This window comes from Peribacillus sp. R9-11, from assembly GCF_031345095.1.
Lineage (GTDB): Bacteria > Bacillota > Bacilli > Bacillales > DSM-1321 > Peribacillus > Peribacillus butanolivorans.
In genome coordinates this window covers 3,492,278-3,549,948 of record NZ_CP133763.1, presented here as the reverse complement: position 1 = coordinate 3,549,948, position 57,671 = coordinate 3,492,278, and the positions used below count along the sequence as shown (strand labels likewise).

Sequence of the window (57,671 nt, the reverse complement as noted above, 5' to 3'; positions counted from 1 at the left end):
GAAAACCTGATCAAGAACTGCTTGAAATTGAAGTTTCGTTTGTACATATATACCCGTTACATTTTCGTGTTGTCTTGTAAGATTACGAAGGTTTAAGAGTTGAATTCCTCGTTTTTTATTTGGTTCCAAATCTTCTTTATAATACAGCTCGCAGAGATGGTAAGCATCAATCACATCTGTCTTTACTTTTCGTAGAGATGAGCTCTTTGCTCGATAGGAGACAAGTGGGTTAATGATAATTAGTAAATAACCTCTTTCCTCGAAATACTGAACAACTGGAGTATGATAATGCCCAGTAGACTCTAAAACGACCGGAGGTCGAATTCCTGCTAAGTTTTCTATCTCTCTAAGATATTGGTGTAAGCTCTCTAGCCCTTCAATGGTATGTGCTACTTTAAAACTTCTTTTATAAGGCTTCTTCTTATCCAAGAATGCTTGAACCTGACTTTCACCTTTAGCTACATCCAGACCAACTACTGGATTCATTTTTTATCTCCTCCAAAAACATAATATTTGCCGGTAACCCCTAATCCTTCTTGCAGTATCATAGCTTCGCTTGTTATACGAGATCTTGGTCCCAACCAGCCAAATCATGTTTAAGCAAGTAGGGGGCGAACTGTTTAGTTGACGGGATCTTAAGCCCCACGGGCAGGTACGTTCTACCCCGGATACCGTTATCATATATCGATATAAAAATTGTTCAACCAGAAATAACTGGCTGACCTTTATAATACGAAGGGGCAGGATAGTTCAACAAGGGGATAGATTGTTAAAGAAGATGGTAAATGAACTTAATCGAGCAAGTTAATTTAATAGATTAAAATCGGTTGTTTGATATAATTACAGAAAATTAAAAAAGTTCAGGGGGATGTAAAATGAATATTAAAGGATTTTCGATCTCTACTAATAAACAGTATTTAGATGTAGAGTTAATACATAATTTTTTGAATCAAGAAGCTTACTGGTCAAAGGGGATACCAAAGGAAACAGTAATAAGGTCAATTGAAAATACGTCATTATGTTTTGGGGTTTATAAAGGTGAAATAGGAAATGAAGGTATTGAACAAGTTGGTTTTGCAAGGGTAATAACAGATTTAGCAACATTTGCGTACCTTAGCGATGTGTTTATATTACCAGACTATCGTAAATTGGGATTATCAAAATGGTTAATGGATGTTATCACCAACCATTCCGAACTACAAGAGGTTCGTAGGTTTATGTTAGCTACTAATGATGCACATGCATTATATAAAAAATACGGTTTTAATCAGATTGATAATCCAGAACGGTTTATGCAAAAAGTCCGTAAATCCCCATATCAACAATAAGACTATTTTAACAACAGGTGCGAAAGGGATTAGACCCTACATAATCGTGCACAGAATGTCGGATGATTCGTTTCAACTCCTGCTATTCTATTGATATAAGGAGGTCATTGAATGGGTTTGCTCAAAAATATGAATGATGCCATTAAATTCATTGAAGAAAATCTTACGAACGAAATCGACTTTAAAGAAGTTGCAAGGCTAGCTTATTGCTCGGAATATCATTTTAAAAGGATGTTTTCGTTCCTTGCAGGTATTTCACTATCCGAGTATATCCGCCGAAGACGACTTACGCTTGCAGCGTTTGAGCTTAAAGATAACAACATAAAGGTCATTGATATAGCGATAAAGTACGGATACAGCTCACCAGATTCTTTTGCAAGAGCGTTTCAACATTTGCATGGCATCACACCATCAGAAGCGAGAAGTAATGGCCATTCACTTAAAGCCTATCCACCGATGTCCTTCCAATTATCCATTAAAGGAGGCAGTGAAATGAACTATCGAATTGAAGAAAAAGAGGCATTTCACATAATTGGAATTAAAAAAAGAGTTCCAATCATTTTTAACGGGGTTAATCCAGAGATCGCATCTATGTGGGAAAGATTAGACGAGAAAACGATAAATGAACTTAAAAGCCTATCGAATGTCGAGCCATTAGGACTGCTTAGTGCATCTGCGAACTTTTCCGAAGGAAGGTTGGACGAAAAAGGGGAGCTTGATCATTATATCGGCGCAGCAACAACGAGGGAGTGTCCAGATAACTTAACACAGCTTGAAGTTGATGCATCTACATGGGCGGTATTCGAAGCAGTCGGCCCCTTTCCTGAAACACTGCAAAATGTATGGGGTCGTATTTATTCTGAATGGTTCCCATCCTCTAACTATGAACAAATAGAAGGGCCGGAAATCCTTTGGAATGAAAATAAAGATGTAACTTCACCAACATTTAGAAGTGAAATATGGATCCCCGTTATGAAAAAGTAAGGATGGGCGAAGGATTTATCCGAAGAGCTGTCTTAAGGCAGCTTTTTCTTATGGAACAAACAGGGCAGGATAATGGAATAAGGGTTAGGTGAAATTTGCTATAACAGCTATAATGTTGGTTAGAAAGTGCTTATATAAGGAGAATGAAAAATGCCTGTTATTGAGTATCAACAATTTATTAAAGCACCAGTTGAAATATGTTTTGACCTTGAGGAGCGTGGATATCCACACCAAAACGACAGCGAAAACAAAGGAAATTGCTGTTGAAGGTGAGACAGAGGGGCTATTAGAGGAGGGAGATACTGTAACTTAGGAAGCCATTCCCTTTGGTATTAAACAAAGGCTGAAAGCCCAAGTGACATTAATGGAAAAACCAAATAAGTTTGTAGATATTATGGTGAAGGGAGCCTTCCATTCTTTTGTTCACACACATCAGTTTATAGAAGAACCAGGCGGAACTATAATGATAGATAAATTTCAATATAAGTCACCGTTCGGTCCGATTGGAGTTTTAGCTGATAAGTTGTTTTTGGAGAAGTACATGAGAGCATTTATCGCTTCTCGTGCAAAGGCACTGAAAAAGATTGCCGAGAATATGCTCTAACCTTGTTTAACAACAGGGTGTTGTTGTTGCCTTTTTTTGTTCCAGAAGAGTGGACTTTTATTATAAAAATGCTTTTAAATTATACAAAAACGACTTGATGGATTAGGAGTAATGGTTGATTAATAGCTGTACTCGTTTTAAAATTACCAGTTCTTAATGAACTAACGGTGCTATTGTTTAATGAAAAATCTACTAATCTAGTATAATAGTTCTTCTTTTGTCTATACTGTCTATTAATATGGTATAGAGTGGAGAGAAACAGGTATGATCTTAACTGATGTATGGGGTTTATATAAGGCAGATAAGCAAATCCAAGGTTATTCTCCACAAACATTAAAGGCCTATTACGTCCAATTTAACTTGTTGGTGAATAGTTTTGGAAATATATCCATTCAAGAACTTTCAACTAATTCTCTTAAAGTTTATCTGGGAAAAGCAGCTGAAAAGCTTAAGCCATCCAGTCTGGGTCACAGAATTCGATTTATTAAATCTTTATTTAGATGGGCTCAGGATGAAAATTTAATTAATGGAAATCCTGCTTCCAAAATCAAGGAACCAAAATTAGAATTAAGGGTTCCAAAATACTTGTCTGAAGAGGTAATTGAACATTTGCGGGAAGCTTGTCATACAACATTCGAAAATGCTTTATTTGAGTTTATGTATTCAACAGGATGCAGAATTGGTGAAGCAATAACTCTAGATAGGGCCTCAATCAATTTCTCTAATCAATCAGCAATCGTATTAGGTAAAGGACATAAAGAACGAGAAGTATATTTCAATACTCGTTGTGAAATATGGTTGAAGCGATATTTAAATGAACGAAAAGATCATGAGGAAGCACTATTTGTGACAACACGTGCACCCCATCGAATGAGTATTTCTCAAGCGAGAAACATTATAAAACTGGTAGCAAAGAGAACGGACATTAAAAAGAGCATTCATCCCCACCAGCTTAGACATAGTTACGCCACAAATTTATTGAATAATGGAGCGCCTCTAGAAGTGATTCAAAATTTAATGGGTCATGAAAAAAGTGAAACCGCAAAAATTTATGCATATCTAAGTGGTGCAATGCGGAGAGACTTGTATAGAAAGTATTTTTAAGGGACCAAGGGTCCTTTTTATTTTGTTCTTAATAAACTATCGGGGCAGGTTAGTTCAACAAACGTAGTGACTAGAACTGTTAAAACGATGAAGATGACGCAACCAAAAGATGTTTGAATCTAAGAAGCTATAGTCATTTTTAATCATTTAAATAATCAGTTTATTCTGATATTATAAAAGGGATAAAGATTGGAGGAGGAAATAACATAAAAAGCTTATTTTCAATCTTAAGTACCTTTGTGTTAGTTCTGGTAGGTGGAATGGTATTAGGTACTTCTTCTGCTCAAGCAAGTGTTCCTCAGTATTCTTTTCAAACAGAAGATGGAAAATGGGATGGTGAAATTGGAAATCCTAACAAAGGTAGTGACTTAGAGGTAGAACTAGTTTCCCCAATCTATTTAAAGACTTCTTCTGGAAGTAAGTTATTGACTAATTATAGTAACGTATGGTCTCGTCTCTGCAATGCTAGTACTGGAAAGTGCACAGGCTATCATCGCTTAGCAGGTGGAAAGACATTATTCACAGGTATGAAAATAGGTAAATTTTATGTTGATGTGAAAGATGGATACTCTTCTGGCAAAGTATATGGAAAACTACAAATTGTTTTCAAATAACTTGTATTACTTGCTACCCACTCTTAATGGGTAGCTTTTTATATGAAAAGTTTCTAAAATAAATTAATATCTAAATATTTTTGTATAATTTACTAAAATTGAGCTTCACCACTGCCCTTTTTTCCAGAAAAGAAGTGAAGTTAACTGAATTGACTAGTACGTTCACAAACGCTACACGAGCCATAATACTACAAGATACAGTAAATGGTGTTTGTGTAGACATGAAATAAAGTTTGATACTTTGTTAATGAACTAACGGGGCAGTTTAGTTGAAGAAGCATGGTAAAATTTATTTAAAGAAAATGGTACGGAAGCGGCTAAAATGGCTAAGTTAAAATTATTAAAAAGTATAGGACATAACACTGTTCATAGCTTTTTAAGTTTAATGAATTATCGAGATAACGGATATGTTATTGAACATTTATATAATATCGCTAAAGAGAAAAATATGGATAGTATTGTTATAGATATTTTAGGAAGTAGTATTAAACCTAAAGTTTTTGAAATCCCTGTCATAGAGCAGTCTTTAAATGATTTAGGGAAGGATTTCGAACGTCATTTAAAATGTGAAAATATTCCGATAGATAATATTTGTTCTGCAACAGCAAGCATAGTTTTTAATTTAGAAAACCCACATATTAGTGCTTCAGGTGGTGAATTAGAAAAATATGATTGTCTTGTAGAAATTATAGATAAAAATAAGAAATCACATGAAATTACCGTTAAAGAATGGTGGCGGTAGTTCAACGGGTGCGTTAGTTGAAGATCGGAGCTGTCTTAAGGCAGCTTTTTCTTTATGCAACTAACGGGGCAGTTTAGTTCATTACAGTTTATAATACAAGTAGACTTTGATTTAGATTGAGGAGATAAAATAATGCGTTCTTTTTTGAGAAAAGAATTTTGGGATGACAGAAATAAACCTATTCTGTTTATACAGTGGGTATTGATAATCTTTGCAATAATATTATATTTCCAAACTTATGACAGAATAGATTATATTTACTCTGGAATTTTAAGATTAATTGCAGGAATAATCATCCTTCTAACAGGAATTGAAAACTACATTGTTAAAAAAAGAGATTATATATTTTGGTTCATCCTAACGATAATGTTTTGTGGAAGGGGAATAGACATATTAATGAACTAACAGGTGCGTTAGTTCTACAAGGATCACTAAAAATAATCAAACTATTTTATAAAAATTGTTTACTAAATCACTAGAAAAGAATCCATTTTGATCAATCTTTATTTCAAAGTTACAGTTGATTCTTTTTTCAACAGATGCTTTAGCACTATAAGAGAAATAAAAGTCATTTCCTAACGTACAGGAAACGGCCTTTTTTTGCTGGGATTTGCTTAGCATACAAAATCCGAAATGTTGGCGCTACCCCTTCTATACGCCTTTTTCTATGACAAAAAACGACAAAACAAATGAAAAGTAACAGTAATAATATACGTGCAGAATAGCACTTAAAATAAGTGCAAATTATCACCTAAGTAACAAACATTCATTTCAACGGGAATTTGAGCGTGTTCAGAAAAGGACGACTTTCTGAACAGATAGCGGTAAAATCTTAGATGCTACCCTTTACCCCATTGAATAAAAACAAAAAGCACGAAAAGGAATTTGATCTTCCTTTTTGTGCTTTTTTTAGTGTTTATAGAAGAAATCGTCTTTGCTTACTGCCCTACTTGCCATGGACGACTGACTTGTGGTTTCCGTTTTCTTTGTTTTGGCCCTAATTCTTCTTTTGTCATTCTACGAGGCTCCATCCCTCGTTCAACACGGGTACGTATTTCCTTCGAATAAGAAAACAAATTGGGTGGTTGGTAGACACGGGAAGCCCCCTGCTGGCAGTCCGGACATTGCGCTGTTCCTTTATAGCCTGCCATTGACTTAAAGAATAGTGTGAACTCACCGCAATGACTGCAGTTAAAGGTGTAACTAGGCAAGGAAAGTCCCCCTTCATCCATCTATTTATTACTTCGGATCAATATTTTTATCAAATATTTGGGTCGGGATGGCCACCGTACAACACGCATTCGGGATATCGACGATTCCATTTATCCGGCCTTCAATAGGCGCTGTACCTAATAGCATATAAGCCTGCTCCCCTGTATAACCGAGTGTTTTCAAATATTCAATCGCATTCAGGCAAGCCCGGCGGTAAGCAATATGCGCATCCAAATAATGTTGTTTTCCTGTAAACTCATCTACTGAAATGCCTTCGAACACTAAATAATCGGAATAATTCGGTTCAACCGGACCAGGTTTGAAGACAGGATTGTCTTTAATTTTATATTTCTCCATACCGCCCTTGATCACGTCGACACGAAGATCAATCCATCCCGCCATTTCAATTCCACCACAAAATGTGATTTCGCCATCCCCTTGTGAAAAATGAAGGTCACCTACCGAAAGTTTTGCCCCATCCACAAACACTGGGAAGAAGATTCTTGAACCTTTTGATAAATTTTTGATGTCACAGTTTCCTCCATTTTCCCTTGGAGGAACAGTTCTCGCTCCCTCTTTGACCACCCGGTCAAATTCTGCTCCTTTTAACGTGCCGAGCACTGCATGCTCTGCTTGAGGAGAAGTTGCTAGTTCAGGTACGCGGTCAGGATCTGTCATCTTCAATTCATTTTCACGTTTGTTCCACTCTTGCAGAAGCTCCATTGAAGGCGCCACCCCAATTAACCCCGGATGGATGAGCCCGGCAAACTTAACACCCGGCACATGCCTTGAAGTCGTATAAATTCCTTCAAAGTCCCAGATAGATTTCGCTGCTTTCGGATAATGTTCCGTTAAAAAACTTCCGCCATTTTCCTTCGCAAAAATCCCATTAAAACCCCATTCAGACTCGGCAAACGCACCGATATCCAAAATATCAACAACTAATAAATCTCCCGGTTCCACTCCATTTACATAAACCGGTCCGCTTAGCACATGAACTCGCGGCAAAATAACATCCCTAATGTCGCTAGGATCGTCATTGTTGCTAATTTGTCCATCCGTCCAATCTTTACACTCCATGCGGAAAGATTGGCCCAGCTCCACCGAAAAAGCAGCGGGAATATCCGGATGCCAGCGATTATGCCCCGGGTGTGCCTGTTGCTCCATTGGCTTACTGAGATCAAGTTTAAACAAAGTTTTAGGCATGTTACTCCTCCTTCAATCTATTGATCTATGAAGTTAGTCTATGTATACGTTTTCATATTAACCATTTTAACAAAAATAGTCAAATTATTCATATTTTAACAGAGGGATACGACGCCCCCCCCGACGAGCGTAATCTTGATGACACGCCCGACTAAAAGCCGCATTGTCTACTCGCAAACGGTCGGCAGGGGAACGCGGCTGTTTCCAGGAAGACTGAATGGCGGTAAAATCAACGGATCCTACCTTTACCCCTATAACAAATTCAATTTGCCAAAGTATTGGGGAACGCGAAACGGCGCATCCCATCGATGGTGCAAAATGGGATTTGTATGAGCAAAATCTATTTTCTGAAAATCATATTTTCTATGGGGGCTATGGAGGGATTGGTTATTACGGTTCTAGTACTAGTAGATTCTTAGCGGAATCGTATTTTATGCTATAAGTCCAAACACTTGGTCAATGAATTCTTTCTGATTTTGGACAGACTGATTCCGTAAATCAATCTGTCCCTTTTTATTATATGCATGGCTTCAACACCACTCAATATAGGGGTCCAACCGTCAAAACGCACTTATTATACGCTAAGACAGATATTGTAAGATGATTCACTAAAAACGGTTTAAACTCTTCATTTTAGTAATTTGATTTTGGTATAGCTTTTAGATAGGGGTTATTAACCCGAATTACTGACCGTATTATTGCTTTAAAAAGTAACCGAAAACGGTCGTTGGCTATTAAAGGGATCAGTGAAATCTCTTTAGCTGGAATTTTAGGGGAAGCTGGAGATTTAAGTGGATTCGCCCACGGTAATTCTCTACTTCGTCATGCAGGGTTACATCTTTCCGAGGCGAGCTCTGGTAAATGGAAAGGTCAGATTATCATTTCTAAACGTGGGAGATCCAGACTGCGGCGTTTCTTATACCTAGCGACGATGTGCCTTGTCATGAATAACCCTGAGTTTAAAGCGTTGCAAGCTAATAATGTTAAGGTGAAAAAAATAAAGAAAATGAAATCAATTATAAAATTGGTTGGTAAACTGGCTCGAGTATTTGTAGGCATAGCCAAACGAAATGAATCTTATTCCCCACAAAAATTACAACCTTTTTCAGCTCTAGCAGCCTAGTTTTTATTGAATAAATCATGCTTTACAGGTTCTCGAAGGGAACCTCACTTGAAAATAATTAATACTTTATTTTCAGCTTATCTTTTGTCGAATGTTTTCTTATTCGTAGGATTTCAAAGATGCACGGAGTACCAGATTTCTTGAACAGAAGGGCACCGACCCATTAGGTTAGCATAACTGGCCTCCACCCCTTGGATAGGCATGACGAAGGAATGAGAGGGCATATTTTTCGATGACCCGTTGAGACATGGGAGGGAAAGCCTCGATTATGTGCATTATATGGTAGAATATGGAGTTTCCTATTACTCCTTTATTTAACTATGCCTCCATGAAACCAAAATGATCTGAGCTCATTGCTTTTAACCGTTAATGTATTTTCAAGGGTTATGAAATCCTGCGAATAAGTGAGCATTCGAGAGATATAGCTATCATACTGAGGGAGTTCAAGAGTGCTATTTGACCTTTTTTTAACAATTGGGCCATATTCTTGAATAAGGGTAATGCAATTTTTTAAACTCCTCATTTTTGTTTTAAGGGTAGCAATTTACCAATATAAAAATGGTTTACATCCCATAAATACCCTATAATTGGGGCAATACGAAAAATAAAAAATAGATGGGAAGAAATCCAAAATGAATACTATTAATGACATGATTATGAAGATTTCGTCTGTATTTTCTCAGTTAGAAGAAGTGGAAGGTGTTGTACTCTCTGGCTCTCTTTCAACAAATACCCAAGATGAACATTCTGATATAGATTTGTATATTTATAGTGATCAAGAAATCCCTACCAGCACTCGCAAAAAATTGTTAGAACCGTTTTCGGATTATATGGAGATTAATAACCAGTATTGGGAAACAGAAGATGATGGAACGCTAAATGAACCCAATATTGGTATAGAAATTATATATAGAAATTATGCTTGGATTGAAAACGAACTTATGAAAACGGTAGTGAATTTCCAGGCTCAGGTCGGTTACACTACATGCTTTTGGAGTAATTATTTAAATTCCAAAATACTATATGATCAAAATGGTCAATTAAAGAAACTACAGGATAAAATTAACGTAGCCTTTCCAAAAGAATTAAAAGAAAATATCCTTAACAAAAATTACCCTTTATTACGAGACAGTGTTACATCCTACTATTGTCAAATCGAGAAAGCTCTAAAAAGAAAAGACTACATAAGTGTCAATCATAGGGTTGCTGCGTTACTTGCAAGTTACTTTGATATCTTATTTGCGATTAACGAGTTGCCACACCCTGGAGAAAAGAAGTTAATTAAGATCGCACAAAAAACATGCAAATATCTCCCAGACAAGATGGAAGAAAACATAATCATGATTCTTAGCAACAATACCATAACACTATTAAGTGATATAAATGATCTGGTTGACAATTTAGATGATTTGTTAAAAAGTAATAACTTATAACCTTATCCAGCTGAAGTTCCAGTCCATAAATAATCAATACAAAGAAAACAACCTGGCTGTTAAAACCGAGAAACGATTGAGTTTAAAGCCAGCTAATAGAAGCTTCATAGTTATTCCATTATCGGGCGCGATTCTTTAATAAGAATCGCTTTTCTTATAGAACTAACGGGTGCGTTAGTGCCATAAGATGGCCGCCAATTGGCGGCATTTTTAAAGTATGATTCTTTCTATAGTCGAATATAGATGTAGGAAGCAAACTGAACAAAAGAAAAAAATTAAATATTCCTGGTAGTACTAATAATTTCCTCAATTTTAAAACAGAGAGGAGTATGATAATGGAAAATAACCGAGTAAAGAAAATGTACGATTACCATGTTTGGGCTAACCAACAAGTGTTCCAGCACTTGAAGCAACTACCTGATAAGGTTTATAACGAGACTGTTAAAAGTGTTTTCTCATCTATTTCAAATGTTCTGATGCATCTTTATGCAACAGATATTACCTGGTTGGAGACGATGAAAGGAAGCAGCTTCCATGATACTGTAAGAGAAGTTGAGCGTCGAAAGTCAATAGTATCGGGAGTGTCGATAGATGAACTCGAAGCGTTCTATGATAGTCTTTCAGAGGAATTTCACAGTTTTTTTGCAGAGCAAAAGAATCTAGAACAAATCCTCATTACTGAGCACCCTCAATATGGGCGTATGGAGTTCATACTTGCCGACCTCATTCACCATGTAGTAAATCATGGAACCTACCATCGCGGAAATGTGACGGCGATGCTTCATCAACAAGGTGAACAAGGAATACCAACGGATTTTGTATTTTTTCTCTTTAAAATATAACTTTTTGTGTTCTCGCCAGTAAAAAGCACTTCGATGGAAGAAAGATCACAGAAATGATAAAACTTTTTTATAAAGCTTCAAATCTTCTTTTACTATTGGTAATTTACTTCAATAAAGGAGTTGCTTTGGCAGCTCTTTTTCTTATGGCACTAAAGGGGCAGATTAGTTGAATAACAATTGAGCTATTACACCTCAAAAACTGGACTATTTTTCTTAAAATTAGGAAAGATAACTTCTGAGGTGAGTTTTATGAAAATGCTATATAAATTGATTATTACCATTCCGATGTTGTTTTTTTGTTCAATTCAAGGATACGCACAACCTAAAGAATGTCCTGTGTTAAGTGAATTAGAGAAAACATCGATTAAGGATAAAAAAGAGGTAATAAAAGCGTTAAATACTTTAATACCAAAAACTTATGGAACTGGAATAGATGATTTTTCTGACATATATACTAAGTGGGATGTAGTAACTGCCAAACCTTTTCCCGAAACAGTTGGCAATAAAGATGAAGAAGACTATTTTGGAATGGCAAAGACCTTTTGTGGCAAAGAAATTGCTGAAAAATCATGGCCTGTACGTTTAGATTTCCCCAAAGCACCTGGAGCTAGCTTAGGCCAAGGTCAAATATTTTTAGCTAAAAGTAAGGAAAAAGGATGGTTTGTTTGGTTTCAATACCATTAAACTGCTATTCCTTAAAGAACTAACAGGTGCTTTACTTCAATAAGTGAGTTGCTTTGGCAGCTCTTTTTTTATGGAACTATCGGGTCAGTTTAGTTGAACAAGGATGTTCTATGTTCGTAACCGAATATTGATATATATGAGAAAGATTGAAAGGGGAAACTAATATGATAATCAGAGAGGCAACGTTGGCTGATGCTGAAGGTATAGCAAAAGTACACGTTGATAGTTGGAAAACTACATATGCGAATATCATTCCAGACGAATACTTAAATAATTTGATTTATGAAGGACGAGAGCAATTATGGAAAGAGAACATTACTAATAGCGATGTATTTGTAGCAGAAAACGAGGAAGGAAAAAGTCCTATGTGACTGTTACAATGTATGATAATCAAATGAGAGCCCAATCAAATTATACGGCCTCTTATATTCGAATGAATGCTGCACATGAGATTGGTCATTCTATTAAAATGGCACATGTAGCGAAAGCCTATAATTCTGTTATGCCACAAGGGTGGAGAACAATACCTTCAAGTCTAACAAGCTATGATTCAGGTGAAGTCACTAAAAAATGGCCATTTTAGGGGAAACTTATGAAAAAGATATTATTGAGTACAGTATTAATAGGGATATTATTTTCTAGTGCATGTTCAAATGAAGCAAAAGAATTTGGTGAAAAAACAGATGAGACCGAAACAATTAGTGTAGGTGCAAATTACTTAGAATATGATGAAGAATCAAGTTTATTCAAAGAAACTGAACTTGTTGTTATTGCAGAAGTGAATTCAGATTTTGAAGAGAGAGAACATTTTGTTACGTATTTTCAATCAGAAACAGCTCAAGAAATAAACGAAATTGAAGATTATTACACAAAAGCACCAATTACAATTTAAAAAGTTTTAAAAACACCAGAAGGTTCTAATCTTGGAGAAAATAGTGAGTTAATGATTATTGAACTTATTTCTTTAATTGATCGTATTCTAACAACAGAACATTATAAAGAATTGGAAAAAGATAATACTTATGTTCTTTATTTAAACAAAAACACATATGGTGAATATAGTGTGATTAATATGAATAATGGACGTTTCAACCTAGATAAAGAAGAGGAATTTAAAGAAGAGGTTGAAAAAGAAGTAGCAGAGAAAGCGGTAACAACTGCTAAAATAGGAGCGCAATCACATGAACATTTAGATAAGCATACTGATGTAGAAAAAGTAGAAATTCACGATACTATGAAAGATGATGTTCTAAAAAAATTCGCAAAAGAAATTGAAGAAGTACAAGAAAATAAATAAGGGTCCTCGTGTTTCTTATTGGAATCTATACAACTAAAGATAAAAATTTGATTATGTACCAATAGGCTTTGCTCTATTGAGATTGTGAAGTTTCCTACTTAAACTAACGGGTGCTTTACTTCAATAAGGGAGGTTGCTGAAGCAACCTTTTTGTTATGCAACTAAACCAGCTAATAGTTAGTCAACATTTTTCAATGAAAACTTAAAATATTTCATGCTATACTAAATTTGTGCATGCTAAATAACCTTCCAATGAACTATATTTGGAAAGTTTTGTGCTATTTAGTTATACTTTTAAACTAGGTTAGATCTTGGAAAGTCGAGTTATTTTGTAATAGTGCATAAATCCATTGTAGAAGCTTATTGGCACATGCTATCACAGCTACTTTAAAGGGCTTTCCTTCTTCACGTTTCTTATCATAGAACTCTCGTAATCTCTTGTTCCGAGGGATGATTTCATCTGTCGTTTTCTTCTTGCGACAATCACGAATGGCACAACGAACTGCCATATATAAGGCATGTCGTAGTCTACCAGAACCTCTTTTGGTAATCCGATTTACTGAGCCTTTAAATTTACCTGATTCAAAGATACTTGGATCAATTCCGGCAAATGCCACTAGTTTTTTAGGGTGATTAAACCGATCAATCTCTCCAATTTCAGAAATAATCGTTGTAGCGATTTTTTCACCGATACCAGGGATGGATTGGATAATCTTATATTCTTCAATTTCTTTTGCCAAAGCATTTATCTCTTCTTCAAATTTGGATAAGTGCTTTTGGTATTCTAGAAGCATTTTTATATACATCTCTAGGCTTAAAATGTGACTCTGATATAAAGTTCTCTGAAAAGGATTTCGAGCTGAGGCAGCCATAAGTTTCTCTGCCTGTGTATTCGCCCACTTTCTAGAACGACTTGGACAAAGTTCATTAATCCTATTTGCTACAGTTTCTTCATCGACTGCTGATATGTCTTCAGAAGTAGGGAATTCTAATAGAGTAAGCAAAGAAACAACCGAATACAAATCTCCAAAAACCCCTCTATATTCAGGAAATACTTGATCAAGAACAGCCTGAAACTGTAGTTTTGTTTGTACATAGATACCTGTTATATTTGCATGTTGTCTTGAAAGATTACGAAGATTTAAGAGTTGTATCCCTCGTTTTTTATAAGGCTCTAAATCCTCTTTATAGTACAGCTCGCAGAGGTGACGTGCATCGATTAAATCTGTCTTTACTTTCCGTAAACTAGAGCTCTTCGCACGATAAGAAATGAGTGGGTTAACGATAATTAATAAGTAACCTCTCTCCTCAAAATACTGTACAACGGGCGTATGATAATGCCCAGTAGACTCTAAAACGACCGGAGGTCGAATTCCTGTTACGTTTTCTATCTCTCTAAGATATTGGTGTAAGCTCTCTAGTCCTTCAATGGTATGTGCTACTTTAAAACTTCTTTTATAAGGCTTCTTTTTATCCAAGAACGCTTGAACCTGACTTTCACCTTTAGCTACATCCAGACCAACCACTGGATTCATTTTTTATCTCCTCCAAAAACATAATATTGCCGGTAACCCCTAATCCTTCTTGCAGTATCATAGCTTCGCTTGTTATACGAGATCTTGGTCCCAACCAGCCAAATCATGTTTAAGCAAGTAGGGGGCGAACTGTTTAGTTGACGGGGTCCAAGCCCCACGGGCAGGAACGTTCTACCCCGGCTACCGTTATCATATATCGATATAAAAATTGTTCAACCAGAAATAACTGGCTGACCTTTATAATACGAAAGGGGCAGGATAGTTGAATAAGAAAAAATTGCAATGTATAACAATATAAAGTTCTTCTTAGTGTAAAAAGACAATAAAGTTATTTAATTTAAAAAATCTAAAACAAGCATAACCCCGTTCTAAATTTAGGACGGGGTTAAAATATAGTTGTTTAATTTTCGATATAAGATACTTCACTGTACTTAAAAATATAACAATAAAGTCGTTTAAAAATCTAAGTTTTATTCAACATTAGCACCATATTCTGGAATAACTAAAATGTAGACTAAGTCCTCAAACCACTGCATAATCTGAGATTAATCAACCCGTAAGCTTAATAATTTTCAAGTTTAAATCATTAAATAATACATCAATGCTAACGACTGCTGAATCATCATCAGTTGGAATATTAATATCAAATATCCATGGATTATTATCAGCATCTCAAAGACTAAGTAATCGTGCTCATTATGTAACTGGGTATTTTCACCAAGATGAATGTCTACAATTTCAAACATTATGGTAAATAATGAAAATGGATAATTAATAATATTAAATAATAAATTAATATTATTGATTTTTTGGATTAAAAAATTTAAATTTTATTATTTATATTTTTAATTACTTGTTATATAATCGAATCAACTAAAAGGAAGGAATTTCATTATGGCTTATAAAGTAATCACAAATTGTCCTGTCTGCAGTAAAACATTGAAAATTACAAAGTTGCAGTGCTCTCATTGTCACACTACGATTGAAAATGAGTTTGAATTATCTAAGCTGGCATCCTTATCAAAGGATCAGCTTCATTTTGTGGAAGTATTTTTAACATGCAGAGGGAATATCAAAGAAGTTGAAAAGGAACTGGGGATTTCGTATCCAACGGTTCGAGGCAAGCTAACAGACATCATTTCATCCCTTGGATATGTGCAGAAGAAGAAAAATGAAGTAGACGAGAAAAAAGTTGTCACCATGTTGGAAAATGGCGAAATCACACCAGAAGAAGCCATTAAGCTCTTAAAAGAGGAATAGGGAGGTATTTATCATATGAAAGAGGAAATTACAAGAGTGTTAACAATGGTTCAAGAAGGGAAGATTGATGCAGATAAGGGATCAGAACTGATCCAGGTATTAAAAGAGAAAGAAGAAACAGGTAATAAGCTTTTTGAAAAACCGACTAAATTTTTAGATAAAAAATTAAAAATTCGTGTTGTATCAGCCGAAAATGATAACGTCACGGTCAATTTGCCTATAAAACTTGTCAAGGTAGTATTAATGGCTGGACACAGCATCGCAGCGAGTATTCCTCAATCGGAAAAATACATTAAAGATATAGACATAAGCCTTATTATTGAAGCAATCGAAAACGAATTAGATGGCCAAATTGTTGATATTAAATCGGCAAACGGGGATACCGTTTCGGTCATCATTGATTAGTGATTTGCTTATGATGCATGTAAAAGTGAAAGCAAAAGACGTTCGGTTTACCATCCCAATTCCATATGCTATTTTAAACATTGTTATTTCAATTTTGTCTTCAAAATTTTTTCAGCAAAATGCAAACAAATGGACAAAAGACCACTTCGAAAGAAAAAAACTGGACTTTACCTTTCCACTAATAGACAAAAAAACGCTAAAGCCTATCGTCAAGGAACTGAAAAATTATAAGGGGATCGTGCTAGTAGATGTCAAAGCTAAGGACGGTACTGAGGTTAAGGTTAGACTATAATTTATTATAGAATACACCGACCACTGACTGGCATTTTGAAGAAAAAGCCTAATTTCTCGCTACAATACCGAGAAAATTATAAAAAAACAATAAAGTTATTTAATTTTAAATGAACTATTCTTCACTAAATTTGTGAAGTGTCACTTCTACTTAACGAAATAGACTTTATAATCAGAACTGAAAGTATAATTCACTTATAAATGAATTATACCGACTCACATTGTGATAAATTGTATTACTTCAATAACAAGGGTTGCTGCGGCAGCCTTTTTCTTATGGCACTAACGGGGCAGGTTAGTTGAACAAGTTATAAATTGAATAGTTTAAAGTTATAGAGCATTTCTTCGTAATGAGGAATGCTTTTTTATATTTTTTTAAAATGAAAGGATATTTAGGTAACAATAATTATATAATAAAAAACAACAATGTTTTATTGTAAAACGATAAAAAACGTGTTAAATTAAATTGACAATAAATAAGTGAGGTGCTTTTTATGAAACGAGGAACAACACTCTTTTTAAAGATAGCTGTTATTCTTATTGGAATTCCAGTTCTTGCTTTGTGCATATTTTTGGTGCCTGAGATAGCGAAGTTTGCAGCAGAATTGTATCCGGATATGACTTATATCAAATATCTCGTATTAATCGATTTGTATGCATCGGCGATACCATTTTACTTTGCTCTATATCAAGCTTTTAAACTTTTAAGCTATATTGACAAGAACAAAGCTTTCTCGGAATTATCTGTAAGTGCTCTAACAAAAATAAAATACTGTGCAATCACAATCAGTATCTTGTATGTGGTAGGTATGCCGCTCTTTTATCTCATAGCGGAGCTGGACGACGCCCCAGGTATCATATTAATCGGATTGGTCATTATTTTTTCTTCAATGGTGATTGCAGTCTTTGCTGCTGTTCTTCAAAGGCTTTTACAAGAAGCCATCGATATAAAATCAGAGAATGACTTAATAGTCTGAGGTGAATAACATGGCAATTATAATCAATATTGATGTGATGCTGGCTAAAAGGAAAATGAGTGTTACAGAACTTTCTGAGAGGGTTGGAATAACGATGGCTAACCTTTCTATATTGAAAAACGGCAAGGCAAAAGCGATTCGATTATCAACTTTAGAGGCGATTTGTAAGGCTTTAGAATGTCAGCCTGGAGATATTTTAGAATATCGAAATGATGACGACACCCAAGATTAAAAAAGAGGAACAAAAAGAAAAGGGGAGTTACTCATGAATTTAACCATTAAAAAAATGGAGGCACTAATCATGAGAGCACTAAAACAACTCGTTCGTTTTGGTTGGGAGCAGGCCCTATCATGTTTGTTTCCTGCCGTTATTTTTGCCTCGTTGGCTTTTACAAAACTTATGCCGCTTCCCTTTCTGCCACGGTATGACTGGCTGCTCATCATCTGCCTTCTGATGCAGTGGTGGATGGTGCGTTCTGGGCTTGAAACACGGGACGAACTAAAAGTTATCACATTGTTCCACCTTATTGGTCTTGCTCTTGAACTTTTCAAGGTACATATGGGCTCATGGTCTTATCCAGAGGAAGGATATTTCAAAATTTTTGGAGTGCCTTTGTATAGCGGATTCATGTACGCAAGTGTAGCGAGTTATCTTTGCCAGGCGTGGAGAAGGTTAAAGGTTGAATTGGTTAAGTGGCCACCGTTTTTGGTAGTTGTACCTCTTGCAGCTGCGATTTATTTAAATTTTTTCACCCACCATTATTGGATTGATATTCGTTGGTGGTTGTCTGGACTTGTCATTATCGTCTTTTGGCGATCATGGGTCATATACGAGGTTGCTGGAACTCGTTATCGTATGCCAATCGCACTTTCTTTTGTGCTCATCGGATTTTTTATATGGATAGCCGAAAATATCGCAACGTTCTTTGGAGCTTGGGAATATCCAAACCAAACCGATGCATGGAGTCTCGTTCATCTAGGAAAGGTAAGTTCATGGCTCTTATTAGTCATTGTTAGTTTCCTTATAGTAGCGATGTTAAAGCAGGTTAAGGGGAAAAATTCCACTAGAACCGATGCTAGTCAATTTTTATAACTGTTAAGAACCCTCTTTTAAAAAAGTTGGATCCTTAGCATAGTAAAGAATTCGACTTTTTTTAGGTTGAAGTTCTCCTAGCGTACAAAATTCTGAATAAGATAAATTGGAAAAAGCAACTTTCGAATTGTTGCTTTTTTCTTCTTATGGAACTAGAGAGGTAGTTTAGTTGAAGAAGCTTAATGTAAACGCACAGTTAATGACGTTTGTTTTCACAGTATGACTGTATGGATATGTGCTGTACAGTCTCTCTGTTTAAACGTACTGCGAAGCAACTAAATGTTCTATTCCAGCTAAAATTTCTCTTGATTATAAATATACCTAAAGTAAAAAAATGGTATAAATGGTCGTCGGCAGGTATAATAAAATTATCTTAAAGCAAAGGGGTTGTGCCTTATGAGTCAACGAATCTCCTACAATGATGTTGCACCCGATGGTATGAAAATTATGATGGATATGGAGAAGTACACTAAAAACTCTTCTATTAATCGAACTACTAGAGAGTTGATCAAAATTAGAGCTTCTCAAATTAACGGTTGTGCCTTCTGCATCAATATGCATACATCCGATGCTCGTAAGATGGGGGAAACTGAACAAAGAATTTATTGTTTAAATGCCTGGGAAGAATGCGATTTTTATTCACCTGAAGAAAAAGTTGCTTTGGAACTTACTGAGCATATTACCTTGATACCAACAAAACGAGTTCCTGATGACTTATACAAGCGTGTCCGAGAACATTATGATGAGAAACAATATGTTGATCTAGTTCTTATTATTAATCAAATAAACAGTTGGAATAGAATCTCTATTGCAATGGGCAATACAGCAACTAAGAGTTAATTTTCTTAACGAACATCCTATGGTGTTCGTTTTTTCATTTATTTTGTTGCATATTTTGTGTCAACTCTACAATTGGTCTTATAGAACTCCCTCAGTTTAATAGATAATGCTCACGAATACTCGCTTATTCGCAGGATTTCAAACCACATGGTATAGGTTGCTTTAAATGAACGAAAGAGATAGGATCGTTTTGATAAGATGAGGGCAGGTTGAAATAGGGGATCCATTGAGAATCCCATATTATTACATATGCTGCACGCATTTTCCACGCTGCCCCTGGAGGCTTTCCCTCCCATGTCTCAACGGGTCATAATCCTATGCCCTTTCATTCCTTCGTCATGCCTATCCAAGGGGTGGAGGCTGGTTTTGCTAACGGAACGGGTCATTGCCCTTTTGTTCTATATATCCAGTACTTCGTGCTTTCTTTGAAATCCTACGAATAAGCCAACTTTCGTAAAAACAATGTGAATGTAAATTTACGCTGCTAGTTGTTCAAGAGGGAATACCATTTCCGGTTTATAGACAGAGCCATTACGAGCAATCCCTACTAGGACACGGGCGAGTTTTCCACATAGTTTCATGATGGATTTCATTTTCTTAATCTTCTTCACCTTAACATTGTTCGAGTGTAGGGCTTTAAACTCAGGGTTATTCATCACCAGACTCATGGTCGCAAGGAAGAGGTAACGCCGCAGGCGTGATCTTCCACGTTTGGAAAGAACAATTTGGCCTTTCCACTTCCCAGAGCTTGCCTCAGCGAGATGCAATCCTGCATGACGAAGGAGCGCATTCCCGTGAGCGAACCCACTCAGATCTCCAGCTTCTCCTAAGATGCCCGCCAGTGAAATTTCGCTGATTCCTTTAATGGCAAGTATTTGCTTAACGAATGGAATCTGTTCCAAGACGTTTGTGACTTCTTGCGTCACTCTTTCGAGTTGGGATGAAGCGAGATCATATTCCTCTAATAACTGTTCCAAGTGAAGTTTATACGCATCAAGGGCTTGTTTCGTACCAATTGAACGCTTGGCCAATGTAATCAGGGAACGGGCTTTTTTATGCCCGGAATGTCGCTTCATACATGATTTCCACCCGTTTACGATATCTTGAGGCTGTAAGGAACATATTTCAGCTGGGGTAGGAAAGAGGCGTAGGGTTGCGATTGCCCCTTTACATGATACGTCTTTAAACACTTGCCGGAGCTCGGGAAAGACAACATCCACCCAGCGATTAATCTGGTTGATGGAGCTAACAAGGCGCTTAACGATCACATCTCGGTTGGCGATAAGGACACGAAGTTTTTCAAATGATTCTGAAGTGGAACGAACGAAGGCATAATAGCCATTCTTCACCATATCAGCGATGACAAGGGCATCTTTTTTATCACTTTTGGATTGCGTATTATCACGATTTTCTTTGTTTCTTTTGACATGGTGAGGATTGACCGTAACGACATCAATGTTTTGTTTGACTAGCCACTTTGAAAGGTTTATCCAATAATGACCGGTAGGTTCCATTCCGACTATCGTGGTGTCTAGGTTTTTCATGTGTTTTAGTTCCTTGATCCAATTTAGTAATCTAGTAAAACCCTCTTCGCTATTTTCAAAAGACAAAGGTTTCCCGATCACAATGCCTCGATAGTTTACAGCACGGGCCACGTGTACGTGTTGGGCGATATCCACACCAACAACTAGATGTTGATCCGTAATTCTTTCAATCAGTTGATTTTGTTTGTTTTGCATTTTAAAATTCATAGTAGGGCTTCCTCCTTAAGACTTTGAGTTAGATTGGACACTATACTCGTATCTTACTGAGGGGCTCTATTTTTTTCAAACCTGATATTTAACGATCTACAGGAATGCTAACGGGTGCTTTACTTCAATAAGTGAGGTTGCTCTCAATGTTAGGGTGGATAATTTAATGGTTCGAAATTTACATTCATCTTTTAGGAGGACAGGCCTTTGACTTTTAAAAAAATCTTCGTAGGACTCCTGGTTATATGGAGTCTTGCTGCTTGTGACAACGAACAAGAACAAGTCATAAAAAATGAAAAGGTAGATGTAGAGCAAAAAAATGAGGTGAAAGATTCTACACAACAAGAGGATGTACCCTCTTACGAAGCACCCAAGTATCATATATATGGTGGCTGGATGAATGGTGGATCTTATATACTAATCAAAAGTGATGGTGACGGTGGTGAGGGTAGATCCAAGTTCACATTAGAAAAATTCACTAAAACGGGAAAAGATACAATCATAAAGCATTTCCAGTTATCAGAATCTACTGGATCAAAACTAACCGGTATAATATCTAGCAAAGAATCAAACAAGACTTCTTTTCTAACGCTAGAATTAAATAAAGAAAAAACCGAAATAACTGTCACGTTGCCAAATGGAAAACCCGTTACATATAAAGAAGCAGAAATAGATCCGCAAGAATTTAATCCCGATTATGAGTGGGAAGAATGAAACCACAGTAAAAGACACCTCCGGAACCGTAGGAGTCGAACCCACACAGAAGGTATTTAGACCTCAGTTCTACCTTTAAACTATGTCCTTAGAAAGACAGCTATAACTACTGACCAACTGAGTGGAATTAAAACAACAATAGGAGATACAAAAATGTGGTTAAAAGTGGGGGCAGCGATATTAGCAATACTGGGTTATTATGTGGTTAACTTAATTATCTTCATTTTTTAATAAATAAATGTTGGTTAATTACCAATTGTACCAAACTACAACTCCTAATATGAAGATTGGGACGCAAGCCATAAATACTCCGTAAAAAGAAAGTTCAAAGTCCTCAGGGTTTCCCATAAAAGTTCTTAGACCTGCTCTATCCAATGCAGTTTTTTTTATTTTATGTTTTTCCTCTTCATTTTTACTCATATATGCATCCGCCTTATCCAATATTTGTTATTATGATTTTAACATATATATACATTTTAAAAAAATGCATTTTATTTTATTAGTCTTATGAATACACGATCATTTATTATATTGAGTTCTTCTACAGAGCGATTATTTAATAAGGTTAGCTTTTCTTATTGAGCTAAAGGGACATTTTAGTTTTAAAAGGAAATATTACGAAAATATGGAAACGTCATTTATCAAACACTGTAAATACAGTACAGATGTTAATGACACTATTATTTATTACTGCTGTTATTGGTTTATATAGCTTACTTATGTTTTTTCAAACTAAGAAAAGTAATACTTTTTTATTGCACATGTAATTTCCCTTCGTCATTTTCATTTTTTCATAATTCCACCTATTCCAACAGGCCCACGGCATATGAGTTTTCTTTACCTAGCGGTATGTTCAAACACTGATTTAATTTGACTTTTTTGTATTGTCCTGAAAAAAGTTGATAACTTTAAAAAACTATATTTCTAATAAATGTTGAAAATAAAAGTAGAAGATACATATTCGAGGCTTAATAATCATATTTAGTAACGATTGAAGGAAAATGAATTTTGGAGGCCATGATAATGAATGAAAAAGATTCTAAACAGACGCAAGCTTTATCAGAAGAAGACTCTAATGAAAGAAAAAAGTTATATAGAGACCTCTCCAAACGGACTAATGATGAGTCAGCTAAACTTCATTCACAGACAGTCGGCTCTAGAGGACCTGTACTGGAACAAGATAATGTACTCCACGAGTCCTTACAAGAGTTTATTCATGAAAAAATATTAGAAAGACCGGTTCATGTGAAAGGATTTGGTGCATTTGGTTATTTTCAAACGATATATTCGATGTCCGAATACACAAAACTGAACTTTTTACAAAATCCTGATCATAAGGTACCTGTTATGGTTCGCTTTTCATTAGCTGTCAGTACGAAAGGAACACCTGATACTTCCAGAAATGTACGTGGTTTCGCTACAAAATTTTATACAGAAGAAGGTGTTTTTGACCTTTTATGTAATCATATCCCCGTCTTTTCTGTTCGTGATTCGATACGTTTCCCAGAATTTATTAAAGCATTCTTACCTTCACCCAAAAATAACTTAATTGACCCTGATAGATTTTGGAGCTTTGTAGCAAGAGCACCCGAATCTATTCATTTTATTGTACGTCTCTACTCTGACGCAGGTACAGTAAAAAGTCTTCGTCACATACCAGGACATAGTGTGAATACATATGTTTGGAGAAATGCTCAAGGTATTAGAAAGTATGTTAAATACCATTGGTATCCATTTGAAGGTGTACAATACATTGGTCGCAAGGAAGCAAATAGACTAGCCGCTGAAAACCCTGATTATGCTGGTAAAGATCTATTCGATGCTATTGCGGGTGGTAAATCAGTGGAATATGGCTTATACGTTCAGCTCATGGATCCTGCAGATGAAGCCCATCTTTCTTATGATCCTTTAGACGATACAAAAGTATGGGATGAGAAAGAATACCCTCTTATACCAGTAGGGAAAATGGTATTAAGTAAAAATCCTGATAATTATATGGAACAAGTAGAAAAAGTCGCCTTCTCCCCTTCAAATTTACTTGACGGTGCAGAATTATCTGATGATAAAATACTGCAGGGCCGAGCCAATATTTATAATGATTCTCAAAGAAGAAGAATTGGGCCTGAATTTCGAAAAGTACCAGTCAATCAACAGCAAGACTGGACAACGGCTAACCAAATTACAAGTGGTGATGGAAGATATGTTGAAGGAAAACTAGAAAGAACTTCTATAACAAAGCATGATGATTTTATGCAGGCTGGTGAATTCTATATGAAGTTAACTCCTATAGAAAAAGAACATCTTGTAGAAAATTTGGCTAGCGACTTGATAGTCATATCCGATGATATTAGAAAGAAAGTTATGGAGTATTTAAATAAGGTATCATCTGACTTGGCAAAAAGAATTGAGATACAACAAAAAAAACAATAAAGATATAAAAATTAAAATTTGGTTATTATTAATGAACAGTAAAATTTGTATATAAGGTTTTAAAAAATAATATTAATTTTTAAATAGAAAGAAAAAAGAAGCTTTGCCGTTAATTAACCTGCCCTATAGATTGGGGTGCCCTGCACTTCGACAATGATCTACAAAACCAGGATGCCTTTCAAGGCGCCACACTTATGAATACTGCTAAATTAGGCTCAGTCTTAGGACTGAGTTTTTGTGGTGTTTTTGAAAGAAAACAGAATTCATCAATCATCACGAACTCTCCCTCTCTAGTATTCTGTCGACAAAATCTAGTAAATATCGGGAGTGACAGGCACCGATTTTAAGTTTTTCTAATTTCTTACCTTAGCGTGGTGACGGGCGGCTCTGGTACTTATTACTTTAGTCATCTTAAATAGAATGTTGGATGTAAAGCTTCTGTAAATTGAGATTTACAAAAGCTTAGTGTTGGAATTATGTTTGCTTAATATTTGTTTTGTATATTCATAGTGTGAAACAAAATAAAAACAAACATATTTAGGGGGAAAACGACAATGTCTTGGAACCGTAAGTGGAAAACAGGAATAATCGGTGCAATGACTATTTCAATGTTAGCAGCATGTTCATCAAATAATAATATTAAAGAATCAAGCGCAGGAGAAGAAGCAGATTATAACAAATTGACATTGACACAAATAGAAGACAAGGCAAAAGAAGAAGGCAAAGTTAATTCAGTTGGGATGCCGGATACTTGGGCAAACTGGGTGGAAACTTGGGATGAGTTGGGCGAAAAATATAATGTGCAACATACTGATACAGATATGTCGAGTGCAGAAGAGTTAGCAAAATTTGCAGCTGAAAAAAATGATGCAACAGCTGATATTGGTGATGTTGGAATTGCCTTTGGACCTATTGCAGAGGAACAAGACTTAACGATTCCCTATAAAACGTCCTATTGGGATGACATTCCAGATTGGGCGAAAGATGATAACGGAGACTGGGTAGTTGGCTATACAGGAACGATGGCAATTATTACAGATAAGAATAACGTAAAAACGGTCCCGACTTCTTGGGAAGATATAAAAAATGGTAATTACACAGTTAGTATTGGTGATGCGTTAACAGCAAACCAAGCACAATTTGCTATATTAGCAGCTGCTTATGCTTTCGGTGGAGACGAAAAGAATATTCAACCGGGTATTGACTTCTTTGCAGAATTAGCGAAACAAGGTCGTTTATCTGCTGGTGATCCTAGTGTTGCTAATCTAGAAAAAGGTGAAATTGATGTTGCTTTACTTTGGGACTTTAATGCACTGGGTTATCGTAAACAAGTTGATGAAGCACGATTTGACGTAACGATTCCAGAAGAGGCATCTGTTACATCTGGTTATGCCACAATCATTAATAAATATTCAAAAAAACCGCATGCTGCTATGTTGACTCGTGAATACATTCTTTCAGATGAGGGTCAAGAAAATTTAGCAAAAGGGTATGCACGTCCAATTCGTGAAAATGTTGAATTATCAGAAGAAGTTCAATCTCTTCTATTACCGGATAACATGTATAAAAATGCCCAACCAGTTGGCGATCAAAAGGCTTGGGAAGAAACAACGAAACAAATTCCTCAAATGTGGCAAGAGAAGGTGTTAATCCATGTCAAATAATCGTTTAATTATGATCGTTGTGGATGCGTTGCGTTTTGATACAGCGTGTTCTCATATGGGTTTTATGCAACATCTCGTTGAACAAGGAAAGGTCGCGCGTTATGAAGTGAAATCGGAAGTCCCTTCTTTATCTCGGCCACTATATGAAACGATTTTGACTGGAACGCCACCTTTAGTCCATGGAATTGTTGGCAATGGAGTCGTCCGCTTATCAACACAAGAAAGTCTGTTTCATTTAGCAAGACGCAGCGGGAAGAAAACCGCTGCAGCTGCTTATCATTGGGTAAGTGAGCTATATAATCATGCGCCATTTCGTCCTGGAATGGATCGAATTCAATTAGATAAAGATGCCCCTATTGAAAATGGTCTGTTCTACTTTGAAGATCATTATCCAGATAACCATTTATTCGCAGAAGCTAGGTGGCTCGTTTCAGAAAAGAAACCAGATTTCATCTATATTCACCCGATGAATGTAGATGATGATGGACATAAATTTACAGCAGATTCTGTTCAATATCGAAATCGCGTTTTAGCTACAGATGCCTTATTGGCACTTTCGTTGCCAGAATGGATGGAACTTGGATACAACATTATCGTGACAGCCGATCACGGAATGACAAGCGATGGAAATCACGGTGGGAATACAACTAATGATCGCCATGTTCCGTTATTTATTGCTTCGAATAAAGTGAAGCCGGTTGTTCAGGATCAAATTATCTCTCAGCTACAAGTGGCGCCACTTGCTTGCCATTTACTCGGAATCGATCCATCAGAAGCGATGGTCCCTCTCATCATACCTGGGGTCTAGTCAATTAAATAAAGGGAGACATCATGATTATGAATGGAAAAAAAAGAGTACTTTTCATACTAGTCCCGTTCGCTTTGTTGATGACGTTTTTTTTTCTCGTACCACTCTTTTACATGTTGATGAGTAGTTTTTCAAATAGTGAAGGGTTTACGTTAGAACATTATCAAGAAGTGTTAACAAGTTCTTATATTTTACAAGGGTTTAAAAACAGTTTAGCTTTGTCAGTCGTTTCAGCATTCGTCGCGTTAGTCGTTTCCTTGTTAGGTGTGTATGCGATGACGTATTTTCCTGAACCGGTCCGTGAACGGTTATTGATTTTGTCCAACTTGACTTCCAACTTCGCGGGTGTACCACTCGCTTTTGCATTTATCGTCTTACTTGGAAATAGCGGTCTCTTTACATTAGCGCTTGATTCGTTCGGCTGGGATTTATCTTTTTCTCTTTATAGTTGGTCAGGGCTGTTGCTCATTTATATTTACTTTCAACTCCCGCTTTCAATCATGCTTTTATATCCGATTTATTACGGTATTCAGCAACAATGGAAAGATGCCGCTGCGTTATTAGGAGCTTCTAAATTTACATTTTGGAAAAAAATCGGACTGCCTATTTTATTTCCTGGTATTGCGGGCACGTTCACTATATTGTTCGCTAATGCGATAGGTGCATATGCATCTGCTTACGCCTTAACAGGGAGTAATTTTAACTTAGCGGCAATTCGTATCGGGGCACTCATTACGGGGGATATTTTTGCTCAACCAGAATTGGCGAGTGCCATTGCTGTTTTACTTGGTGTGATCATGATTATCGGGATGTTACTTAGTGAATGGCTCACCAAGAAAACGAGAAAGGATTTGTCAGAACGATGAAAAAATTTACAATCGTCATCCTCATTCTGATCGGTGTATATTTAGCCCTACCAATTCTAGCGACCGCTTTGTATGCATTTTCAACGGAATGGAATAAAACCATTTTACCGGAAGGATTAACGTTGGAATGGATTAAGACTTTATTTCAAGATGCAAGATTTATAGAAGCGTTCGGACGATCTGTTCTTCTTTCAGGTAGTGCAGTTTTCATTTCTATATTATTTATTGTGCCGGCGATTTTCGTGATCGTATTATACTTTCCATCGTTAGAAAAGTGGTTCCAGGCAAGTGTTGTGATGGTATATGCTTTCCCTGGTGTTATTTTAGCAGTTGGTTTAATTCGGTTTTATTCAGGAACTAGTTTACCGATGATCCTCGCTGTGCTCGGGGTATATGTCATTAGCGTGCTTCCATATATGTACCAAGGAACACGAAATAGCTTACGGAATGTTCAAGGCCGTCAATTAATGGATGCAGCGGAATTACTAGGCGCTTCAAAAATGGAAGCTTTCCGGAAAGTGTTGCTTCCATCAGTTTATCCAGGATTATTTGTTTCAGCGCTATTATCATTCTCTGTTTTATTTGGCGAATTTGTTTTGATAAACCTCGTTGTAGGTTCTCGTTTTGAAACGGTTCAAATTTATTTAATGTCAAAATTAAGTACAAGTGGTCATGTTGCGAGTGCGATTGTGTTCGTATACATCGTGTTGATGGGTATTTTGACGCTAGTAATGGCGACATTAACGAAAAGAGCGAAAGGAATGACACGCGCATGAGTTACGTAGTGTTAAAAGACGTTTATAAACAATATCAAGATACAAAAGTTCTTTCTGGAATTGATATGAACATTAGAGATGGCGAATTTGTCACGTTACTTGGACCAAGTGGTTGTGGGAAAAGTACAATCTTGCGTATATTATCTGGACTAACAGATGCGACTGGCGGTCAAGTGATGATTGATGGGAAAGATATGAAGAAAATTTCGCCGAAAAACCGCAGAGTAGGTATGGTATTTCAATCATACGCATTATTTCCGAATATGACCGTATATGAAAATGTTGCGTTTGGAATAAAGATGCTCAAAAAACCAGAAAATGAAGTGGGAGAGCTAGTAGGGAAAATGTTAAACCTCGTTGGTTTACAAGAGAAGAAAGAGGCGTATCCGCATGAACTTTCCGGTGGTCAGCAGCAACGTGTCGCGCTTGCTCGTTCTCTCGTTGTTCGTCCGAAAGTATTGTTACTTGATGAACCGTTAAGTGCGCTTGATGCACAAATTCGTAAACATCTACAAGTCGAACTTCGAGCGATTCAACGTGAACTGGATATGACGATGATTCTTGTTACACATGACCAAGAAGAAGCGATGTCTGTTTCCGATCGTATTTTCGTCATGAATAATGGAAAGATTGCACAAGAAGGAACACCATCTGAAATCTACACGCATCCTAAAACCGAATTTGTTGCCAATTTTATAGGACGATACAATGTTTTTTCAAAAGAGCAGATAGGAAAATTAATTGGAAAAAATGTAGCGTTATCCGCAGATAAATATGCGATACGTCCAGAATCTATTCATTTACAAGCTCAGGTCTCCTCTTACAAATTAAGCGCAATTGCTGGCGATTCTATTATGAATGGAAATGTGATCCGTACAACTTTTCATGCGGACAATAAGCAATTTACGACTGAACAATTGCATCATCGTGCCTCTGCATTTGAAAAAGGTATGGAATATCAATTATTCGTAGAACCAGAGGATGTAATCGCCTTATCATGAATCAATTAAAGGAAGAACGCCATCGTTTAATTATTCAATGGGTGAATGAGGAGAAACGCGTATCAGTTGCAAAAATGGCAAAGAAGTTTTCTGTTACACCAGAAACGATTCGTCGAGACTTGACCGAGTTAGAAGAACTGGAGCAGATAACTCGAGTGCATGGAGGAGCAGTTCTATATACAACATTAGAAAAAGAACAAGCTTACTTACGGAAGCTTGATATCAATCGTGCAGAAAAAGAACAAATTGCATTCGAAGCGATATCACGTATTGAAGATGGTGATACGATTGGCATCGATGTTGGAACGACAACATTTCATATTGCCGATTTAATTCAAAATGTTCAAAATTTAACTGTTGTGACAAATTCAATTGCAGCAGCAGATCGCTTTAACCAAGCGATTGAAGAGAAGCGTGTGACGGGCAAGGTTATTTTGTTAGGTGGATTTACGAACCCTGCGCAATCCTCTGTCTCGGGTGCAATGACGCTAGAATGGTTAAGTCATATGCATATGGATAAAGCGTTTATATCCTGCGGTGGAATTGTTGGAGATACAATCTATGATTATGATTTAGATGAGTCACTCGTTTCAGCTAAAATGATGGCAAGAAGCAAGAAGAATATTTTACTTGTAGATTCATCAAAAATAGGTATTCCGTCTTTCTTTTCATTTGGTGATGCGAGCCATTTTGATGAAGTCATTAGTAATCAGCCTTGTCCGAAGGAATGGAAAGAATGGTATAAACGTTGGATTATCGCAAAAAGGAGTGGATCAGAATGTTAATCGATTATCATGTACATCTAGAAGAAGGCCCGTATTCGTTTAATTGGCTTGAACGTACGGCAAAAGCCCTTGGACATTTTCAGCCAAACGAAGTGCAAGAATACGGCTCGAAAGAAAAAATTGAGTATCAAGTGAATCAGTTGCAAAAGCGACTGAATGGTGGTTGTTACGGCGAAGAGTGGCTTGATTTATATTTAAAAAAAGCGAAACAAATCGGAATGAAAGAAGTAGGTATTGTCGATCATTTGTATCGTTTTAAAGAAACAAAAAATTATTTTGAAAAGGCGTTAAATCTTGATCCGAGCGATTCAATTGGTGTATTACAATCGTATTGGATAAAAAATGTCATGACAGAAAAAATGGATGAGTTCGTTGAAGCGATTGTAGCAGCAAAAAAACGCTGGGAAAAAGAAGGTGTCTCATTAAAGTTAGGAATTGAAGCGGATTATTTTGTCGGGCAAGAAGAGGAACTAGAAGCACTCTTAGAAGGAAAACCGTGGGACTATGTGATTGGTTCTATTCATTATATGGATGGCTGGGGATTTGATAACCCACAAACCGCATCTCACTTTGAAGAATATGATTTAGAAGAGCTGTACACTCGTTTTTATGAAACAGTTGAAAAAATGATCCGTTCAAACATGTTTGATTTTGTTGCACATTTAGATAATTTAAAAGTATTTAATTTCAAAGTAAACAATGAATCTTTTAATCAAAAATGGTATGAACGCATTGCTGTCGCACTAAAGGAAACGAATACCGCTACAGAGGTGAATGCGGGTTTATACTATCGCTATCCGGCCAAAGATATGTGCCCATCCATTGATTTTCTAACGACAATTGTTAACGAAGGTATTCCGATTACCCTTTCTTCAGATTCACACTATCCAGATGATCTTGGAAAATATGTTGCAGAGAACAAGAAAATGTTGCAGCAATTAGGTGCCTCACATCTAGCAACCTTCCATCAAAGAGAAAGAAACTTAGTGCAGATCCGGTAAAATGGGTCTTTTTTTGCCGCCCCCTGGAGCGAGATGCACGAATTTTGCACACGCCGAATGGGTGAAGATCCAGCGACTTCAGCTACAAATTGCAACAAAAACTATCGAATGTCAGCCCATTAGGACTGCTTAGTGTATCTGCGAACTTTTCCGAAGGCAGGTTGGAGGAAAAAGGGGAGCTTGATCATTATATAGGCGTAGCCTCAACGAGGGAGTGCCCAGATAACTTAACACTGCTTGAAGTTGATGCATATATATGGGCGGTATTCGAAGCAGTCGGACCTTTTCCTGAAACACTGCAAAATGTATGGGGACGTATTTATTCCGAATGGTTTCAATCCTCTAACTATGAACAAATAGAAGGTCCAGAAATCCTTTGGAACGAAAAAAAAGATGTAACCTCACCAACATTTAGAAGTGAAATATGGATTCCTGTTTTGAAAAAGTAAGCATAGGCGAAAGATTTATGCGAAGAGCTGTTTCGACAGCTCTTATTTTTTTACTCAACTACCAGTTACTTTACTTCAATAATGGCTAAGGTAATCTTTTTTATTATGGAACTATCGGGGCAGGTTAGCATTCCTGTAGATAGCTATTTTTTGATTTTGAAAAAAATAGAGCTCCTCAGTAAGATATGAGTGTAGATACCATTCTAACTCAAAACCTTAAGGAGGAAGCCCTAATATGAAGTTTAAAATGCAAGACAAACAAAATCACCTAATACTTAATGAGCAAGGCAAGTATTAGTCCTGTGAGGAAGAAACAATATCACTCTCATCTCATCCATTTAAAGAAAAGGTTTCCTTTACGATAATACCTTTATTGAATTTTTTCATACGAGATTAACGAAGGAAGTAAAGCCTTAAAAGAAAGTAAATGGTAATTGAACATCTGGCAATCTGGCATTTTCATGTTTAAGACTTCTGACTGAGACAAAATGAAAGTCACTAAATTTGGAAGCAGGAAGGAATGATCTGACGTGAAGGTAAACAGAAAACTACACCAAAAAAATCCAGAGTGACACACTACTCTGGATTTTAATATTAAGATACTTGTTCTAGATTTTTATTATTGGCAGGAGGGTGGAATTGACCTTCCCATTTAGAAATAACGATTGCTGCAAGTGCATTACCTACAACATTCACTGCCGTACGACCCATATCAAGAATACGGTCAATACCAGCAATAAATGCTAAGCCTTCAATTGGAATACCGACGGTGCCTAGTGTTGCCAAAAGGACGACGAAGGAGACACCTGGTACACCTGCAATTCCTTTAGATGTAATCATCAACACTAGCATTAAGGTAATTTGCTGCATGATGCTCAAATCAATTCCATACATTTGAGCAATGAAAATGGCTGCTAATGCTTGATATAACGTAGAACCATCAAGGTTGAAAGAGTAGCCTGTCGGAATTACGAATGATGCAATATGTTTTGGACATCCGGCCTTCTCCATTTTTTCCATGATTTTTGGGAGGACGGATTCCGAACTAGCTGTTGAAAATGCTAAAATTAACTCTTCTTTTAGAAGCTTAATCAATTTAAAAATACCAAACCCTACTACTTTAGCAATAATTCCAAGAACGACAAGTACAAAGAAAAGCATTGTTCCATATACTGAAAGCGCTAACTTACCTAAAGGAATTAATGACGCCAAACCGAATTTAGAGATTGTTACCCCTATTAGTGCAAATACACCGACTGGAGCGAATTTCATAATCAAGTTGGTTAAGTAGAACATCCCTTCTGCCGTACCTTGGAAGAATCGAAATACCGGTTTACCTTTTTCTCCAATTGCGGCAATACTAACGCCAAATAATACAGAGAAGAAAATAATGGCTAGCATATCGCCTTCTACCATCGCTTTAATCGGATTCGATGGTACGATGTGAACAATTGTATCTACAAAAGATTCATGCTGCTTAGTTTCTGCTGTATCTACATAACTGGATATATCTGTTTGTTCAAGCTGGTTCATGTTTATACCAGCGCCCGGCTGAAGTAAATTAGCGGAAACCAGACCAACAAGAATTGCTATTTGCGTTACTACCACAAAGTATAAAAGTGATTTGGCACCAATTTTACCTACTGATTTCAAATCGCCTACCCCTGCAACGGCAACAATCAGACTTGAAACAATGATTGGTACAACAATCATTTTAATCATGCGTAAGAACATATCTCCCAATGGTTGTAAATAGCCTTGGGCAGTCTCATTACCATAAAAAATGGCACCAACAATAATCCCTAGAATTAATCCAATGAATATTTGGCTAGCTAAACTTAATTTAATTTTCTTCATTTACTTTCCTCACATTCCATAAGTTCTTTGATGTAAAAACATTTTGTCTCGTAAGGGATACAAGTTATTAAATAGAAAGAAAGTGAATTTTATTTTTTGAAAATTCTGTCTTTATACCGAAAGAAAAGACACTTCATTTGTCGATTCCTATTGGCGTGACTATTCATACATGTTCCCTTTAGACTCTGACGAGGTTAGCTGTCGGGTTAGGAATTGGAAACACAAATACCCTATCATCTCTGAATTCACCCCTAGCGGAAAATATCAGCAAAATGGTTTCCCCGTTCTATTAATAAGATTAAGAGAACCAACTTATAATAAAAATATTAATCTGTAAATATTTATTATAGGATTTAGGGGCACGCCATCTTTCTCTACGATTATAAAAATTCATCCTCTTTTTTAGAGTGGGCTCATTGAAAATACGATGATTCAAATGATATTAATACATGAGACATTTAAAATCTTTTTAAAATCGCAAGTTTGATATAAAGTTTGGTAATCTTTGAGATATGTGTGTGGTGTAAATCCCCATTTACGCTTCCTCTTTTACCAATTTCATCCTCCTTTTTTAATCTATGTAGTTCTATTCAGTGATTATAAAATACTTCCTTTCTTCCTTATTTTTAAGGGATGAATCAATAATGTAACATTAAAATGAAGCGCTTACAATAATTATTTAAAGAAAATTCGGGAATATAAGACTTTTTTCGACATTTTTCGATAATTTCCATACTGAGCACACACCACCATTATTGTTCTCAATATAAACACTTAATTATTTTTATATATCGGATAGTTCCTACATTTTTCAAGGTAAACTTGATTGATTTTCAGCCATAACAGTTCCCTTTTTTCATTTTTTTCTTCTATCGTGTAATTTAGACTTACAGTGTGTTAAAGTTTATTCCTTGGAAAATACCCGATGATTTTGTGATAGTGGTAGAAAATGGCATACCAATTGGTCAATTGAAGCTTACAATACGACAGTCAGAGGCAATGAGATTGGTTATGTAAATCTATTATCTAAATCTATTATCTAATTCCTGAAAAACGTCGAGCTGATTTAGGGAGGAATTTACATGAGTATGCTCTAAAGTTTTTTCAAAACAAGGGAGTAACTGAGTATCATCTTCGACACTTAAACATTACCCAAAGTCGCTTTCAGCCTAATAGAATTACGTTTGAGGCTAAATTAAAAAAGGTCCATTTTGTTGGTTCAAAAAGAGTGGTATAGTGTGTATCAGGCTCTCAGGAGATTGTTGTTAACCTATCTGATGAGGAGCAAATGGATTATCTAGGTGAGAGTATTTGCTTGAGTGCTAGAAAAGACTTGGTAAAAATACTTTAATATGTCGGTAAGCTCTGTTAAGAGGAACCTTTACAGAGCTTTTTTCTATTCAAGTATCGGGACAGCAGCGTAAACTTTCATTTATGAGAGAAAGCAGAGGATAACCACGAAAAAAAGAATAGTTTTTTACCATTATCCTTTTTTTGGCTTATTACTCTGTTTCAAATACTAAATAGGTCTTTTGATTATTTACGTATGTGATCTCATTTTCCAAACCTATTTGACAAACATATTAGAGTATGGCTTCCCTAAAATATAAACTGGAAGGATTAAAGTCTTTTAGTATACTTATTTATTTTTCGGAAATGGCATACTCAGATCGTTATAATCCGATTGATTACGCTAGTGAGGGTATAAAATATCTCCATCGATTTCTTTTTAATGAACACTTTATTTCGCAGTCTTTTTTGAAACATTTTCACTTCGTAAATATGTATTGAATATAATGCGTGGTATTATATGGTAAAGGATTCTAGGTAAAGGAGACTTATGATGAAGACTGGACAATTCTCCAATAATAAACTATTAGATATGGTATTTGAAAGTACATATTATGGAATTGTAATTGTCGATAGTAATGGGAAAATTCAATATATTAGCAATAAATATTGTGAATTTTTAAATGTTGAACGCGACTCAGTGATTGGTGAACATGTGACGAATATAATTGAAAATACAAGGCTACACCTAGTAGTGCAAATAGGTAAATCGGAAATCGCTGATATACATTTTCTTCGTGGTGATTTTGTTATCGCTAATCGCATTCCTATCATCGAAAATGAGGAAATAATTGGTGCGATTGGGACAATAATGTTTCGTGATCTTGATGACTGGAATAAAATGAATAGCCACATTAAGGAGATACTGACAAAACATAATTTTTACAGAAATGAAAGTGATGTTACAAATGGAGTAAAGTATTCCTTACACAATTTAATTGGCAATTCACAAAAAATACAACAGTTAAAAGAACGTGTGAAAAGGGTGGCTAGAGGTGATATCTCTGTACTAATTAGAGGAGAAAGCGGTACAGGCAAGGAAATAATAGCACATAGCATTCATCAGTTAAGTGGGAGAAGCGACAAACCACTAGTGAAAATAAATTGTAGTTCAATTCCGGAACACTTGTTAGAATCTGAACTTTTCGGGTATGAAGATGGTGCCTTTACAGGGGCAAAAAAGGGAGGTAAACTTGGAAAGTTTCAATTTGCTGATGGTGGAACTGTTTTCCTTGACGAAATTGGTGATATGCCTCAGCAAATGCAAGTCAAGTTATTAAGGGTCCTTCAGGAGAAAGAATTTGAGCCTGTAGGTTCGCTTTACCCAAAAAAACTTAATGTTCGAGTGATTGCTGCAACAAATCGCCCTTTAGAAAAATTGGTTGAAGAAAAGCTATTTCGTGAAGACCTATTTTATAGAATTAATGCTGTCCAATTATTTGTTCCTCCTTTAAGTGATAGAATCGAAGATATCTCTTTACTTGTAGATTATTTTTTAAAAAAAGTCACAGCCCGAATAGGAAAACGAGTAACCTCTATACACCCTGAGGTGCTTTCATTAATAGAGCAATATAACTGGCCAGGGAATGTCAGAGAACTAGAGAATGTGATTGATGCAGGTGTTCACCTATCAAATGACGAGGTAATGGGAAAAGATGCTTTACCTGATTATCTAAAACGTCATAAGGTGAATAGGAAAGAAGTAAGTTTAAAGGATAGTGTAGAGGAAACAGAAAAGAAGACAATAGAAAGAGCGTTAAGGAGGTTTAAGTTTGATAAAAAACGGGTTGCGGAAGCTCTTGGAATAGGAAATTCTACCCTTTACGATAAAATTAAAAAATATCAAATTTCTGACCAATAAATATAAATCCGGGATTTCAGAATGCATTCCGAAATCCCGGATTTATATTATAATTTCCGTATTAGTGTAGATATAGTTCACATTAAAGGAGAAAAAAGGCTATAGAACAGATTAATTATTATATAAATTATGAAAACTGAAGAATAAAAAATCAACTGATCTAACTTAAGTTGATTTTTTTTATTTATTTTCTGAAAAATCGGAAAATAAACATTTGGATATTCCTCGATAAATAAGAAAAGTAAGTCAGTATAGGGTTTTTCCGTTTTGGAATGAATCTTGCAACCAAAATTAGAAGAAAGGAGGAAAGAAATTGGGCCTTGTTTAGAAAGATTGAGAATTATTTTGAACAGTATTGAATTTTGAATCTGCTTACCTTGAAAAGGAGGAATTTCATTGGATGTTGGTTTTATCACAAGAAAAATGGCAAATGATTTAAATAATATAAATCCTAGAAAAATAGCAATAAAAGAAGAAGTAGGAAGGTCATTGACGTACATCGATCTCCACCATTTATCAAATGCGTATGCAAACAAGCTTTACGAATTTGGCGTTCGAAAAGGGGATCGTGTCGGTATTTTACTTTACAACTGCCTCGAATATTTTAGTCTATATTTTGCCATTGCGAAAATCGGTGCAATTGCAGTTCGACTTAATTTTAGGCTTTCAAGTGCTGAGCTTGAGTATGCATTAAATGATTCACAGACAAGAATATTGTGCTTCCATTCGAACTTAGCCAATCATCTGGAATCAGTTTGTAATCATGTTTCTGTTGAGCGTTATTTTTGTCTACCTCATAGAAATGGCTCAATCCCAGGTTGGTCTGAGTCATGGAGTGTTTTAGAAAGTGGTTCGGTAGATGAGGTCAAAGTCGATAACATTAAATTAAACGATCCGGTCATGCTGATGTACACATCAGGCACAACGGGAAGACCTAAAGGTGCAATTTGGACTCATGATACAACTTTCTGGTTTTCCACGATACAAGCGCTGAAATGGAAATTTACAGGGCGAGAAGTTGCCATGACGACAGGACCACTATACCATGTTGGAGCGATGGAAGATATCGCACTTCCTACTCTTATGATGGGTGGAAGCGTAATAATTACAAAAAGCCAAGAATTCGAGATTGGAAGAATTCTTTCCGTTATTGAACAGGAAAATGTGACCGATTCTTTTTTATTCCCTTTTATGATTTATGAAATGCTAAATCTGCCTGAAATTGAAGAGTATCAGCTAAAATCTTTAAAAACTATTTATACAGGTGGTGACCCGCTAATGCCATGGGCACTAGAACAATTAAAAAAGAGGTTTCCTCAAATTGGAGTTGTTCAAGTTTACGGGTTAACTGAAGGACAACCAATTGCGGCTTCGCTTGAACCACAGGATGCTTTTACAAAAGGCCATACCGTTGGAAAGCCAATGCCACTTACAGAAATTAATATTATCGATGAGGATGGAACGCCTTTGCCTGTTGGTGAAATTGGTGAAATCGCTATTAAAAGTCCAGCGGTTTCTGAGGGTTATTGGAGAAAACCTGATGCCACAATGGAAACATTTGTGAATGGGTGGTGTAAAACAGGAGACATGGGAAAATTCGATCATGATGGGTATCTATCAATTGCAGGCAGAAAAAAAGATATGATTCGGAGCGGTGGTGAAAACATTTACTCTGCGGAAATTGAAGATGTCTTATACCGCCATGATGAAGTGAAGGAAGTTTCTATAATTGGTATTCCTGATCCGAAATACATTGAGGCTGTATGTGCTGTTATTGTTAAAAAAGAAGGAGCCAAACTTACGGAGGAAGATGTTGTTAATTACTGTAAGGAACATCTTGCTAGCTACAAAAAACCTAGAAAGGTCACATTTGTTGATGAAATACCACGTACCCCATCCGGTAAGGTTCAAAAGTTTATTCTTCGAAAACAGTTTAGTGGTATGGAATAAATAAGGAATTTCTCGAAGGTTAAAAAAGGTACTATAAAAAGGTTTTGTGAATACATTATTTCACTTTGTTTTAAACATGCACATAACCATCAAGGATTCTAACATAAATATCTGGGTTTACTCACTGATGCACGTTTTTCAACAATGCCAGAGCATCTGGAACCCACAAGTACACTTTAGGTTGAGGAGGAAAGCCGATGAAGAATAAGGATCAAGTTGTTTCATGGTCAAAACAGAGTAATATTGCAACGATTATTATTGATAATCCACCTGTTAATGTATTAAGCGCAGATGTTATAGAACAATTGAATCTTGTGGTAGATGAAATTGAAAGCGATTACAACGTTAAGGTCATTATCCTTACTGGTGAAGGCGAAAGAGCTTTTGTTGCTGGAGGGGATATTAAAGAATTTCCAGCATGGATTGGAAAAGGAGTGGAAGAAGGAAAGGGGAAATCACTTTGGCTTCAGGAACCACTTAATAAAATTGAACGTTTATCTCGACCAACTATTGCTGCAATCAACGGATTAGCATTAGGTGGAGGATGTGAACTTGCCTTAAGTTGTGATATTCGAATTGCAGAGGAACAAATTAGGATTGGGCTTCCTGAAATTAAATTGGGTTTGTTTCCAGGGGCAGGGGGAACTCAAAGACTTCCTAGACTGATAGGTAAAGCCAAAGCAAAAGAAATGATCTTTACTGGAGAGCCACTGAATGCAGAAGAGGCAAAACAAATAGGGCTTGTTAATCATGTTGTGCCAAAGGGGGAATCTTTAGAAAAAGCAATGGAAATTGCAAAATGTATTTGCAATTATTCTTTACAATCTTTAACTTTTGCAAAGCATTCTATTGATTATGGTTATGAACAAACACTTGAAGATGGACTCGTGATTGAAGCTGAAAATTTTGGTCATGTTTTTCAGACTAAGGACGTTAAGGAAGGTGTTGAAGCCTTTATTAATAAAAGAGAGCCAAATTTCGTTGATCAGTAATCCCTCATGACAAAACCAGAGTCAAGTCAATTTTTGAAAAAGTTCCTCGGGGTCCGTCTAGTTCTATAGTGCGGAATCTTTCGCCATGATTCGCGGAGGGCATATTGATGTTGCATTTTAGGAGGAATGGAAGTGCCCCATAATGGTGATTTGGCTAACTGGGTGATTCCAGGGAGAATGGTGAAAGGAATGGGCGGAGCGAAGGACCTTGTCCATGGTGCACGCAAAACAATTGTGATTATGGAACACGTTAATAAACATGGCGAATCCAAAATTCTGAAAGAGTGCACCCTACGCTCACAGGAAAAAGCGTGGTTGAACATATCATCACGGATCTTGCGGTAAAGGACGTTACAGAAAAGGGCTTGAAACTAATAGAAGTCGCAAAAGGATTCACAGTCGAACAAATCTTTAGATGTACACACAAAACTCAAAGAAATGACGTTTAAAAGAAACAATGGATTTATTCGGGAAAATAATTAGAGTTCTGTAGACAAGAAAAGTGAACTTTAATGCCGAAGAAGTCTTGGGGGAAATGGATTCAAACCAGCAACAAATGATAACATATTATACTTTGAGAAAAAGGGGGAATCAATATGGATGTAATGATTATTATTATTTCACTAGGATTACTTATGTTTCTAGCATATCGAGGATTTTCTGTTATACTTTTTGCACCATTGTGTGCTTTGTTTGCTGTATTTTTAACGGATCCTGGACATGTTTTACCTTTCTTCTCTAATATATTTATGGTTAAGTTGGTTGAATTTGTTAAATTATATTTCCCGGTTTTTCTACTAGGTGCTATTTTTGGGAAATTGGTTGAAATAAGCGGTGTTGCAAAGAGCATAGCTAAAATTATTGTCCGTTTTATCGGGGCTAAACAAGCCATTCTAGCCATTGTGATAATGGGCGCAATCCTGACTTATAGCGGAGTTAGTTTGTTTGTTGCAGTGTTTGCCATTTATCCATTTGCTGCTCAGCTATTTCGCGAAGCTAATATTCCAAAGCGTTTAATTCCTGCGACAATTGCAGTTAGTGCTTTTACCTTTTCCATGGATTCACTTCCAGGGTCTCCACAAATTCAGAATGTCATTCCAACGGGATTCTTTAAAACTGACATCTATGCTGCACCGACACTAGGAATTATTGGGGCAATATTTATCATTTCCTTGAGCCTTTTATACTTAAATCATTGTCGACATAAGGCAGCTAGAAATGGTGAAGGGTATTTTGGAATTGGTGATAAAGCTATTGATAGGGAAGCTGCTGAAGCAGAAATGGCAGCTAGTTCTGCTATATCGGTGGAAACGACTAATAAGTTGGGAATGGATTCTGAAAAAGCCATAAGTAGAAAAGACTGGCTTGCTTTTATTCCGTTGGTGTTAGTTGGAGTGATGAATAAGTTTTTTACTGAGTCTTTTCCTCTTTGGTATGCCAAAGGATTCGATTTTGCTACTATTGGGTTGAAAGATTATGGAAATGTTGATATGTCTAAAGTTATTGGTGTTTGGTCTGTAGAGATGGCTCTTATTCTCGGGATAATAGCAACCGTCTTATTAAACTTTAAAGCTGTCAAATTAAATTTCCAATCAAGTATTAATATAGGGATTAGTGGGGCATTGCTTGCAACCATGAATACGGCAACCGAATATGGTTTTGGGGGTGTGATTGCAGCTTTACCCGGCTTTACTGTGATACAAGATTATCTTACTGGAATGTTTTCGAACCCTTTAATTAATGGGGCGATCATGACAAATGTTTTGTGCGGCATTACTGGTTCAGGATCTGGTGGGATGAGCATTACGTTGAGCTTAATGGCGGATACGTATATACAAACAGCTGCTCATTTTGACATTCCGTTGGAAGTTTTACATCGTGTCATTGCTATGTCTGCAGGTGGATTTGATACTTTGCCACATAACGGAGCTATAATAACTCTTCTAGCAGTTACGGGACTCACTCATCGCCAGGCATATAAAGACATTTTTGTTATTACCATTATAAAGACACTTGCTGTATTCTTTGTAATTGGTATATTCAGCTTGTTTGCTATCGTTTAAATATTTGCCGGTGAGCATAGGAAAATACATTTCGATTTCTAGCTTTAAACGCTATTTACATGGAATAGTACGTCTTCTATATGAAAAACATTTTTTATAGGTGTTGATTTTAAGAACTATCACTAAATTATTTAGTCTATAGTATTAAATATCTGAAATTTCTGCCTACTTTTTTTCAAGCCTAAATAAAAGGAGAATGAAATAATGTTTAATAAATATTTCCATCAATATGAAATCGGAGAAACATGGGTGTCGAAAGGACGTACTATAACCGAGGCAGATCTAGTAATGTTTTCTGCATTTAGCGGTGACTGGTTTCCCCTCCATACTGATAAGGAGTATGCAGCAAATACACAGTATAAGCAGCGGATAGCACACGGAATGCTTATACTTTCGGCTGCAACTGGCTTATTTCAATTTGAACCAGGAATCGTCGTTGCATTTTATGGATTGGAGAAGGTTCGATTTACAAACCCTACCTTTATTGGGGACACGATACATGTAGAATTAAAGGTGATTGACCTTTTTGAAAAAGGCTATCAAGGTGTTGTAACAGTCATCCAAGAAATAAAAAAACAAAACGGAGAAACTGTAGCCATAGCCAATATGAAAATTATGGTCAATTCTAATACCCATGTGAAAATATAGTAATCACTTAATTTATAATGCGACAAAATTAAATATTTGAGCAGGTGCAAATCAAACTTGAATTCAGATGGCGTTTGTTCTAAAAAGTATGTCTAGATGACATAGTTTATAGATTTAAGAGACATTGAAATAATTCTTGCTCAAATTAGGGAGCCGTTGAAGTAGCTGTAATTAATACTTAAAACGTGCTTTGGAATACAATCACTATCATTGATTAAATCTATCGAATTAGCTTATGGTTATAAGAGGAAATTCGAAGTAAAAGTATTATCCCCAAACTTAGCACAGAAATTAAACGTGGCGGTAGACAGAAGAAACGAGAATAACATAATAATCAAAATAAGAGCGACTGCATTTAATTAGCAATCGCTCTTTATCTATTCTCTTTGTTACAGCTGTGTAAATAGGCCAAAACCAAAACACTTCTCCTTGTGAAATAATGTAGCTGTCTAAGAAAGTTTCAAAGAAAGCAGGTATGTATATGAAAAAGAAAACAATCGGTGAAATGACCAATAGTAGATTAAGTTGGGGATTCGATGCCTCAACTCGTGTGATTTTGAATAAGAAAGGCAAAGGATCATATAACCGGAGTAAAATAAAGCAAGAACTATCGAAGGGAAAGTAGTTTCTTTTTTATCTTTTTAGTATATTTATGTTATAATGTGGCATATATAAAAAAGACGAGATGCGCTAACATCTCGCCTAGTAACCAATCCAAAGTGGTCGGTTGCTCCTAAATATTACGCTTCTTAGAAGGCCTCCCGTGCTGTTTGGATGTAGAACGGGTGGTTTTCTTTTTGACTTTTTTAGCAGGAAGGAAGCTAAATAAATATACAACTGTCGAATTGGCAACTTCCACTAGTACGTCTATTAGAAGATCCATTGCGGTCACCTCCCTTCTCTCTTAGATAAAAGAGATAGGGGTAAGGCAACCTCCCACCCGGTTAGTTACATAAGGGAATTATGCCATATTTTACATAGTATGAGGCGGTTTTATGGAAAAAGGATGGTATGGATTAGAAATAGGGGATCTGAATAAAGGCAAAATGAAAACAGAAGCTAAGAAACCATTTCTATCGGTTTGCGAATGGTGCAAAAAGAGCAGAACCGTTGACGGCTGCTCTTTTTGAATTGCGACTCAACTTATATTAAATCCGGATAACCCATTCTACAAGAAGGGGACTCTTATTGGAAAGAGAAATAAAGAAAAGCATATCACACTACAAAACATCCATAATTTTAAAAAAATATGGACAAGAAATTCTAGTTTAGCTGAATTGTCAAAAGAAAAACTAATCATTTAGTGTAGCTTTTTTTGCATATTAATCTGCTTATATTTGGACGGGCCTTATTATATGCATGAAAATCCCATTCTCCACCGGCGTTAAGTAATTATTCTATCCCGTTGCAGGAGCAGTTCTGTAAAAACTAACTCAAATCTAGCCGATATATATATTTAAGGTATAATAATAAAGAAAGATATTTTTTAACGGATTAGGTGACGAAAATATGAAGCTAATCATTGCGGAGAAACCAGATCAAGGTTCAACGTTAGCAGGTCAATTTAAAACGAAGAAACAGCAAGGCTATATAGAAATTTTGCCGAATGAACTTTTTCCGGATGGTGCTTATGTAACATGGGCAGTCGGGCATTTATGTCAACTAGTTTCACCGGAAACGTATCATTCAAAATGGAAAAAATGGTCGATTGATACATTGCCGATGATTCCTGAGAAATTCCAATATGAAGTGACTCGACAAAAGGCAAAGCAATTCAATGTTGTGAAAACTTTGCTTAGGAAGTCGGATGTGGATGAAATTATTCATGCTGGCGATGCCGGTCGTGAAGGAGAATTGATTGTACGCAATATCGTCAATCTATGCAGCGTCAAAAAACCGATGAAACGTTTATGGATTTCCTCTTTGACTCCGAAAGCCATTTATGAAGGTTTCCAAAATCTGATTAGCGAAGAAAAAACAAGGCCACTTTATTATGAAGCATATACGAGAGCTTGTGCAGACTGGGTTGTTGGTATGAATGCTTCTAGAGCTTATAGCATTTTATTGAAACAAAGAGGGGTGTCGGATGTATTTTCAGCTGGCAGGGTTCAGACGCCTACCCTCGCTTTGATAGTAAAAAGGGAAATGGAAATTGAACAGTTCAAATCTGAACCGTTTTGGGAAGTATTTGCTGACTTCAAGATGGATGGAAATAAATATCAAGGAAAGTGGCAGCAGAAAAACGATCCGAGGATTAAAACAAAAGAACTTGCTGAAAAAATTGCCGCCTTTTGCAAGGGTAAAGAAGCTGAAATTGCAGAAATGGATACAGAAAGAAAAGAATTTCAGCCACCTTTATTATTTAATCTATCTTCTTTACAGGCAACCGTGAATAAGATTTATAAATATTCACCGAAAATGACGCTGGATATTGTTCAAAGTCTATATCAAAAAGGGATTGTTTCTTACCCGCGTTCTGACTCCAATTATGTTACAGAGGGGGAAGCCGAGACATTTCCCGATATTTTGCAAAAAATAAGCAGGTTTTCAGAGTATGAATCCCTGTTTCCGTTGCCTCAATCAAGCATCATAAATAATAAACGGTTTGTAAATGAAAAAAAAGTGACTGATCACTATGCAATTATCCCAACTGAGCAGGTCACAGATCCAAAGCGCCTTTCCGCTGAAGAACGCAATATCTATGACTTAGTGGTACGCCGCCTGATTGCGGCTCATTATGAGAAGGCGATTTTCGATTATACAACAATTAAAACGCTTGTCGATAAGCGGGCCGAGTTCATTTCGAAAGGCAAGCAGCAAATCCAAGAGGGATGGCGGAAGGTGATTTTCCAAAATGATAAGGATGATGACGATATCATTTTGCCCCCCGTCAAAAAAGGGGATTCTGGACAGGTAGCCAGTGTAAAAGTGAAAGAAGGAAAAACCCAGCCTCCTAAGCGCTATACAGAGGGTCAGTTGATTACATTGATGAAAACTGCCGGAAAACATCTGGATAATGAAGAGCTAGAAAAGGTTTTGATGAAAGCAGAAGGACTTGGAACTGAAGCTACTCGTGCAGGCATTATAACTATGCTGAAAGACCGTAAATATATTGATGTTAAAAAAAATCAGGTATTTGCGACAGATAAAGGGAAAGTACTGATTACTGCCATCGGAGAAAAAATTCTGGCTTCACCTGAAATGACGGCTAAATGGGAACAGCGCTTAAGGGAAATCGGGGAAGGAAAGGCTTCCGCTGGTGAATTTATGGAAGCTGTTAAGAAGATGTCGGCTAAAATTATCAGTGATGCAGTTGAATCATCGGAAAACTGGGATTTCCAAGGACTGGATACTGAATCAATTCAACGGAGCGGGTCTAAAAAAAGAAATACTGCATCTGTAGGCAGCTGCAAGTTATGCGGTTCGAAGATTGTCGATAAAGGTGAATTTTATGGATGTGTGAGTTATCAGAAAACGAAGTGTAACTTCACTATCTCCAAAAAAATCCTGAATAAAAAGATCAGTCAAGCAAATATAAAAAAGTTGTTGGCAAGCGGCGAAACGGATTTAATAAGTGGCTTTAAAAAAGGAGAGAAGACCTTTGACGCAATTTTATCTTGGTCCGATTCTGAAAAGAAGATTAGTTTTACATTTCCAACAGAACAAGCCGTCAAGCAAACTTAATAATAAACTTCTTTAAAAGACGTCCTGAGACGATATCTTCTTGTTTCGGGGTCGTTTATATAGTAAAATTTTTAGATATGCGTTTGAATGGGAGGATTCCGAATGCCTACACCGAGCATGGAGGATTACATAGAACAAATTTATTTACTTATTGAAGAAAAAGGATATGCCAGGGTTTCCGATATTGCAGAAAATCTTTCTGTCCATCCCTCTTCAGTTACAAAAATGGTTCAAAAACTAGATCATGAAAAATATTTAATATATGAAAAGTACCGTGGTCTCGTTTTGACTGCAAATGGGAAAAAAGTGGGTAAAAGGCTCGTATACCGACATGAACTATTAGAACAGATGCTAAGATTGATTGGGGTCAAAGAAGAAAATATCTATCAGGATGTTGAAGGTATTGAACATCACCTTAGTTGGAATGCTATCGATCGAATTGGAGATCTTGTCGAATTCTTTGAGGAATCTCCTAGTCGTGTCGAGGATTTAAGAAATATACAAAAAAGAAACGAAGAGAACTCAAAATAAGCTGCCACTGGCAGTTTTTTTTTGTTGACTTTTATAAATTAAATTACTTATAAAACAGTCAGCTATTATTGTACGGAATAAACAATCTAACTATTAATTAAACAAATGATGTTCAATAAGTGGATAATAGGAAAAGGTAAAAAAGGGATTTTTAGAGTCAGAGCAGAATAGCTATAAATAAGCCTCAGCAGTCACGGTTAGATATGGGTTTTTAAATACTAGGTAATGTAATAAAAAAGTTAAGAAACGAGGTTAGTATATCCTTGTTATTTCTTTAACAATTCTATGTGTTCATATGAAACAAAGATTTAAATGGAATGGGGGAATGCCGGATGGATTTACATACTTGGCATAAAGAATCGGAAAAGAAATGGGATGACTTTGCTTCTAAGTGGGTGGAGAATTCGCAAGAAATGTGGGAAACAGGAAGTCGAAAAAATATAATCCCGTTTTTTTCTCAATATGTGCCTACGGGAAGTAAGGTAGCTGATATAGGCTGTGGAGATGGAGTTGGTTCTCTTAAACTTGCTGAAGCGGGTTATGAAGTAACTGGAATTGATCTTTCTAACGTCATGATTGAATTTGCAATGGAAAAGACCGTACATCAGCCTAAACTTTCATTTATTCAAGGTGATTTTTATAGTCTTCCATTTAAGGACGAAGAAATGGATGCGGCATTGGTAATTAATTCCCTTGAATACACAGGTGAACCATTAACTGTGGTGAAGGAAATTCACCGTATAATAAAGCCTGGCGGCTATGCCTGTTTTGGAATACTTGGTCCGACTGCGGAACCACGTAAAAAGTTTAGTTTCCAACGTTTATTAGGCGACAAAGTGATCATGAACACGATGCAGCCGTGGGAGTTTGAGAAAATAGCAGTGGAAAGCGGATGGAAAGCAGTCGCTGATACCGGCGTCGCCAAGAGAGGGGTAGACTTTACAAAACTAGGTCACTTTTCAAAGGATTTAAAGCAAGCCGTATCTTTTATGTGGTTGTTTCTCCTTCAAAAAGAGGGTAATCAGTGATGGAAAAATATCAAATCAATCAATTCGTAGAAAAAACGAAACAGCAGGATAAGGGGCAAGGTTTGTTTGAACTTGAAACGGAAAGAATTTTGGAAATTAATCTTGAACAACAAATCTGGGCGAAAATGGGAACAATGATTTCTTATCGGGGCAATATTAAATTCGAACGAGAAGGAATATTAGAACACGGATTTGGCAAACTCTTTAAAAAGGCCTTTACAGGTGAGGGTGCATCTTTGATGAAAGCGACTGGAAGTGGAAAGTTGTATGTGGCAGATCAAGGGAAGAAGATTTCCATCTTACATTTGAATGGGGAATCAATTAGTGTAAACGGTAACGATTTACTTGCCTTTGAGCCGAGCATACAATGGGATATTAAAATGATGCGGCGTATTGCCGGTTTGCTAGCGGGGGGATTGTTCAATGTTAGACTTGAAGGGAAAGGGATGGTGGCATTTACTTCTCATTATGAACCTCTCACATTAATGGTAGAAAGGGGGAACCCAGTCTATACGGATCCAAATGCAACCGTCGCTTGGTCTGGAGACCTACAACCTGAGTTTGTAACCGATGTGTCATTAAAGTCGTTTTTTGGAAGAGGAAGTGGGGAATCGGTTCAGATGAAATTTGAAGGACAGGGATTTGTAGTAGTCCAACCTTTTGAAGAGGTGTATTTTGGTAATAAAGAGTCTTGATAAAAAAACACCATAAAGCAAATACAAGAAATTTTTTAAACTAGAATTCCAGAAAAACTTCAAAATGAAAAAACCTGAATCAAGGACTCAGGTTTTTTCATCCATACTAGATTCAGCAGGTTTCCCCGAAAAAAAGTACTTCACTTAATGAGAGAGTTTCTTTTTTTCTTTCCCTTTCAATCCCACTCATAAGGGGTCAATTGGTAGACATAATAATTCAGCCAGTTGGAGAACATGAGGCTACAGTGACTTTTCCATCGGTGAAGCGGTACTTTAGTTGGGTCGTTGTCAGGATAGTAGTTTTCAGGAAGTTGTGTATCAATTCCACGTTCCCTATCACGTTTATACTCTTCACCAAGTGTTTCGGCATCATACTCGAAATGACCTGTAACCATTATTCTTCTTCCATCAACAGAGGCGGCAATCAATACTCCGGCCTGATCGGACTGAGCTAAAATCTTCAATTCTGGATGATTAACTAATTTTTGATAGTCAATGTCAGTATGGCGCGAATGAGGTGCCATAAAATTGTCATCGAAGCCACGGACTAGATTTTCATTTGGTTCGAGTACCTCATGCTTATAAATGCCAAAGCATTTCTCAGGTAGTTCGTATTTGCCTATTCCATAATGATGGTAAAGCGCGGCTTGAGCTCCCCAACAGATATGTAGTGTAGATGTGACGTTTTCGGCTGACCAGTTCATAATATCTTGAAGTTCTTTCCAATAATTAACATCTGCGAATTCCAATTTTTCAACTGGAGCTCCTGTGATAATCAAGCCATCATATTTTTTAGAACGGATTTCATCAAATGATTTATAAAATTGATCTAAATGAAATTTACTTGTGTTTTTCGATTCATGTGTGCTTAAGCGTAGAAATGATATGTTTACCTGAATAGGAGTATTGCCAAGAAAGCGTAGCAGTTGGGCCTCTGTTTTTACTTTCTCAGGCATAAGGTTTAAAATCAATATATTTAATGGGCGAATTTCTTGCCTGGTTGCCCTTTCCTCATCCATTACAAAGATATTTTCCTGTTCTAAAATTTCCTTAGCTGGCAGTTTTTCAGGTATTCTGATTGGCATAATTAGCCTCCTTCTTCAAAAATCATAATATTTTAATTATATAGAAAATTTCCAAATAGAAAAGCTATTTTAATAATTTCTTGTAAATCCTCTAACGAATTCTCGAGAATGGTAAAATGGGGAGGAGATATATACATAGTTCTTTTTGAAAAACTTAAGAGGTTGGAGAGGTGTATGGAGATTGTTTGATCCCACAGCATTTGAGAATATGAAAGTAGTGTTAGAAGGGGCAGTTTATGATCGTGACTTTGTTGGAGATATATTGGTCATAGCCCGTGATGAGATCGTTAATCTCTCAACAATGTCAAGAACATATAAGATTGAGATGGAATTGAAGGAACCTCTCGTACCTAGTTCTGTTGTTGGTGGAATTGAGTTACATGCTTCACTCGAGAACTTAAGTTCGGAGTTGCTCGAATTCAATAATAATGAAACATATGCAGGATGTACGGTTGATATATTCATTTCATTTCATGAAAAACTTGGGGCAGGAGAAGTTGAAGATATCTTAATCGGGCTGGAGAAAATTTGGGGGAAGCAAAGAATCATTACTGTGACGACCACCGAAACGATCAGTAAAATAGATCGGCCAGTAAATTCTTCTACGTTTAAAGTTTCATTTGGTAGGCTTGTAAAAGAAGAGCAAATGGAAGATTTGGAAGATATGGTAGAGTATTTGATCCAATCTCTAAAAGTAGCCAAGGGGATAGAGAAAAATTAAAAAGAAAGAATATTAAAGTTGGAAAAGTGATCTTTAAATACGGTAAAATGACAGCATCATACTTTAGGGAGAGATCATACATGTCCATTTATGAATTTGAAGTGAAAAAAATCAATGGCGAGACCGTTTCGCTTGAGGAATACAAAGGGAAAGTAATGATTATTGTAAATACCGCAAGTAAATGCGGTTTTTCGCCACAGTATGATGATTTGCAAAGCTTATATGTACAATATAAAGAAGATGGTTTAGTCATCCTTGGTTTTCCATGTAATCAATTTCTTAACCAGGAGCCTGGTGATGACCTGGAAATCGATTCTTACTGTAAATTGAATCATGGCGTAACTTTCCCGATGTTTGCAAAAGTGAATGTTAATGGGAAGGATGCACATCCATTATTCAGTTATATTACCGAAAATGCGCCTGGAGTGATGGGTTCAAAATCGATAAAATGGAATTTCACCAAATTCCTGATTGACCGCGAAGGAAATATTGTCAGTCGATATGCGCCTCGAACAAAACCATTGGAAATAGAAGACGATTTAAAAGAATTATTATAAAAAATGAAAAATGAGTTCATCAGAAGAAGTTTTCCTGGTGAGCTCTTTTTCTGTAACGTTAATATGGTTTTTTCTTTTGTTCGAAATATACCAAATACATTCGATTTCAAGAGGGGAAAGATGAGGAAAAAGTTGAATATAATAAAGAACAACTATTTTACTCAGGAGGTAAACTATGGAACGAATTGCATGGGTAACGGACAGTACAGGATTATTAGACGAAGAATTATCACTAAATGAACATGTATATGTAGTTCCGATGATTGTCATCATTGATGGCAAGGAATATGAAGATGGTGTTGACCTATTATCTGAGGAATTATATCGCAGGATGAATGAAGAAAAGATAAACCCGACTACTTCCCAGCCGTCTGTGGGTAGATTTTATGAGTTATATAAGATGCTTGAAAAACGCTATGATAGAATCATATCAGTTCATCTTTCCAGTAAGTTAAGCGGTACAGTTTCCGCTAGTCAGCAGGCCGCACAGATGGTTACGATACCTGTAGATGTTTTTGATTCTTTACTAATTTCTTTTCCGATGCTATTAATACTGAAACGGCTCATGCATTATGTTGAAAATGGTCACTCCATTGATGAAGCTTTCGTTAAAACAAGAAAATATGCAGATAGCCATGAAACCTATGTGTTAATAGGTTCTTTAGATCAGCTGTACCGCAGTGGTAGGTTAACAAATGCTCAATATTTTCTCGGAAGTCTATTAAGTTTTAAACCCATCATTTCAATTGAAGATGGGTTGCTTCATACTAAATCGAAACCTCGAAACCTAAAAAAAGCGGAAAAACAAATTTTTAGCGATTTTCGCAAATCATTTGCAACAGGAAAAGTGAAAGAATGCACTATATTATATGGGGCGCTGTCGGAGCAGACCCAGAAGTGGAAAGCAATGATTTCTGAAGAATTTCCTAATGTAAAGACGCATGTATCTCCACTCGGCAGTGCGATAGGGGTGCATACCGGTGAACAAACGATTGGAATCAGTTGGTTCAATGAAGATTAAGGCACATTAATAAGAACCATGGTAAAATAGAATGGACTTGGAGTGGTGAAATGAAACAAACTATAATTGAACTTACGGAAAAGTATGTATATAACCAATTGAATTCTGATGCCAGTGGTCATGATTGGTTCCATATCGATCGCGTTCGAAAGCTGGCTTTACATATTGCAAGAGAAGAAAAAAAAGGAAATGAATTTATCATTGAATTGGCGGCTCTCCTTCATGATATTCCGGATGATAAATTAAATCAGGATGTCGATGCAGGTTGGAGAAAGCTGGTTGACTGGTTTAGGGAAATTAACTTGGATGTAGATACTGTTAAGGATATTAAACAGATTATCACCACAATTTCTTATAGTTCTGGACACGTACAACTTCCTTCTATTGAGGCGGAAATAGTTCAGGATGCGGACCGTTTGGATGCGATTGGTGCCATTGGGATTGCCAGGACATTTGCATATGGCGGAAAAAAGGGGCAACCAATGTATGATCCGTCACTTATTGTACGTGAGAAGATGACAAAACAGGAATATCGGATGGGTAAAAGCTCTTCCGTTCATCACTTCTATGAAAAATTATTACGGTTACAAGACATGCTTAACACCTGTACAGCTAAGAAGATTGCAAGTGAAAGGCATGAGTATATGGTTAGCTTTTTAGAGGAATTTTACAAGGAATGGGATGTACGATTATGAAAGTTTTTAGCATGGAACATGTAATGAAAACACAAGGGGAAAAGCTATTATTTAAAGATGTTTCTTTTTCTATTACCGAAGGCGAAAAGATTGGGATCGTTGGTATAAACGGAACTGGAAAATCCACAATTTTGAATATTATTGCAGGTTTAGAAGATAGTGATTTGGGAACGAAGGATCATCCAAATGATTACACGATTTCCTATTTATCTCAAGATCCTTATTTTGATGAAAAATTAACGATTATGGAGTATATGTATGAAAGTTCAACTCCAGTATTTTCCTTAATTAAGGAATATGAAAAAACACTCGTTCAGCTGCAATTAGATCCACAGAATAGCACAACTCAAGACCGGTTGTTAAAGCAACAACAGGAAATGGATGCCCTTAGTGCCTGGGATACAAGTGCGAACGCACGAACTATATTGACAAAGCTTGGTCTTCCAGATCATTCAAGGAAATTGGGTGAACTGTCAGGTGGCCAAAAAAAACGTGCCGCTCTGGCAAAGACTTTGATTGAAACTCCTGATCTGCTTATTTTGGATGAACCTACGAATCATCTTGATTTTGAAAGCATTACCTGGCTCGAAGAATATTTGGCTAAATATCAGAAGTCCGTTTTATTTGTGACCCATGATCGTTATTTTCTTGATCGGGTTTCCAATAAAATTTGGGAAATCGCTCAGTCACAGCTTTTCGAATATAAAGGAAACTATGCTGACTATTTAGAATCAAGAGCTATTCGGGAAGAAAACGAATCGACCGAACGAACGAAAAAGGAAAGTCTATTTAAAAAAGAATTAGCGTGGATTCGTAAAGGTGCAAAGGCACGTACCACTAAACAAAAGGCACGGATTCAACGTTTTGAAACATTAGAAACGGGTGTGAAAGATAAGCAAAAAACTGAAAGTCTTGAAATGGAATTAAGTGGTGCCCGCCTTGGGAAAAAAGTTCTGGAGATGCAAGATATTTCTAAATCTTTTGGTGATCAGTCTATCATCAAACATTTTTCCTTCCTATTCAAGCCAGGTGACCGCATTGGAATCGTAGGTAATAATGGCAGCGGAAAGTCTACGTTATTGAACATTTTGGCTGGGCGAGAATCGATAGATGAAGGAAATCTTGAAATAGGACAAACAGTGAAAATTGGTTATTATACGCAAGAAAGCGTTGATATGGATGAGAATCTTCGCATGATAGAATATATCCGGGAAACAGCTGATTCAATCGCTCTTAAGGATGGCAGTTTTATTACTGCTGCACAGATGCTTGAGAGATTTTTATTCCCAATGGGTTCTCATGGTACCCCAATACGCAAGCTGTCCGGAGGAGAAAAAAGACGTTTGTATCTGCTTAACATCTTAATGGGAGCACCTAATGTCCTGCTTTTGGATGAACCGACGAATGACTTGGACACGCAAACTTTGACAGTTCTCGAGGATTATTTAGAAACGTTTTCAGGTGTAGTTATTACCGTATCACATGATCGTTATTTTCTTGATAAAACCTGTCATCAGCTCCTTGTCTTCAAAAATAAAGGTGAAATTGATTTTTATTATGGCAACTATTCAGAGTTCTTAGAGGAAAAAACAGAAGAGACCGTTCTTGAAAAAAAGCCAGAGCCTCAGATAAACCGCACAGAAAAGAAAAAGAAAAAACTAACCTATGCGGAAAGTAAGGAATGGGAAGAAATCGAAGGTAACATGGAACATGTCGAGCAGCGTCTGACAGACATCACAACAGAAATGTCAGCAGCGGGGAGCGACTTTGAAAAAGTTCGTCTGCTTCTTGAAGAGGAAAAAGAACTAACAGATAAATTAGAGTATATGATGGAAAGATGGACGTATTTAGCGGAAAAATTAGAAGAGGAATAAGTGAGAGACTGGTCCAGGGGAAGTATGCTTGGTCCAGTCTTTTTTTGTCTATCTCAATTGCATGAGAATCTGTGGCCATTGTGATAAAATCTAGTACATGAGTACGTCTTGTAAAAGGAGAGAAAAGTATTGAAAATAAAATCAATAGAACCTACACCAAGTCCAAATACAATGAAAATTAATCTAACAGAAGAGCTCTTAGCAGGTAAAAGTAATAATTATAAAAAAAATCAAGCCGATCAAGCACCTCAGCTTATTAAAGATTTATTTACGATTGAAGGGGTGAAAGGCGTATATCATGTTGCCGACTTTTTAGCAGTTGAGCGTAATGCGAAATATGATTGGAAAGATATCTTGGTCCAAATTCGTCAAGTGTTTGGTGAGAAAACTGAAGAACAAAATCAACAAACGGTAATAAATGAACATTATGGTGAAGTAACAGTTGCTATTCAACAATTCAAAGGAATTCCGATGCAAATTAAAGCAAGTGATAGCCAACATGAAAAACGCTTTGCTTTACCAGAATATTTTATTAAAGGTATTGCTGCTGCTCAAAAAGAAGACGATAATGTAGTCTTGCTCCGAAAATGGAAGGATTATGGTATCCGTTACGGGGATATGGATAATATCGTGAAAGAAGTAGCGGATGAGTTGGTTGCCGCTTTTCCGGAAGAACGAATTAACCAGCTAGTAGCTGCTGCTCAAGAAACCGTTGATAAAAAAGAGGCATTCGTGAAGCGTCCCAAAATAAAACTAACCGCAGAAATGTTGAATGATGAAAATTGGGAAAAACGTTATCAAGCGTTAGAACAAATGGAAGATCCAACGGTTGAAGAGATTCCAGTATTGGATATAGCCTTGTCTGATAGTAAAGTCTCTATTCGTCGACTTGCTGTTGTTTACTTAGGGATGATCGAGGATACAAAAGTACTTCCGAGCTTGTACAAAGCATTGAAAGATTCAAGTGTGGCAGTAAGACGAACAGCGGGTGACTGTTTATCTGATCTAGGTTTTGAAGAAGCAATGGGAGAAATGTCGCAATCCTTATCAGATAAAAATAAACTAGTAAGGTGGAGGGCTGCGATGTTCTTATATGAAGTGGGAAATGAAACAGTCCTACCCTATTTAAAACAAGCTGAACAGGACCCAGAGTTCGAAGTGGCTCTACAGGTTAAAATGGCTATTGACCGAATAGAAAACGGAGAAGAAGCAAAGGGTTCAGTTTGGAAGCAAATGACAGAATCAAGGCAAACAAATGACAAGTGACTTTGATTAAAAATCGTTTTATCAACAAATCATACAAATTGCATGTTTCTATTTTGTAGGCAAAAGGTATTCGGATGGACTTAATTCCGGATGCCTTTTTGTTATTTTTATGCTCTAAAAATGTCCCGCTTTAGGGCATATTTTGTAACCAGATTTTCAGTTAGTCAGATTCACAGAGAGCATCCTCTGCAGAAATGATTTTTTTATATGCCTTGGTGTATTGATACCATAACAACTTTTGACTTGGGTAATTTTAGTGAAAATTATGCTTGTCGATTGAACGAGTACAGTTTTTACTGACCAATCATGTGTTTTTGATTTATTAACAGTCAAAAACATGCGAAATAGTATGTTTTCTACATGAAACCATTTCTTATAGGAGAAAAATATCTTTTCTATTATTTTAGTAAAACTTTTTTATGGATATTTAAGAGTTGAATGGTTGCATTTGTATGTAAATATGTTAGAATTTTTAGAGTATACTAAAAATTAGATTATATTAAATTATTAGAGAAGTGAAAATTGGGGGTTACAACAAATGTCTACATCAAATATGAGAAGTGATATGATTACAAAAGGAATCGACCGTGCTCCACACAGAAGCCTTTTGCGTGCAGCAGGTGTTAAAGAAGAAGATTTCGGAAAACCATTTATCGCGGTTTGTAATTCATACATTGATATCGTTCCAGGTCATGTTCACCTTCAGGAATTCGGTAAAATAGTGAAGGAAGCCATTCGTGAAGCTGGCGGTGTTCCTTTTGAATTTAATACAATTGGGGTAGACGATGGAATTGCCATGGGCCATATTGGTATGCGCTATTCTTTACCAAGCCGTGAGATTATTGCGGATTCTGTAGAAACGGTTGTATCTGCACATTGGTTTGACGGTATGGTTTGTATTCCAAACTGTGACAAGATTACACCGGGGATGATGATGGCAGCTCTTCGTGTTAATATTCCTACAATATTTGTAAGTGGCGGGCCTATGAAGGCAGGGAAAGACAAAAACGGTAAATCTCTTTCTTTAACGTCTGTTTTTGAAGGTGTAGGAGCATACCAAGCGGGTAATATAAATGAAGAAGATTTGCAAGAACTTGAGCAAGTTGCATGTCCTACGTGCGGTTCTTGTTCAGGGATGTTTACAGCAAATTCCATGAACTGTTTGGCCGAAGGTTTAGGTCTTGCACTTCCAGGTAATGGTACAATTTTGGCTGTAGCCGAAGAACGTAAGGATTTTGTTAAAAAATCTGCCAAACAATTGATGGAAATAATCAAACAAGATATTAAACCTCGTGATATCGTAACGATTGATGCAATTGATAACGCATTTGCTTTGGATATGGCGATGGGTGGTTCGACTAACACAGTGCTTCATACACTTGCATTGGCACATGAAGCAGGTTTTGAATATCCTATGGAACGCATCAATGAAATAGCAAACCGCGTACCACATCTTGCGAAGATTGCCCCAGCATCTGATTATCATATTGAAGATGTACACAATGCTGGTGGTGTGAGCGCAATTATACATGAGTTACTTAAAAAACCAGGTGCCTTTAACGGTGATTGTCTTTCTGTTTCAGGTAAAACGCTACGCGAAAATGTTGAGGGTTGTGAAATATTGGACAAGGATGTTATTCATCCGTTGGATAACCCGCATTCTGAACGTGGTGGTCTTGCTGTATTGTTTGGTAACCTTGCTCCTCAAGGCTCAATTATTAAAGTGGGTGCTGTTGACGAATCTGTTGGTGGATACCACAGAGGGCCAGCGATCTGCTTCGATTCACAAGAAGATGCATTATCTGGAATTATTACTGGCAAAGTAAAAGAAGGTAATGTTGTTGTCATCCGGTACGAAGGTCCAAAAGGCGGGCCGGGCATGCCGGAAATGCTGGCGCCTACTTCCCAAATCGTTGGCCGAGGTCTTGGTGCTAAAGTGGGATTAATTACTGATGGACGTTTTTCAGGTGCATC

The 57,671-nt window shown here is 36.6% G+C and carries 56 protein-coding genes, 7 pseudogenes and 1 riboswitch (2 of these 64 running past the window's edge); of the genes and pseudogenes, 52 read left to right on the top strand and 11 right to left on the bottom strand.

Features of this window, described 5'->3' with window-relative positions; translation table 11 throughout:
- A protein-coding gene (locus RE409_RS17200; RefSeq protein WP_309557836.1) for an IS110 family RNA-guided transposase crosses the window boundary here: on the bottom strand, nt 1-486 show its beginning. The gene continues 750 nt to the left of window position 1, outside the view; the window shows 486 of its 1,236 coding nt (coding positions 1-486); it begins with the start codon at nt 484-486; its stop codon lies beyond the left edge, outside the window.
- A 389-nt stretch (nt 487-875) separates the two neighbouring features.
- On the opposite strand from RE409_RS17200, the gene RE409_RS17195 reads away from it, so the two are divergent.
- The 7 genes and pseudogenes from RE409_RS17195 (at nt 876) to RE409_RS17165 (ending at nt 5,781) form a co-directional block, all read left to right on the top strand.
- Entirely contained in the window at nt 876-1,328 is a 453-nt protein-coding gene (locus RE409_RS17195; RefSeq protein ID WP_201223888.1) for a GNAT family N-acetyltransferase, read from the top strand.
- A gap of 111 nt (nt 1,329-1,439) precedes the next feature.
- On the top strand, nt 1,440-2,312 hold the full coding sequence (locus RE409_RS17190) for an AraC family transcriptional regulator (protein ID WP_201223890.1): 873 nt from the start codon (nt 1,440-1,442) through the stop codon (nt 2,310-2,312).
- A 150-nt stretch (nt 2,313-2,462) separates the two neighbouring features.
- A pseudogene (locus RE409_RS17185) lies at nt 2,463-2,916 on the top strand (cell division protein).
- A 264-nt stretch (nt 2,917-3,180) separates the two neighbouring features.
- Nucleotides 3,181-4,020, top strand: coding sequence for a tyrosine-type recombinase/integrase (locus RE409_RS17180; RefSeq protein ID WP_309557835.1), 840 nt, complete (start codon nt 3,181-3,183; stop codon nt 4,018-4,020).
- Nucleotides 4,021-4,280: 260 nt separating this feature from the next.
- Nucleotides 4,281-4,634 (top strand): hypothetical protein, encoded by a 354-nt coding sequence (locus RE409_RS17175; protein WP_207196376.1) that lies wholly within the window; start codon nt 4,281-4,283, stop codon nt 4,632-4,634.
- 322 nt (nt 4,635-4,956) lie between these two features.
- Nucleotides 4,957-5,376: a hypothetical protein gene (locus RE409_RS17170; RefSeq protein ID WP_201223894.1), complete on the top strand. Its 420-nt coding sequence runs from the start codon at nt 4,957-4,959 to the stop codon at nt 5,374-5,376.
- A 132-nt stretch (nt 5,377-5,508) separates the two neighbouring features.
- Nucleotides 5,509-5,781, top strand: coding sequence for a hypothetical protein (locus tag RE409_RS17165; protein WP_201223896.1), 273 nt, complete (start codon nt 5,509-5,511; stop codon nt 5,779-5,781).
- A 533-nt stretch (nt 5,782-6,314) separates the two neighbouring features.
- On the opposite strand, the gene RE409_RS17160 is transcribed toward RE409_RS17165, so the two are convergent.
- Both RE409_RS17160 and fmdA read right to left on the bottom strand, forming a co-directional pair.
- Nucleotides 6,315-6,587, bottom strand: a complete 273-nt coding sequence (locus tag RE409_RS17160) for a zinc ribbon domain-containing protein (RefSeq protein WP_201185515.1) — start codon at nt 6,585-6,587, stop codon at nt 6,315-6,317.
- A gap of 28 nt (nt 6,588-6,615) precedes the next feature.
- Nucleotides 6,616-7,794, bottom strand: a complete 1,179-nt coding sequence (gene fmdA / locus RE409_RS17155) for a formamidase (RefSeq protein WP_201185513.1) — start codon at nt 7,792-7,794, stop codon at nt 6,616-6,618.
- Nucleotides 7,795-8,046: 252 nt separating this feature from the next.
- Here fmdA and RE409_RS17150 point away from each other — a divergent pair.
- Nucleotides 8,047-8,230 (top strand): annotated as a pseudogene (locus tag RE409_RS17150) (Tn3 family transposase); the annotation flags it as partial.
- Here RE409_RS17150 and RE409_RS17145 read toward each other — a convergent pair.
- A pseudogene (locus RE409_RS17145) lies at nt 8,226-8,347 on the bottom strand (IS6 family transposase); the annotation flags it as partial. The pseudogenes RE409_RS17150 and RE409_RS17145 sit on opposite strands and share 5 nt — an antisense overlap.
- 165 nt (nt 8,348-8,512) lie before the next feature.
- Here RE409_RS17145 and RE409_RS17140 point away from each other — a divergent pair.
- The 8 genes and pseudogenes from RE409_RS17140 to RE409_RS17105 all read left to right on the top strand — a co-directional run.
- Nucleotides 8,513-8,917 (top strand): annotated as a pseudogene (locus RE409_RS17140) (IS110 family transposase); the annotation flags it as partial.
- Between the two features lie 632 nt (nt 8,918-9,549).
- The gene (locus tag RE409_RS17135) at nt 9,550-10,350 is read left to right on the top strand and encodes a nucleotidyltransferase domain-containing protein (RefSeq protein ID WP_201223898.1); all 801 of its coding nucleotides are present in this window, start codon (nt 9,550-9,552) and stop codon (nt 10,348-10,350) included.
- A 335-nt stretch (nt 10,351-10,685) separates the two neighbouring features.
- Nucleotides 10,686-11,192 carry a DinB family protein gene (locus RE409_RS17130; RefSeq protein ID WP_201223900.1) on the top strand — a complete coding sequence of 169 codons (507 nt, stop codon included), beginning with the start codon at nt 10,686-10,688 and terminating at the stop codon, nt 11,190-11,192.
- 249 nt (nt 11,193-11,441) lie between these two features.
- Complete coding sequence (locus RE409_RS17125) at nt 11,442-11,876, top strand: hypothetical protein (protein ID WP_309557834.1); 435 nt, start codon at nt 11,442-11,444, stop codon at nt 11,874-11,876.
- 164 nt (nt 11,877-12,040) lie between these two features.
- Nucleotides 12,041-12,235, top strand: a pseudogene (locus RE409_RS17120) (GNAT family N-acetyltransferase); the annotation flags it as partial.
- A gap of 8 nt (nt 12,236-12,243) precedes the next feature.
- Entirely contained in the window at nt 12,244-12,459 is a 216-nt protein-coding gene (locus tag RE409_RS17115) for a hypothetical protein (protein ID WP_201223904.1), read from the top strand.
- Between the two features lie 9 nt (nt 12,460-12,468).
- On the top strand, nt 12,469-12,768 hold the full coding sequence (locus RE409_RS17110) for a hypothetical protein (protein WP_201223905.1): 300 nt from the start codon (nt 12,469-12,471) through the stop codon (nt 12,766-12,768).
- A gap of 51 nt (nt 12,769-12,819) precedes the next feature.
- Nucleotides 12,820-13,173, top strand: coding sequence for a hypothetical protein (locus tag RE409_RS17105; RefSeq protein ID WP_201223907.1), 354 nt, complete (start codon nt 12,820-12,822; stop codon nt 13,171-13,173).
- 299 nt (nt 13,174-13,472) lie between these two features.
- On the opposite strand, the gene RE409_RS17100 is transcribed toward RE409_RS17105, so the two are convergent.
- Together RE409_RS17100 and RE409_RS17095 are read right to left on the bottom strand one after the other, a co-directional pair.
- A complete protein-coding gene (locus RE409_RS17100; protein WP_116821653.1) occupies nt 13,473-14,708 on the bottom strand; it encodes an IS110 family RNA-guided transposase in 1,236 nt (411 codons plus the stop codon).
- Nucleotides 14,709-15,286: 578 nt separating this feature from the next.
- Complete coding sequence (locus tag RE409_RS17095; RefSeq protein ID WP_201223908.1) at nt 15,287-15,454, bottom strand: hypothetical protein; 168 nt, start codon at nt 15,452-15,454, stop codon at nt 15,287-15,289.
- Nucleotides 15,455-15,602: 148 nt separating this feature from the next.
- On the opposite strand from RE409_RS17095, the gene RE409_RS17090 reads away from it, so the two are divergent.
- The 7 genes from RE409_RS17090 (at nt 15,603) to RE409_RS17060 (ending at nt 19,574) form a co-directional block, all read left to right on the top strand.
- Entirely contained in the window at nt 15,603-15,968 is a 366-nt protein-coding gene (locus tag RE409_RS17090) for a DUF2089 domain-containing protein (protein WP_018393054.1), read from the top strand.
- 15 nt (nt 15,969-15,983) lie between these two features.
- The gene (locus tag RE409_RS17085; RefSeq protein ID WP_201250734.1) at nt 15,984-16,373 is read left to right on the top strand and encodes an SHOCT-like domain-containing protein; all 390 of its coding nucleotides are present in this window, start codon (nt 15,984-15,986) and stop codon (nt 16,371-16,373) included.
- Between the two features lie 10 nt (nt 16,374-16,383).
- Nucleotides 16,384-16,665 carry a hypothetical protein gene (locus RE409_RS17080; RefSeq protein WP_201223914.1) on the top strand — a complete coding sequence of 94 codons (282 nt, stop codon included), beginning with the start codon at nt 16,384-16,386 and terminating at the stop codon, nt 16,663-16,665.
- A gap of 493 nt (nt 16,666-17,158) precedes the next feature.
- Nucleotides 17,159-17,641, top strand: a complete 483-nt coding sequence (locus RE409_RS17075) for a DUF2975 domain-containing protein (RefSeq protein WP_201185492.1) — start codon at nt 17,159-17,161, stop codon at nt 17,639-17,641.
- A 10-nt stretch (nt 17,642-17,651) separates the two neighbouring features.
- Nucleotides 17,652-17,873, top strand: a complete 222-nt coding sequence (locus RE409_RS17070) for a helix-turn-helix domain-containing protein (RefSeq protein ID WP_201185490.1) — start codon at nt 17,652-17,654, stop codon at nt 17,871-17,873.
- A gap of 69 nt (nt 17,874-17,942) precedes the next feature.
- A complete protein-coding gene (locus RE409_RS17065; protein WP_201187922.1) occupies nt 17,943-18,734 on the top strand; it encodes a DUF817 domain-containing protein in 792 nt (263 codons plus the stop codon).
- Between the two features lie 396 nt (nt 18,735-19,130).
- Nucleotides 19,131-19,574 carry a carboxymuconolactone decarboxylase family protein gene (locus RE409_RS17060; protein WP_201223916.1) on the top strand — a complete coding sequence of 148 codons (444 nt, stop codon included), beginning with the start codon at nt 19,131-19,133 and terminating at the stop codon, nt 19,572-19,574.
- 476 nt (nt 19,575-20,050) lie between these two features.
- Here RE409_RS17060 and RE409_RS17055 read toward each other — a convergent pair whose 3' ends face one another.
- The gene (locus RE409_RS17055; protein ID WP_309557833.1) at nt 20,051-21,325 is read right to left on the bottom strand and encodes an IS110 family RNA-guided transposase; all 1,275 of its coding nucleotides are present in this window, start codon (nt 21,323-21,325) and stop codon (nt 20,051-20,053) included.
- Nucleotides 21,326-21,532: 207 nt separating this feature from the next.
- On the opposite strand from RE409_RS17055, the gene RE409_RS17050 reads away from it, so the two are divergent.
- Nucleotides 21,533-22,039, top strand: coding sequence for a hypothetical protein (locus RE409_RS17050; protein ID WP_201253666.1), 507 nt, complete (start codon nt 21,533-21,535; stop codon nt 22,037-22,039).
- 249 nt (nt 22,040-22,288) lie between these two features.
- Here RE409_RS17050 and RE409_RS17045 read toward each other — a convergent pair whose 3' ends face one another.
- On the bottom strand, nt 22,289-22,459 hold the full coding sequence (locus RE409_RS17045; RefSeq protein WP_201250737.1) for a hypothetical protein: 171 nt from the start codon (nt 22,457-22,459) through the stop codon (nt 22,289-22,291).
- Nucleotides 22,460-23,062: 603 nt separating this feature from the next.
- Here RE409_RS17045 and RE409_RS17040 point away from each other — a divergent pair.
- The 9 genes and pseudogenes from RE409_RS17040 to RE409_RS17000 all read left to right on the top strand — a co-directional run.
- Entirely contained in the window at nt 23,063-24,469 is a 1,407-nt protein-coding gene (locus tag RE409_RS17040) for a catalase (RefSeq protein ID WP_201250738.1), read from the top strand.
- A 554-nt stretch (nt 24,470-25,023) separates the two neighbouring features.
- A complete protein-coding gene (locus RE409_RS17035) occupies nt 25,024-26,133 on the top strand; it encodes an ABC transporter substrate-binding protein (RefSeq protein WP_201185480.1) in 1,110 nt (369 codons plus the stop codon).
- Nucleotides 26,123-26,941 carry an alkaline phosphatase family protein gene (locus RE409_RS17030; RefSeq protein ID WP_201223928.1) on the top strand — a complete coding sequence of 273 codons (819 nt, stop codon included), beginning with the start codon at nt 26,123-26,125 and terminating at the stop codon, nt 26,939-26,941. Before RE409_RS17035 ends, RE409_RS17030 begins: the two co-directional genes overlap by 11 nt.
- A 29-nt stretch (nt 26,942-26,970) precedes the next feature.
- Entirely contained in the window at nt 26,971-27,807 is an 837-nt protein-coding gene (locus RE409_RS17025) for an ABC transporter permease (RefSeq protein WP_201250739.1), read from the top strand.
- Nucleotides 27,804-28,583: an ABC transporter permease gene (locus tag RE409_RS17020; protein ID WP_201223930.1), complete on the top strand. Its 780-nt coding sequence runs from the start codon at nt 27,804-27,806 to the stop codon at nt 28,581-28,583. Before RE409_RS17025 ends, RE409_RS17020 begins: the two co-directional genes overlap by 4 nt.
- Complete coding sequence (locus RE409_RS17015) at nt 28,580-29,584, top strand: ABC transporter ATP-binding protein (protein ID WP_201223931.1); 1,005 nt, start codon at nt 28,580-28,582, stop codon at nt 29,582-29,584. Before RE409_RS17020 ends, RE409_RS17015 begins: the two co-directional genes overlap by 4 nt.
- The gene (locus RE409_RS17010; RefSeq protein ID WP_201185471.1) at nt 29,581-30,369 is read left to right on the top strand and encodes a DeoR/GlpR family DNA-binding transcription regulator; all 789 of its coding nucleotides are present in this window, start codon (nt 29,581-29,583) and stop codon (nt 30,367-30,369) included. The genes RE409_RS17015 and RE409_RS17010 overlap by 4 nt, the downstream gene beginning before the upstream one ends.
- Nucleotides 30,363-31,370: a histidinol phosphate phosphatase domain-containing protein gene (locus tag RE409_RS17005; RefSeq protein ID WP_309557832.1), complete on the top strand. Its 1,008-nt coding sequence runs from the start codon at nt 30,363-30,365 to the stop codon at nt 31,368-31,370. The genes RE409_RS17010 and RE409_RS17005 overlap by 7 nt, the downstream gene beginning before the upstream one ends.
- A 95-nt stretch (nt 31,371-31,465) precedes the next feature.
- Nucleotides 31,466-31,819 (top strand): annotated as a pseudogene (locus RE409_RS17000) (GyrI-like domain-containing protein); the annotation flags it as partial.
- Between the two features lie 594 nt (nt 31,820-32,413).
- Here RE409_RS17000 and RE409_RS16995 read toward each other — a convergent pair.
- Nucleotides 32,414-33,676 carry a cation:dicarboxylate symporter family transporter gene (locus tag RE409_RS16995; protein WP_201185466.1) on the bottom strand — a complete coding sequence of 421 codons (1,263 nt, stop codon included), beginning with the start codon at nt 33,674-33,676 and terminating at the stop codon, nt 32,414-32,416.
- Nucleotides 33,677-33,843: 167 nt separating this feature from the next.
- A riboswitch (cyclic di-AMP (ydaO/yuaA leader) is annotated at nt 33,844-33,991 on the bottom strand.
- A 1,528-nt stretch (nt 33,992-35,519) separates the two neighbouring features.
- On the opposite strand from RE409_RS16995, the gene RE409_RS16990 reads away from it, so the two are divergent.
- The 7 genes and pseudogenes from RE409_RS16990 to RE409_RS16960 all read left to right on the top strand — a co-directional run bounded on the left by RE409_RS16990 (nt 35,520) and on the right by RE409_RS16960 (nt 43,165).
- Nucleotides 35,520-36,887: a sigma-54 interaction domain-containing protein gene (locus RE409_RS16990; protein WP_201250741.1), complete on the top strand. Its 1,368-nt coding sequence runs from the start codon at nt 35,520-35,522 to the stop codon at nt 36,885-36,887.
- Between the two features lie 396 nt (nt 36,888-37,283).
- Nucleotides 37,284-38,837 carry an acyl-CoA synthetase gene (locus RE409_RS16985; RefSeq protein WP_201250742.1) on the top strand — a complete coding sequence of 518 codons (1,554 nt, stop codon included), beginning with the start codon at nt 37,284-37,286 and terminating at the stop codon, nt 38,835-38,837.
- A 197-nt stretch (nt 38,838-39,034) separates the two neighbouring features.
- On the top strand, nt 39,035-39,829 hold the full coding sequence (locus tag RE409_RS16980) for an enoyl-CoA hydratase/isomerase family protein (protein WP_201223937.1): 795 nt from the start codon (nt 39,035-39,037) through the stop codon (nt 39,827-39,829).
- A gap of 61 nt (nt 39,830-39,890) precedes the next feature.
- Nucleotides 39,891-40,278 (top strand): annotated as a pseudogene (locus tag RE409_RS16975) (CoA-transferase); the annotation flags it as partial.
- 147 nt (nt 40,279-40,425) lie between these two features.
- A complete protein-coding gene (locus RE409_RS16970; protein WP_201185459.1) occupies nt 40,426-41,892 on the top strand; it encodes a GntP family permease in 1,467 nt (488 codons plus the stop codon).
- A 201-nt stretch (nt 41,893-42,093) separates the two neighbouring features.
- A complete protein-coding gene (locus tag RE409_RS16965; RefSeq protein ID WP_201250977.1) occupies nt 42,094-42,540 on the top strand; it encodes a MaoC/PaaZ C-terminal domain-containing protein in 447 nt (148 codons plus the stop codon).
- A 481-nt stretch (nt 42,541-43,021) separates the two neighbouring features.
- On the top strand, nt 43,022-43,165 hold the full coding sequence (locus RE409_RS16960; protein ID WP_201254723.1) for a hypothetical protein: 144 nt from the start codon (nt 43,022-43,024) through the stop codon (nt 43,163-43,165).
- A gap of 108 nt (nt 43,166-43,273) precedes the next feature.
- On the opposite strand, the gene RE409_RS16955 is transcribed toward RE409_RS16960, so the two are convergent.
- Complete coding sequence (locus tag RE409_RS16955; protein ID WP_201223939.1) at nt 43,274-43,423, bottom strand: hypothetical protein; 150 nt, start codon at nt 43,421-43,423, stop codon at nt 43,274-43,276.
- A 112-nt stretch (nt 43,424-43,535) separates the two neighbouring features.
- On the opposite strand from RE409_RS16955, the gene RE409_RS16950 reads away from it, so the two are divergent.
- The 5 genes from RE409_RS16950 to RE409_RS16930 all read left to right on the top strand — a co-directional run bounded on the left by RE409_RS16950 (nt 43,536) and on the right by RE409_RS16930 (nt 48,478).
- Entirely contained in the window at nt 43,536-43,670 is a 135-nt protein-coding gene (locus tag RE409_RS16950; RefSeq protein ID WP_274608151.1) for a hypothetical protein, read from the top strand.
- A 379-nt stretch (nt 43,671-44,049) separates the two neighbouring features.
- Nucleotides 44,050-46,224: a DNA topoisomerase III gene (locus RE409_RS16945; protein WP_201250744.1), complete on the top strand. Its 2,175-nt coding sequence runs from the start codon at nt 44,050-44,052 to the stop codon at nt 46,222-46,224.
- Nucleotides 46,225-46,326: 102 nt separating this feature from the next.
- Nucleotides 46,327-46,755: a transcriptional regulator MntR gene (gene mntR / locus RE409_RS16940; RefSeq protein ID WP_053346643.1), complete on the top strand. Its 429-nt coding sequence runs from the start codon at nt 46,327-46,329 to the stop codon at nt 46,753-46,755.
- Between the two features lie 332 nt (nt 46,756-47,087).
- On the top strand, nt 47,088-47,783 hold the full coding sequence (locus RE409_RS16935; protein WP_201185455.1) for a class I SAM-dependent methyltransferase: 696 nt from the start codon (nt 47,088-47,090) through the stop codon (nt 47,781-47,783).
- Complete coding sequence (locus RE409_RS16930) at nt 47,783-48,478, top strand: AIM24 family protein (protein WP_056520866.1); 696 nt, start codon at nt 47,783-47,785, stop codon at nt 48,476-48,478. The genes RE409_RS16935 and RE409_RS16930 overlap by 1 nt, the downstream gene beginning before the upstream one ends.
- A 176-nt stretch (nt 48,479-48,654) precedes the next feature.
- On the opposite strand, the gene metA is transcribed toward RE409_RS16930, so the two are convergent.
- Nucleotides 48,655-49,563, bottom strand: coding sequence for a homoserine O-acetyltransferase MetA (metA, locus tag RE409_RS16925; protein ID WP_201185454.1), 909 nt, complete (start codon nt 49,561-49,563; stop codon nt 48,655-48,657).
- 181 nt (nt 49,564-49,744) lie between these two features.
- Here metA and RE409_RS16920 point away from each other — a divergent pair, with 181 nt between their 5' ends.
- The 7 genes from RE409_RS16920 to ilvD all read left to right on the top strand — a co-directional run.
- Entirely contained in the window at nt 49,745-50,284 is a 540-nt protein-coding gene (locus RE409_RS16920; protein ID WP_201250746.1) for a hypothetical protein, read from the top strand.
- 80 nt (nt 50,285-50,364) lie between these two features.
- Nucleotides 50,365-50,841 carry a glutathione peroxidase gene (locus RE409_RS16915; protein ID WP_053346638.1) on the top strand — a complete coding sequence of 159 codons (477 nt, stop codon included), beginning with the start codon at nt 50,365-50,367 and terminating at the stop codon, nt 50,839-50,841.
- A gap of 175 nt (nt 50,842-51,016) precedes the next feature.
- Nucleotides 51,017-51,862 carry a DegV family protein gene (locus RE409_RS16910; protein ID WP_057216836.1) on the top strand — a complete coding sequence of 282 codons (846 nt, stop codon included), beginning with the start codon at nt 51,017-51,019 and terminating at the stop codon, nt 51,860-51,862.
- A 50-nt stretch (nt 51,863-51,912) separates the two neighbouring features.
- On the top strand, nt 51,913-52,557 hold the full coding sequence (locus RE409_RS16905) for an HD domain-containing protein (RefSeq protein ID WP_201250747.1): 645 nt from the start codon (nt 51,913-51,915) through the stop codon (nt 52,555-52,557).
- On the top strand, nt 52,554-54,431 hold the full coding sequence (locus RE409_RS16900) for an ABC-F family ATP-binding cassette domain-containing protein (protein ID WP_201250748.1): 1,878 nt from the start codon (nt 52,554-52,556) through the stop codon (nt 54,429-54,431). The genes RE409_RS16905 and RE409_RS16900 overlap by 4 nt, the downstream gene beginning before the upstream one ends.
- A gap of 129 nt (nt 54,432-54,560) precedes the next feature.
- The gene (locus tag RE409_RS16895; protein WP_201250749.1) at nt 54,561-55,697 is read left to right on the top strand and encodes a conserved virulence factor C family protein; all 1,137 of its coding nucleotides are present in this window, start codon (nt 54,561-54,563) and stop codon (nt 55,695-55,697) included.
- Nucleotides 55,698-56,250: 553 nt separating this feature from the next.
- Nucleotides 56,251-57,671, top strand: partial view of a dihydroxy-acid dehydratase gene (gene ilvD, locus RE409_RS16890; protein ID WP_098176472.1) — the 5' portion only. Its footprint extends 250 nt past the window's final position; 1,421 of the gene's 1,671 nt are visible here — the first part of the coding sequence; its start codon is at nt 56,251-56,253; the stop codon falls past the right edge of the window.

Bases quoted from the DNA above. Each gene is read 5' to 3' on its own strand.
- RE409_RS17195 (WP_201223888.1), top strand. From the start codon at position 876: ATGAATATTAAAGGATTTTCGATCTCTACTAATAAACAGTATTTAGAT.
- RE409_RS17190 (WP_201223890.1), top strand. From the start codon at position 1,440: ATGGGTTTGCTCAAAAATATGAATGATGCCATTAAATTCATTGAAGAA.
- RE409_RS17180 (WP_309557835.1), top strand. From the start codon at position 3,181: ATGATCTTAACTGATGTATGGGGTTTATATAAGGCAGATAAGCAAATC.
- RE409_RS17175 (WP_207196376.1), top strand. From the start codon at position 4,281: ATGGTATTAGGTACTTCTTCTGCTCAAGCAAGTGTTCCTCAGTATTCT.
- RE409_RS17170 (WP_201223894.1), top strand. From the start codon at position 4,957: ATGGCTAAGTTAAAATTATTAAAAAGTATAGGACATAACACTGTTCAT.
- RE409_RS17165 (WP_201223896.1), top strand. From the start codon at position 5,509: ATGCGTTCTTTTTTGAGAAAAGAATTTTGGGATGACAGAAATAAACCT.
- fmdA (WP_201185513.1), bottom strand. From the start codon at position 7,794: ATGCCTAAAACTTTGTTTAAACTTGATCTCAGTAAGCCAATGGAGCAA.
- RE409_RS17135 (WP_201223898.1), top strand. From the start codon at position 9,550: ATGAATACTATTAATGACATGATTATGAAGATTTCGTCTGTATTTTCT.
- RE409_RS17130 (WP_201223900.1), top strand. From the start codon at position 10,686: ATGGAAAATAACCGAGTAAAGAAAATGTACGATTACCATGTTTGGGCT.
- RE409_RS17125 (WP_309557834.1), top strand. From the start codon at position 11,442: ATGAAAATGCTATATAAATTGATTATTACCATTCCGATGTTGTTTTTT.
- RE409_RS17110 (WP_201223905.1), top strand. From the start codon at position 12,469: ATGAAAAAGATATTATTGAGTACAGTATTAATAGGGATATTATTTTCT.
- RE409_RS17105 (WP_201223907.1), top strand. From the start codon at position 12,820: ATGATTATTGAACTTATTTCTTTAATTGATCGTATTCTAACAACAGAA.
- RE409_RS17100 (WP_116821653.1), bottom strand. From the start codon at position 14,708: ATGAATCCAGTGGTTGGTCTGGATGTAGCTAAAGGTGAAAGTCAGGTT.
- RE409_RS17095 (WP_201223908.1), bottom strand. From the start codon at position 15,454: ATGTTTGAAATTGTAGACATTCATCTTGGTGAAAATACCCAGTTACAT.
- RE409_RS17090 (WP_018393054.1), top strand. From the start codon at position 15,603: ATGGCTTATAAAGTAATCACAAATTGTCCTGTCTGCAGTAAAACATTG.
- RE409_RS17085 (WP_201250734.1), top strand. From the start codon at position 15,984: ATGAAAGAGGAAATTACAAGAGTGTTAACAATGGTTCAAGAAGGGAAG.
- RE409_RS17080 (WP_201223914.1), top strand. From the start codon at position 16,384: ATGATGCATGTAAAAGTGAAAGCAAAAGACGTTCGGTTTACCATCCCA.
- RE409_RS17075 (WP_201185492.1), top strand. From the start codon at position 17,159: ATGAAACGAGGAACAACACTCTTTTTAAAGATAGCTGTTATTCTTATT.
- RE409_RS17070 (WP_201185490.1), top strand. From the start codon at position 17,652: ATGGCAATTATAATCAATATTGATGTGATGCTGGCTAAAAGGAAAATG.
- RE409_RS17065 (WP_201187922.1), top strand. From the start codon at position 17,943: ATGAGAGCACTAAAACAACTCGTTCGTTTTGGTTGGGAGCAGGCCCTA.
- RE409_RS17060 (WP_201223916.1), top strand. From the start codon at position 19,131: ATGAGTCAACGAATCTCCTACAATGATGTTGCACCCGATGGTATGAAA.
- RE409_RS17055 (WP_309557833.1), bottom strand. From the start codon at position 21,325: ATGAATTTTAAAATGCAAAACAAACAAAATCAACTGATTGAAAGAATT.
- RE409_RS17045 (WP_201250737.1), bottom strand. From the start codon at position 22,459: ATGAGTAAAAATGAAGAGGAAAAACATAAAATAAAAAAAACTGCATTG.
- RE409_RS17040 (WP_201250738.1), top strand. From the start codon at position 23,063: ATGAATGAAAAAGATTCTAAACAGACGCAAGCTTTATCAGAAGAAGAC.
- RE409_RS17035 (WP_201185480.1), top strand. From the start codon at position 25,024: ATGTCTTGGAACCGTAAGTGGAAAACAGGAATAATCGGTGCAATGACT.
- RE409_RS17030 (WP_201223928.1), top strand. From the start codon at position 26,123: ATGTCAAATAATCGTTTAATTATGATCGTTGTGGATGCGTTGCGTTTT.
- RE409_RS17025 (WP_201250739.1), top strand. From the start codon at position 26,971: ATGAATGGAAAAAAAAGAGTACTTTTCATACTAGTCCCGTTCGCTTTG.
- RE409_RS17020 (WP_201223930.1), top strand. From the start codon at position 27,804: ATGAAAAAATTTACAATCGTCATCCTCATTCTGATCGGTGTATATTTA.
- RE409_RS17015 (WP_201223931.1), top strand. From the start codon at position 28,580: ATGAGTTACGTAGTGTTAAAAGACGTTTATAAACAATATCAAGATACA.
- RE409_RS17010 (WP_201185471.1), top strand. From the start codon at position 29,581: ATGAATCAATTAAAGGAAGAACGCCATCGTTTAATTATTCAATGGGTG.
- RE409_RS17005 (WP_309557832.1), top strand. From the start codon at position 30,363: ATGTTAATCGATTATCATGTACATCTAGAAGAAGGCCCGTATTCGTTT.
- RE409_RS16995 (WP_201185466.1), bottom strand. From the start codon at position 33,676: ATGAAGAAAATTAAATTAAGTTTAGCTAGCCAAATATTCATTGGATTA.
- RE409_RS16990 (WP_201250741.1), top strand. From the start codon at position 35,520: ATGAAGACTGGACAATTCTCCAATAATAAACTATTAGATATGGTATTT.
- RE409_RS16980 (WP_201223937.1), top strand. From the start codon at position 39,035: ATGAAGAATAAGGATCAAGTTGTTTCATGGTCAAAACAGAGTAATATT.
- RE409_RS16970 (WP_201185459.1), top strand. From the start codon at position 40,426: ATGGATGTAATGATTATTATTATTTCACTAGGATTACTTATGTTTCTA.
- RE409_RS16960 (WP_201254723.1), top strand. From the start codon at position 43,022: ATGAAAAAGAAAACAATCGGTGAAATGACCAATAGTAGATTAAGTTGG.
- RE409_RS16955 (WP_201223939.1), bottom strand. From the start codon at position 43,423: ATGGATCTTCTAATAGACGTACTAGTGGAAGTTGCCAATTCGACAGTT.
- RE409_RS16950 (WP_274608151.1), top strand. From the start codon at position 43,536: ATGGAAAAAGGATGGTATGGATTAGAAATAGGGGATCTGAATAAAGGC.
- RE409_RS16945 (WP_201250744.1), top strand. From the start codon at position 44,050: ATGAAGCTAATCATTGCGGAGAAACCAGATCAAGGTTCAACGTTAGCA.
- mntR (WP_053346643.1), top strand. From the start codon at position 46,327: ATGCCTACACCGAGCATGGAGGATTACATAGAACAAATTTATTTACTT.
- RE409_RS16935 (WP_201185455.1), top strand. From the start codon at position 47,088: ATGGATTTACATACTTGGCATAAAGAATCGGAAAAGAAATGGGATGAC.
- RE409_RS16930 (WP_056520866.1), top strand. From the start codon at position 47,783: ATGGAAAAATATCAAATCAATCAATTCGTAGAAAAAACGAAACAGCAG.
- metA (WP_201185454.1), bottom strand. From the start codon at position 49,563: ATGCCAATCAGAATACCTGAAAAACTGCCAGCTAAGGAAATTTTAGAA.
- RE409_RS16915 (WP_053346638.1), top strand. From the start codon at position 50,365: ATGTCCATTTATGAATTTGAAGTGAAAAAAATCAATGGCGAGACCGTT.
- RE409_RS16910 (WP_057216836.1), top strand. From the start codon at position 51,017: ATGGAACGAATTGCATGGGTAACGGACAGTACAGGATTATTAGACGAA.
- RE409_RS16905 (WP_201250747.1), top strand. From the start codon at position 51,913: ATGAAACAAACTATAATTGAACTTACGGAAAAGTATGTATATAACCAA.
- RE409_RS16900 (WP_201250748.1), top strand. From the start codon at position 52,554: ATGAAAGTTTTTAGCATGGAACATGTAATGAAAACACAAGGGGAAAAG.